Annotated in this window: 54 protein-coding genes (1 of these 54 running past the window's edge); 21 read left to right on the top strand and 33 right to left on the bottom strand. The window is 64.2% G+C overall.

The window, feature by feature from the left end; all coding sequences use genetic code 11:
* The 4 genes from tatC to NG696_RS10705 form a co-directional block, all read left to right on the top strand.
* Nucleotides 1–184, top strand: the 3' end of a protein-coding gene (gene tatC / locus NG696_RS10720) for a twin-arginine translocase subunit TatC (RefSeq protein WP_252565390.1). It extends 611 nt beyond the left edge of the window; the window shows 184 of its 795 coding nt (coding positions 612–795); its start codon lies beyond the left edge, outside the window; the stop codon is at nucleotides 182–184.
* 24 nt (nucleotides 185–208) lie between these two features.
* Nucleotides 209–3118 carry a DEAD/DEAH box helicase gene (locus NG696_RS10715; protein WP_252565391.1) on the top strand — a complete coding sequence of 970 codons (2910 nt, stop codon included), beginning with the start codon at nucleotides 209–211 and terminating at the stop codon, nucleotides 3116–3118.
* 63 nt (nucleotides 3119–3181) lie between these two features.
* Nucleotides 3182–4837, top strand: coding sequence for an amidohydrolase (locus tag NG696_RS10710; RefSeq protein WP_252575367.1), 1656 nt, complete (start codon nucleotides 3182–3184; stop codon nucleotides 4835–4837).
* Nucleotides 4838–4954: 117 nt separating this feature from the next.
* A complete protein-coding gene (locus NG696_RS10705) occupies nucleotides 4955–5695 on the top strand; it encodes a polyprenol monophosphomannose synthase (RefSeq protein ID WP_252575366.1) in 741 nt (246 codons plus the stop codon).
* 134 nt (nucleotides 5696–5829) lie between these two features.
* Here the strand turns inward: NG696_RS10705 and NG696_RS10700 are convergent, their stop codons facing one another.
* The 4 genes from NG696_RS10700 to NG696_RS10685 form a co-directional block, all read right to left on the bottom strand.
* Nucleotides 5830–6177 carry an RNA polymerase-binding protein RbpA gene (locus NG696_RS10700; RefSeq protein WP_003802221.1) on the bottom strand — a complete coding sequence of 116 codons (348 nt, stop codon included), beginning with the start codon at nucleotides 6175–6177 and terminating at the stop codon, nucleotides 5830–5832.
* A 248-nt stretch (nucleotides 6178–6425) separates the two neighbouring features.
* On the bottom strand, nucleotides 6426–7376 hold the full coding sequence (locus NG696_RS10695; protein WP_056340024.1) for an SPFH domain-containing protein: 951 nt from the start codon (nucleotides 7374–7376) through the stop codon (nucleotides 6426–6428).
* A 32-nt stretch (nucleotides 7377–7408) separates the two neighbouring features.
* Complete coding sequence (locus NG696_RS10690; RefSeq protein WP_104060872.1) at nucleotides 7409–7873, bottom strand: NfeD family protein; 465 nt, start codon at nucleotides 7871–7873, stop codon at nucleotides 7409–7411.
* Nucleotides 7874–7976: 103 nt separating this feature from the next.
* Nucleotides 7977–8864, bottom strand: coding sequence for a methyltransferase domain-containing protein (locus NG696_RS10685; RefSeq protein WP_252565398.1), 888 nt, complete (start codon nucleotides 8862–8864; stop codon nucleotides 7977–7979).
* A 100-nt stretch (nucleotides 8865–8964) separates the two neighbouring features.
* Here NG696_RS10685 and NG696_RS10680 point away from each other — a divergent pair, with 100 nt between their 5' ends.
* Nucleotides 8965–10962, top strand: coding sequence for a S9 family peptidase (locus tag NG696_RS10680; protein WP_252565400.1), 1998 nt, complete (start codon nucleotides 8965–8967; stop codon nucleotides 10960–10962).
* A 12-nt stretch (nucleotides 10963–10974) separates the two neighbouring features.
* On the opposite strand, the gene NG696_RS10675 is transcribed toward NG696_RS10680, so the two are convergent.
* Nucleotides 10975–11640 carry a peptide deformylase gene (locus NG696_RS10675; RefSeq protein WP_252575365.1) on the bottom strand — a complete coding sequence of 222 codons (666 nt, stop codon included), beginning with the start codon at nucleotides 11638–11640 and terminating at the stop codon, nucleotides 10975–10977.
* 59 nt (nucleotides 11641–11699) lie between these two features.
* Between NG696_RS10675 and NG696_RS10670 the strand changes: the two genes are divergently transcribed.
* Nucleotides 11700–12119: a nuclear transport factor 2 family protein gene (locus NG696_RS10670; RefSeq protein ID WP_252565404.1), complete on the top strand. Its 420-nt coding sequence runs from the start codon at nucleotides 11700–11702 to the stop codon at nucleotides 12117–12119.
* 23 nt (nucleotides 12120–12142) lie between these two features.
* Here NG696_RS10670 and NG696_RS10665 read toward each other — a convergent pair whose 3' ends face one another.
* The 5 genes from NG696_RS10665 to NG696_RS10645 all read right to left on the bottom strand — a co-directional run bounded on the left by NG696_RS10665 (nucleotide 12143) and on the right by NG696_RS10645 (nucleotide 17406).
* Nucleotides 12143–13285, bottom strand: coding sequence for an FAD-dependent oxidoreductase (locus NG696_RS10665; protein ID WP_252565406.1), 1143 nt, complete (start codon nucleotides 13283–13285; stop codon nucleotides 12143–12145).
* The gene (locus NG696_RS10660) at nucleotides 13278–13970 is read right to left on the bottom strand and encodes a class I SAM-dependent methyltransferase (RefSeq protein ID WP_252565407.1); all 693 of its coding nucleotides are present in this window, start codon (nucleotides 13968–13970) and stop codon (nucleotides 13278–13280) included. Before NG696_RS10660 ends, NG696_RS10665 begins: the two co-directional genes overlap by 8 nt.
* A 12-nt stretch (nucleotides 13971–13982) precedes the next feature.
* Complete coding sequence (locus NG696_RS10655) at nucleotides 13983–15164, bottom strand: type III polyketide synthase (protein WP_252565409.1); 1182 nt, start codon at nucleotides 15162–15164, stop codon at nucleotides 13983–13985.
* Nucleotides 15165–16517: 1353 nt separating this feature from the next.
* The gene (locus NG696_RS10650; RefSeq protein WP_252565411.1) at nucleotides 16518–16988 is read right to left on the bottom strand and encodes a VOC family protein; all 471 of its coding nucleotides are present in this window, start codon (nucleotides 16986–16988) and stop codon (nucleotides 16518–16520) included.
* A 22-nt stretch (nucleotides 16989–17010) separates the two neighbouring features.
* Nucleotides 17011–17406 carry a VOC family protein gene (locus NG696_RS10645; RefSeq protein WP_252565413.1) on the bottom strand — a complete coding sequence of 132 codons (396 nt, stop codon included), beginning with the start codon at nucleotides 17404–17406 and terminating at the stop codon, nucleotides 17011–17013.
* Nucleotides 17407–17516: 110 nt separating this feature from the next.
* Here NG696_RS10645 and NG696_RS10640 point away from each other — a divergent pair, with 110 nt between their 5' ends.
* Both NG696_RS10640 and NG696_RS10635 read left to right on the top strand, forming a co-directional pair.
* On the top strand, nucleotides 17517–17912 hold the full coding sequence (locus NG696_RS10640; RefSeq protein ID WP_252565415.1) for a DUF3054 domain-containing protein: 396 nt from the start codon (nucleotides 17517–17519) through the stop codon (nucleotides 17910–17912).
* Between the two features lie 120 nt (nucleotides 17913–18032).
* Complete coding sequence (locus tag NG696_RS10635; RefSeq protein ID WP_252565417.1) at nucleotides 18033–18314, top strand: Lrp/AsnC family transcriptional regulator; 282 nt, start codon at nucleotides 18033–18035, stop codon at nucleotides 18312–18314.
* Between the two features lie 68 nt (nucleotides 18315–18382).
* On the opposite strand, the gene trpD is transcribed toward NG696_RS10635, so the two are convergent.
* The gene (trpD, locus tag NG696_RS10630) at nucleotides 18383–19441 is read right to left on the bottom strand and encodes an anthranilate phosphoribosyltransferase (RefSeq protein WP_252565419.1); all 1059 of its coding nucleotides are present in this window, start codon (nucleotides 19439–19441) and stop codon (nucleotides 18383–18385) included.
* 147 nt (nucleotides 19442–19588) lie between these two features.
* On the opposite strand from trpD, the gene ctaE reads away from it, so the two are divergent.
* The 4 genes from ctaE to qcrB all read left to right on the top strand — a co-directional run bounded on the left by ctaE (nucleotide 19589) and on the right by qcrB (nucleotide 23924).
* Nucleotides 19589–20227 (top strand): aa3-type cytochrome oxidase subunit III, encoded by a 639-nt coding sequence (gene ctaE, locus NG696_RS10625; RefSeq protein ID WP_205630599.1) that lies wholly within the window; start codon nucleotides 19589–19591, stop codon nucleotides 20225–20227.
* Nucleotides 20228–20314: 87 nt separating this feature from the next.
* Nucleotides 20315–21103 carry a cytochrome bc1 complex diheme cytochrome c subunit gene (gene qcrC, locus NG696_RS10620; protein ID WP_252565421.1) on the top strand — a complete coding sequence of 263 codons (789 nt, stop codon included), beginning with the start codon at nucleotides 20315–20317 and terminating at the stop codon, nucleotides 21101–21103.
* Nucleotides 21104–21202: 99 nt separating this feature from the next.
* Nucleotides 21203–22273 carry a cytochrome bc1 complex Rieske iron-sulfur subunit gene (gene qcrA / locus NG696_RS10615; RefSeq protein WP_252565423.1) on the top strand — a complete coding sequence of 357 codons (1071 nt, stop codon included), beginning with the start codon at nucleotides 21203–21205 and terminating at the stop codon, nucleotides 22271–22273.
* Nucleotides 22251–23924: a cytochrome bc1 complex cytochrome b subunit gene (qcrB, locus tag NG696_RS10610; protein WP_252575364.1), complete on the top strand. Its 1674-nt coding sequence runs from the start codon at nucleotides 22251–22253 to the stop codon at nucleotides 23922–23924. Before qcrA ends, qcrB begins: the two co-directional genes overlap by 23 nt.
* Nucleotides 23925–24024: 100 nt before the next feature.
* Here the strand turns inward: qcrB and NG696_RS10605 are convergent, their stop codons facing one another.
* Nucleotides 24025–24816 carry a GntR family transcriptional regulator gene (locus tag NG696_RS10605; RefSeq protein ID WP_252565427.1) on the bottom strand — a complete coding sequence of 264 codons (792 nt, stop codon included), beginning with the start codon at nucleotides 24814–24816 and terminating at the stop codon, nucleotides 24025–24027.
* Between the two features lie 187 nt (nucleotides 24817–25003).
* Here NG696_RS10605 and NG696_RS10600 point away from each other — a divergent pair, with 187 nt between their 5' ends.
* Nucleotides 25004–25297 (top strand): HPr family phosphocarrier protein, encoded by a 294-nt coding sequence (locus tag NG696_RS10600; protein WP_252565428.1) that lies wholly within the window; start codon nucleotides 25004–25006, stop codon nucleotides 25295–25297.
* Between the two features lie 128 nt (nucleotides 25298–25425).
* On the opposite strand, the gene NG696_RS10595 is transcribed toward NG696_RS10600, so the two are convergent.
* The 5 genes from NG696_RS10595 to NG696_RS10575 form a co-directional block, all read right to left on the bottom strand.
* Entirely contained in the window at nucleotides 25426–25827 is a 402-nt protein-coding gene (locus tag NG696_RS10595) for a cytochrome c oxidase subunit 4 (RefSeq protein WP_058932436.1), read from the bottom strand.
* Complete coding sequence (gene ctaD / locus NG696_RS10590) at nucleotides 25824–27551, bottom strand: aa3-type cytochrome oxidase subunit I (RefSeq protein ID WP_252575363.1); 1728 nt, start codon at nucleotides 27549–27551, stop codon at nucleotides 25824–25826. The genes NG696_RS10595 and ctaD overlap by 4 nt, the downstream gene beginning before the upstream one ends.
* 10 nt (nucleotides 27552–27561) lie before the next feature.
* Nucleotides 27562–28434 carry an aa3-type cytochrome oxidase subunit II gene (gene ctaC / locus NG696_RS10585; protein WP_252565432.1) on the bottom strand — a complete coding sequence of 291 codons (873 nt, stop codon included), beginning with the start codon at nucleotides 28432–28434 and terminating at the stop codon, nucleotides 27562–27564.
* Between the two features lie 187 nt (nucleotides 28435–28621).
* A complete protein-coding gene (locus tag NG696_RS10580; RefSeq protein ID WP_056340087.1) occupies nucleotides 28622–29011 on the bottom strand; it encodes a HesB/IscA family protein in 390 nt (129 codons plus the stop codon).
* 185 nt (nucleotides 29012–29196) lie between these two features.
* On the bottom strand, nucleotides 29197–30642 hold the full coding sequence (locus NG696_RS10575; protein ID WP_252575362.1) for a dipeptidase: 1446 nt from the start codon (nucleotides 30640–30642) through the stop codon (nucleotides 29197–29199).
* A gap of 54 nt (nucleotides 30643–30696) precedes the next feature.
* Here NG696_RS10575 and NG696_RS10570 point away from each other — a divergent pair, with 54 nt between their 5' ends.
* Nucleotides 30697–31299, top strand: a complete 603-nt coding sequence (locus NG696_RS10570) for a DUF3043 domain-containing protein (RefSeq protein WP_252565435.1) — start codon at nucleotides 30697–30699, stop codon at nucleotides 31297–31299.
* A gap of 83 nt (nucleotides 31300–31382) precedes the next feature.
* On the opposite strand, the gene NG696_RS10565 is transcribed toward NG696_RS10570, so the two are convergent.
* Complete coding sequence (locus NG696_RS10565; RefSeq protein ID WP_252575361.1) at nucleotides 31383–32456, bottom strand: quinone-dependent dihydroorotate dehydrogenase; 1074 nt, start codon at nucleotides 32454–32456, stop codon at nucleotides 31383–31385.
* Nucleotides 32457–32531: 75 nt separating this feature from the next.
* On the opposite strand from NG696_RS10565, the gene NG696_RS10560 reads away from it, so the two are divergent.
* Nucleotides 32532–33542: an alpha/beta hydrolase gene (locus NG696_RS10560; RefSeq protein WP_252575360.1), complete on the top strand. Its 1011-nt coding sequence runs from the start codon at nucleotides 32532–32534 to the stop codon at nucleotides 33540–33542.
* Here NG696_RS10560 and NG696_RS10555 read toward each other — a convergent pair.
* From NG696_RS10555 to leuA, 3 genes are all read right to left on the bottom strand, one after another.
* On the bottom strand, nucleotides 33497–34327 hold the full coding sequence (locus NG696_RS10555) for an isoprenyl transferase (RefSeq protein ID WP_252565442.1): 831 nt from the start codon (nucleotides 34325–34327) through the stop codon (nucleotides 33497–33499). The two genes, NG696_RS10560 and NG696_RS10555, sit on opposite strands and share 46 nt — an antisense overlap.
* Nucleotides 34328–34330: 3 nt before the next feature.
* On the bottom strand, nucleotides 34331–35083 hold the full coding sequence (recO, locus tag NG696_RS10550) for a DNA repair protein RecO (protein WP_252565444.1): 753 nt from the start codon (nucleotides 35081–35083) through the stop codon (nucleotides 34331–34333).
* A gap of 84 nt (nucleotides 35084–35167) precedes the next feature.
* Nucleotides 35168–36907 (bottom strand): 2-isopropylmalate synthase, encoded by a 1740-nt coding sequence (gene leuA, locus NG696_RS10545; protein WP_252565446.1) that lies wholly within the window; start codon nucleotides 36905–36907, stop codon nucleotides 35168–35170.
* 254 nt (nucleotides 36908–37161) lie between these two features.
* Here leuA and NG696_RS10540 point away from each other — a divergent pair, with 254 nt between their 5' ends.
* The gene (locus NG696_RS10540) at nucleotides 37162–39114 is read left to right on the top strand and encodes a M13 family metallopeptidase (RefSeq protein WP_252565448.1); all 1953 of its coding nucleotides are present in this window, start codon (nucleotides 37162–37164) and stop codon (nucleotides 39112–39114) included.
* A 101-nt stretch (nucleotides 39115–39215) separates the two neighbouring features.
* Here the strand turns inward: NG696_RS10540 and NG696_RS10535 are convergent, their stop codons facing one another.
* The 5 genes from NG696_RS10535 to NG696_RS10515 form a co-directional block, all read right to left on the bottom strand.
* On the bottom strand, nucleotides 39216–40790 hold the full coding sequence (locus NG696_RS10535; RefSeq protein ID WP_252575359.1) for an LCP family protein: 1575 nt from the start codon (nucleotides 40788–40790) through the stop codon (nucleotides 39216–39218).
* 100 nt (nucleotides 40791–40890) lie between these two features.
* Nucleotides 40891–41865, bottom strand: a complete 975-nt coding sequence (gene era, locus NG696_RS10530; protein ID WP_252575358.1) for a GTPase Era — start codon at nucleotides 41863–41865, stop codon at nucleotides 40891–40893.
* A complete protein-coding gene (locus NG696_RS10525; RefSeq protein ID WP_252575357.1) occupies nucleotides 41849–43180 on the bottom strand; it encodes a hemolysin family protein in 1332 nt (443 codons plus the stop codon). The genes era and NG696_RS10525 overlap by 17 nt, the downstream gene beginning before the upstream one ends.
* Nucleotides 43177–43650: an rRNA maturation RNase YbeY gene (gene ybeY / locus NG696_RS10520; RefSeq protein WP_252565456.1), complete on the bottom strand. Its 474-nt coding sequence runs from the start codon at nucleotides 43648–43650 to the stop codon at nucleotides 43177–43179. Before ybeY ends, NG696_RS10525 begins: the two co-directional genes overlap by 4 nt.
* Entirely contained in the window at nucleotides 43647–44732 is a 1086-nt protein-coding gene (locus NG696_RS10515; RefSeq protein ID WP_252565458.1) for a PhoH family protein, read from the bottom strand. The genes ybeY and NG696_RS10515 overlap by 4 nt, the downstream gene beginning before the upstream one ends.
* Nucleotides 44733–45168: 436 nt before the next feature.
* On the opposite strand from NG696_RS10515, the gene NG696_RS10510 reads away from it, so the two are divergent.
* The gene (locus NG696_RS10510; protein WP_252565580.1) at nucleotides 45169–46059 is read left to right on the top strand and encodes a GerMN domain-containing protein; all 891 of its coding nucleotides are present in this window, start codon (nucleotides 45169–45171) and stop codon (nucleotides 46057–46059) included.
* Nucleotides 46060–46068: 9 nt separating this feature from the next.
* Here the strand turns inward: NG696_RS10510 and NG696_RS10505 are convergent, their stop codons facing one another.
* The 3 genes from NG696_RS10505 to hrcA all read right to left on the bottom strand — a co-directional run bounded on the left by NG696_RS10505 (nucleotide 46069) and on the right by hrcA (nucleotide 49072).
* Nucleotides 46069–46851, bottom strand: a complete 783-nt coding sequence (locus tag NG696_RS10505; protein WP_252575356.1) for a 16S rRNA (uracil(1498)-N(3))-methyltransferase — start codon at nucleotides 46849–46851, stop codon at nucleotides 46069–46071.
* 2 nt (nucleotides 46852–46853) lie between these two features.
* Complete coding sequence (gene dnaJ, locus NG696_RS10500) at nucleotides 46854–47981, bottom strand: molecular chaperone DnaJ (protein ID WP_252565462.1); 1128 nt, start codon at nucleotides 47979–47981, stop codon at nucleotides 46854–46856.
* Between the two features lie 77 nt (nucleotides 47982–48058).
* A complete protein-coding gene (gene hrcA, locus NG696_RS10495; RefSeq protein WP_252575355.1) occupies nucleotides 48059–49072 on the bottom strand; it encodes a heat-inducible transcriptional repressor HrcA in 1014 nt (337 codons plus the stop codon).
* A gap of 147 nt (nucleotides 49073–49219) precedes the next feature.
* Here hrcA and NG696_RS10490 point away from each other — a divergent pair, with 147 nt between their 5' ends.
* Complete coding sequence (locus NG696_RS10490; protein WP_252575354.1) at nucleotides 49220–50068, top strand: DUF3097 domain-containing protein; 849 nt, start codon at nucleotides 49220–49222, stop codon at nucleotides 50066–50068.
* Between the two features lie 128 nt (nucleotides 50069–50196).
* Nucleotides 50197–50616, top strand: coding sequence for a DUF4870 domain-containing protein (locus tag NG696_RS10485; RefSeq protein WP_252575353.1), 420 nt, complete (start codon nucleotides 50197–50199; stop codon nucleotides 50614–50616).
* Between the two features lie 64 nt (nucleotides 50617–50680).
* Here the strand turns inward: NG696_RS10485 and hemW are convergent, their stop codons facing one another.
* Both hemW and lepA read right to left on the bottom strand, forming a co-directional pair.
* A complete protein-coding gene (gene hemW, locus NG696_RS10480) occupies nucleotides 50681–51910 on the bottom strand; it encodes a radical SAM family heme chaperone HemW (RefSeq protein ID WP_252565469.1) in 1230 nt (409 codons plus the stop codon).
* 36 nt (nucleotides 51911–51946) lie between these two features.
* Entirely contained in the window at nucleotides 51947–53800 is a 1854-nt protein-coding gene (gene lepA, locus NG696_RS10475; protein WP_252565471.1) for a translation elongation factor 4, read from the bottom strand.
* Nucleotides 53801–53961: 161 nt separating this feature from the next.
* Between lepA and NG696_RS10470 the strand changes: the two genes are divergently transcribed.
* Both NG696_RS10470 and rpsT read left to right on the top strand, forming a co-directional pair.
* Nucleotides 53962–54510 carry a type II toxin-antitoxin system PemK/MazF family toxin gene (locus NG696_RS10470; protein ID WP_252575352.1) on the top strand — a complete coding sequence of 183 codons (549 nt, stop codon included), beginning with the start codon at nucleotides 53962–53964 and terminating at the stop codon, nucleotides 54508–54510.
* Nucleotides 54511–54678: 168 nt separating this feature from the next.
* The gene (gene rpsT / locus NG696_RS10465) at nucleotides 54679–54939 is read left to right on the top strand and encodes a 30S ribosomal protein S20 (RefSeq protein ID WP_056340153.1); all 261 of its coding nucleotides are present in this window, start codon (nucleotides 54679–54681) and stop codon (nucleotides 54937–54939) included.
* A 124-nt stretch (nucleotides 54940–55063) separates the two neighbouring features.
* Here rpsT and holA read toward each other — a convergent pair whose 3' ends face one another.
* Together holA and NG696_RS10455 are read right to left on the bottom strand one after the other, a co-directional pair.
* Nucleotides 55064–56080: a DNA polymerase III subunit delta gene (holA, locus tag NG696_RS10460; protein WP_252565475.1), complete on the bottom strand. Its 1017-nt coding sequence runs from the start codon at nucleotides 56078–56080 to the stop codon at nucleotides 55064–55066.
* The gene (locus NG696_RS10455; protein WP_252575412.1) at nucleotides 56014–56964 is read right to left on the bottom strand and encodes a ComEC/Rec2 family competence protein; all 951 of its coding nucleotides are present in this window, start codon (nucleotides 56962–56964) and stop codon (nucleotides 56014–56016) included. Before NG696_RS10455 ends, holA begins: the two co-directional genes overlap by 67 nt.
* Nucleotides 56965–57671: the final 707 nt, after the last annotated feature.

The raw sequence follows: 57671 nt of genomic DNA, 5'->3' as shown, positions 1-57671 counted from the left end.
ACCAGGCACGGACGCGCTGTCCATGTTCCTGCTTGCTGCGCCGCTGCTGATTCTGTTCTTCGCGGCGATCGGGCTGTGTATCTTCAACGACAAGCGCCGTGACAAGCGCGTGGCGAAACAGGCTGCTGAGACGGACGCGACAGCCGACATCGCGACGCCCGGCACCGAACTGAAGAACCTGTAGCGCGCGGCGCACTAGGCTTGAGGCATGTCCTCTATTTCCGGGCCACTCTCGCCCTCTGAAAGCTACCGGGCCAGCGCGGAACGCACGGCCGAAGCGGGCACCTACCTCGGCGGGTTTGTCCGCACCCTTGATTTTGAACTTGACGAATTCCAGCGCCTCGCCTGCCGGTCCCTCCAGGACGGCAAGGGAGTGTTGGTGGCTGCCCCCACTGGTGCCGGTAAAACCATCGTGGGCGAATTTGCCATCTATCTCGCTTTGCAACGAAACCTCAAGGCCTTCTACACCACCCCGATCAAGGCTCTGAGCAACCAAAAATTTACGGAACTCTCCGAAAAGTACGGGGCGGAAAACGTCGGTCTACTTACCGGCGACACCAGCATCAATGGCGACGCCCCCGTGGTGGTCATGACCACGGAAGTCCTCCGGAACATGCTCTACGCGGGCTCGGACACCCTGGATGACCTCGGCTTTGTGGTCATGGACGAAGTCCACTACCTCGCGGACCGCTTTCGTGGTGCCGTCTGGGAGGAAGTCATCATCCACCTCCCCAGCGAAGTCCAGGTAGCCTCCCTCAGCGCCACGGTTTCCAACGCAGAAGAATTCGGTGCCTGGCTGGATACCGTGCGCGGCGACACCGACATCATTGTCTCCGAGCACCGCCCGGTTCCCCTGTGGCAGCACGTTATGGTGGGCCGGGACATCGTGGACCTGTTCGCCGGAGAAACCACCTTCGACGAAATCGCGCCGCCCGCGGATGCGGAGACCGGAGCTCCACTACCGGTCCAGGAGCGGCTCACCGCGGCCACCAAAGACGCGGACGGGCCGGGGTTCGAGGTCAATCCGGACCTGCTCAAAATGGCCCGCAGCGAAGGCCAGCAAAGTTTCGCCGGACGCTTCGGCCACGGCGGACGGAGCCAGCGCCGGCAGCACCGGCAACGGACAGAGGACCGCCCCCGGCAGGGAGCCCAGCCCGGCGCCGTCCGGAAGGCCAGCCGTCCCCAAGTGATTGCCAGCCTGGACCGGCAGGACCTCCTGCCCGCCATCACGTTTATCTTCTCGCGGGCAGGCTGCGATGCCGCCGTTGCCCAATGTGTCTCGTCCGGACTCTGGCTGACCACGGAGAAGGAGCAGCAGATCATTGCGCAGCGCGTTGACGAGGCCGGGCAGGACATCCCGTCAGAGGATCTGGACGTCCTCGGCTTCTGGACGTGGCGGGATGGCCTGCTGCGTGGTTTCGCGGCCCACCATGCCGGCATGCTTCCCACCTTCAAGGAAGTAGTGGAGAAGCTATTCGTCGAGGGCCTGGTCAAGGCTGTGTTCGCCACCGAAACGCTGGCCCTGGGCGTCAACATGCCGGCCCGCTCCGTGGTCCTGGAGAAGCTCGACAAGTTCAATGGCGAAGCCCACGTGGACATCACCGCGGGGGAGTACACGCAGCTGACCGGCCGCGCGGGCCGCCGCGGCATCGACATCGAAGGCCATGCCGTTGTCCTGTGGCAGCCGGGCACGGACCCTGCTGCTGTTGCCGGCCTCGCCTCGCGGCGTACGTATCCGCTGAACTCAAGCTTCCGGCCGACGTACAACATGAGCATCAACCTGTTGGCGCAGTTTGGCCGCGCACGTGCGCGGGAAATCCTTGAATCCTCCTTCGCGCAGTTCCAGGCTGACCGGTCCGTTGTCGGACTTGCCAAGCAGGTGCGCAGCCGCGAAGAGTCCCTCGCGGGATACGCAAAATCCATGACCTGCCACCTCGGAGACTTCACCGAGTATGCCCGGTTGCGCCGTGAACTGTCCGACGCCGAGAATGTCACCTCCCGCAGCAAGTCCCGGGCTCATAAGTCGCTGAATGAAGACTCCCTGGCGCGGCTGATGCCCGGCGACGTGGTGGACGTCCCGGGCGGGCGGGCGCCCGGACCGGCGATTGTGCTCAGCTCGGACCACAGCGGCAGGGAGCCGCGGCCTGCCATCCTGACGCTCGACAACCAGCTCAGGCGAATCGGCACCGAGGACCTTGAGGGCCCCATCGCGCCCCTGACACGGATCCGCATTCCGAAGTCGTTCAACGCAAAGGTCCCGAAATCCCGGCGTGACCTCGCATCGTCGGCCAGGAATGCACTGCGCGAGAACCGCCCGCCTGCCCCCGGCCGCAGCACCGATTTTGGCATGGGGTCCGTTTTGCCCCATCAGGAGAAACGCATCACGGAGCTTCGCCGGGCGCTCCGGGCCCACCCCTGCCACGGCTGCAGCGAGCGTGAAGACCACGCGCGCTGGTCAGAGCGTTGGTGGAAGCTGCGCCGGGAGACGGATGCCCTGGTCCGGCAGATCCAGGGCCGGACCAACACCATTGCCAAGACCTTCGATCGCGTCTGCGATGTCCTTTCCGCCTACGGCTACCTGGAAGCGGGAGCTGACGGGCGCCTGGCCATCAGCCCGGACGGCCAGCTGCTCCGCCGGATCTACGGCGAGAAGGACCTGCTGATTTCGCAAGCACTGCGGCTGGGCGCGCTCAACGACCTGGACGCCGTCGAAGTAGCGGCCCTGGCCAGCGTCCTGGTCTACCAGGCCAAACGCGAGGACAGGGGCCTCCGCCCCCGGATGCCCAGCGTCTCGCTTGAATCGTCCGTGGATGTGGTGGTCCGGGAATGGTCGGCCCTGGAGGACGTGGAAGAGGCGAACAAACTTCCGCTGACTGCCGAACCGGAACTCGGTCTTGTCTGGCCGATGTACAAATGGGCCAAGGGACGCCACCTCCAGGAAGTGCTCAACGGCACGGACCTGGCGGCGGGCGACTTCGTCCGTTGGGTCAAACAGGTCATCGACCTCCTGGACCAGCTCGCCAAGATTCCCGGCCTGGATCCGCGCGTCTCCAGGCTTTGCGCAGAAGCAATATCACTCATCCGCCGCGGCGTCGTGGCCTACTCTTCCGTACTTTGATGTCCCGGCTCTGATGCACCGGCAGCCTGCCTTCTTCCCCCTAGCCCCAGGAGCTTCGCCCTCATGACCACTGAACGTTCCACCACGCCCGCGCCGCACGAGCGGAAGGTGGTCCTGTACCGCAACGGCTCGGTCTACACAGCAGCAGACCCCTTTGCCACCGCCATGCTCGTTGACGGCGACACCGTTGCCTGGGTCGGCTCCGAGCAGGCGGCATCCTCCATCGCCGACAGTTCCATGGAGATCATCGACCTCCATGGAGCCCTCGTAGCGCCGGGGTTTGTTGACTCCCACGTCCACCTCACGGAAACCGGCATCGCACTGGGTTCCCTCCAACTGGGCGGGATCCGTTCCGCCCGGCAATTACTCGATGCCGTGGCCGCAGCCAAAGGCGACGGCCCCCTGCTGGGTCATGGCTGGGATGAATCCACGTGGGAGGACCCGGCCCTGCCGGCGCCCGAGGAGCTTGAGCAGGCCGCCGGCGGCAGGCCCGTGTTCTTGGCCAGGGTGGATGCGCATTCGGCGTTGGTCTCTTCCTCCTTGGCTGCCGCCGCCGGGCTTGGCGGGCTGGACGGCTACAGCGCGGGTTCACAAGTGAAGCGGGCCGCCCATACAGCGGCCCGCCAGGAAGCACGGCGCCTCCCGGAGGCCAGCCTCCTGGCCTACCAGCGGCGCGCCCTGACCGAAGCGGCTGAAAACGGTTATGTGGCACTGGCGGAGATGGCCGCGCCGCATATCGGCGGAGTTTCCGACCTTCGCCTTGCCGCCGCATGGAACACGGCGGCCGCAGAGCCCATGCCGGAAATCCTGCCGTACTGGGGCGAACTGGCCACCTCCGAGGATCAGGCCCGGGCGCTGCTGGACGAACTGGGCGTACCCGTGCGCGGCCTGGCAGGCGACCTGAACATTGACGGTTCCCTCGGCTCCAGGACAGCGGCGCTGAGGGCCGGCTACAGCGACGCGGCGGGGGAGCGGGGCAGCCTCTACCTCTCGGCAGAGCAGGCCGCCGCCCACCTGGCGGCCTGCTCGCTGCTGGGCATCCAGGGCGGCTTCCACGTCATCGGCGACGCGGGACTTGATGCCGCGCTGGAGGCACTGGAACTCGCGGCCGCCGAAGTGGGCGAACAACGGATCCGTGCCGCCGGCCACCGCTTCGAACATGTGGAAGTCGCAGACCCCAAATCAGTGCAACAGCTGGCCCGCTACTCAGTCACCGTCAGCGCCCAGCCACGCTTCGACGCTGACTGGGGGAACGAAGGCGGCATGTATGAGCAGCGCCTGGGGAGCCGGAGCCGCTCCATGAACCCGTTTGCCTCGTTCTATGCTGCCGGTGTTCCCATCTGCTTCGGCAGCGACAGCCCGGTGACACCGCTGCGCCCGTGGTCCAGCGTGCGTGCCTGCCTGGAACACCACAACCACGCTGAACGGATCTCGGCCCGCGCAGCGTTCCTCGGCCACACCCGCGCGGGCTGGCGGGCAGCTAAGCACCACAACCCGATGGCCGGGCAACTGGTTCCCGGCGCACCAGCCAGTTTCGCTGTCTGGGATGTTGAGGAGCTCATGGTCCAGGTGGCGGACGGCCGTGTCCAGTCCTGGAGCACGGATCCGCGTGCCCGCACGCCCCTTCTCCCTGCACTGGACACCGGCGTAGACCCGGTGTGCCTGCAGACCGTGAAGGCCGGCGTGGAGCTGTATTCCAGTCCGGCACTGCGCTCCTGACCGGACACACCGGCCAGCGCCCCCATAAAGCGCCCTATAATAGGTAGTTGCGCCTGACCGCCAGCTACTCCGCTTCGGTTCAGCCGCTCCGACCGCTCCCATCCAGGAAGGCCCTTTGTGCGCGTCCTCACCATCATTCCTACTTACAACGAGCTGGAATCGCTGCCCAAGACTCTCCAACGCCTCCGCGCAGCCGTACCGGCCTCGGACGTTCTGGTGGTGGACGACAACAGCCCGGACGGCACCGGGCAGCTTGCGGACGGCTTTGCCGCCGAGGATACACAGGTTCACGTCCTGCACCGCAAAGGCAAGGCAGGCCTGGGAGCCGCCTACATTGCCGGGTTCAAATGGGGACTCGAGGCAGGCTACGACGTCCTGGTGGAAATGGATGCGGACGGCTCACACCAGCCCGAACAACTTCCCCAACTGCTGGAAGCCGTTGAACAGGGCGCGGACCTTGCCATGGGATCCCGGTGGGTCCCCGGTGGCAGCGTGGTCAACTGGCCGCTGTACCGGCAGGCGATTTCACGCACTGGCAGCACGTACGCCCGGCTGATGCTGGGCCTGAAGATCAAGGATGTCACCGGCGGCTACCGCGCCTTCCGGCGGACCACGCTGGAAAAACTGAACCTCGACCAGGTCGATTCAGTGGGCTACGGCTTCCAGGTTGACTTGGCGTGGCGTGTAGCCAAGCTGGGCCTCAGGATCGAGGAACGCCCCATTACGTTCGTGGAGCGCGAGCACGGAGCATCAAAGATGAGCGGCAACATTGTTGTTGAGGCGATGGTCAACGTCACCAGGTGGGGCCTGCAGGCACGCTGGANGGCCTCCCACCGAGGTCATAGCGTCATCGATTGACGCGATCTGAACGATTGAGAAAGGGCCGGCCCGGCAACGTGATCACGTTGCCGGGCCGGCCCTTTCTCAATCGTTCAGATCGCGTCAATCGATGACGCTATGACCTCGGTGGGAGGCCGTGACCGCCGCTGGGGTCAGGCGCTGCGCCGTTCGCCACGGCGTTCGCGCAGGATGGTCAGCCGGTCCTCGAGGATCTGCTCCAGCTCCGGAAGGGAACGGCGCTCGAGAAGCATGTCCCAGTGCGTACGGACAGCCTTTTCGTTGCTGGTGTCCGGACGTTCGCCATCAACGAGGAGCGCTTCCTTGCCGGTCTTGGAAACCCACACAGGAGGAATTTCAGCCTCTGAAGAGAACGTCACGAAGACCTGCTCGCCGTCCTCGCACCGGTATTCGACGCGCTGGCGCGGAGCCGGCTCAACGCCGGACTCGGTCTCCATGCTCTGCGCGCCAAGGCGCATACCCCGCAGGCTGCGATCGCTCATGTTTTCTCCCTCTGGTCGGTTCGCGGAGCAGGACTCCACGCAAGCCGGAACGGCATAACCGCCCCGGACTACTGTGTGCACTGTGCTGCATCATAAGATTCAACGCATTGCGAAGCTTTCTTGTTCCAGCGGATCTGGTCCGACCGGACAAATACTCAATTATACCGGCGTGGGGCCTAGCCGCAAAACGGGAGGGGACCCGCGACCAAGCGCGAATCCCCTCCCGCCCCGTATGAGGCAAATCCGTGTCAGGACCCAGGCTGTTTAGCGGGTTCCTCGTCGAACAGCCCGCCGCCGCCTGCGGTCGGATCAGGATTGGTACCGCCGAGCGCCTGGCCGATGCCCTTGAGTGCCTCGCCAATTTCGCTGGGAATGATCCACAGCTTGTTTGATGATCCCTCTGCGATTTTCGGAAGCGTCTGCAGGTACTGGTAGGCCAGGAGCTTCTGGTCGGGGTTGCCTTTGTGGATGGCGTCAAAGACCTTCTGGATGGCCTGTGCCTCACCGTCTGCGCGGAGGATGGCCGCCTTGGCATCGCCCTCAGCCGCAAGGATCGACGCTTGCCGCTGGCCCTCGGCCGTGAGGATGGCGGACTGCTTGGTGCCTTCGGCCGTGAGGATCGCAGCGCGGCGGTCTCGCTCGGCCCGCATCTGCTTCTCCATCGAGTCCTGGATCGAGTGGGGCGGGTCAATGGCCTTGAGCTCCACGCGCGAGACCCGGATCCCCCAGCGGCCGGTTGCCTCGTCCAAGACACCGCGCAGCTGGCCGTTGATCTGGTCGCGGGATGTGAGCGCCTCTTCCAGATTCAGGCCGCCCACAACGTTACGCAGGGTGGTAGTGGTGAGCTGCTCCACGGCCTGGATGTAATTGGCAATCTCATAGGTGGCGGCGCGCGGATCAGTGACCTGGAAGTACACCACAGTGTCGATGGACACCACCAGGTTGTCTTCGGTGATGACCGGCTGCGGTGGAAAGGACACCACCTGCTCCCTCAGGTCCAGGAGCGGCAGGAGCCGGTCCACAAACGGGATCAGGATGGTGAGTCCCGGGTTCAGGGTCCGCTGGTACTTGCCGAGCCGTTCAACGACGCCGGCCCTCGCCTGCGGGATAATCCGCACGGAGCGGACCAAGACAATGATCACGAACACGATCAGGACCACCAGCACAATGGCCAGGGCGGCTCCTCCTGCGTTATCCATACGACTCCTATTCCCCAATTGTTAGGCTGTACTTAGGACTGAGTGGCCTGCTCCGGCTGGGCGGAAACAACAGCCGTGGCCCCGTCGATGGCGGAGACCACTGCCTTCTGGCCGGCAGGCAGGACGCCGCCGGAGGACCGGGCGCTCCAGACATCGCCCCCGATCTTGACGAGGCCACCGGTGGAGCTGACTGCTTCCATCACAAGGGCCTGCTCGCCAATGAGCCGGTCAATGTTGGTGCGCTGGTCGGCGGGTCCCTTTTTCAGGTGGCTTAGTGCCACCGGGCGGACAAAGGCGATCATCAGCAGTGAGACGACGCAGAACACCACAATCTGCAGCCACAGGTCAGCGCCGGCAAAATCTGCGACGAGCGCGGCAAGTGTTCCGCCGCCGAGCATGATGAAGAACAGGTCAAGGGTGATCATTTCGATCACTGCGAACGCGAGGAAGGCGGTGAGCCATAGGGCCCACCAGTTTTCGCCGAGCCATTCAAACATTCCGTCCCCCCTTGACCATTCGGTAGCTGTCTATTTATCCTAGTCCGCCGGAAAGCAGGACGGCAGGCTGCGTGAAGGGCAGCGGTTGAACGTGGCCAAGTCGTTACGGTGCGGACCGTGCCGGACAGAAGACCGTGATCCGGAATCGTGCCTCCACCTGGGTCGACACCTCGCCGCTCCCGATTTTGGCAGAAATGGCCGTGCGGTCCAGGTGGTGCCCGGCCGGACCCATGAAGGCCAGGTCAGCCAGCTCGCCGGGCGTTAGCATCATCAGGACATCCAGGTCCCGGGTGGACTCGGCGGCAAAGTGCGGCGAGAGGGATTCTGTCAGCCGCGCGTCCTTGTCGTCCTCTATGGACAGCATCCCTGCCTGGGCGGCAACGGCGGCCAGGTGTCCCGCGCGCGGCGTCACCATCACCAGTCTCCCGCCGGGGCGGAGGACCCTGGCGAATTCGGCGGCGTTTCGGGGAGCGAAGATCACCGTGATGGCGTCGACGGCGGCGTCGGCCACGGGGAGCGGCTGCCAGACATCGCAGGCGAGGCTGATGGCCTCGGGGTTGAGGCGGGCGGCGCGGCGGAGCGCGAACTTGGAGATGTCGAGGGCGACGGCGGCGCAGCTGGGGGTGCGCCGCTGCACCTCATCCAGCACCACCCTGAGATAGTGGCCGGTCCCCGTACCCGAATCGAGGACTGTGAATGGTTCGCCGGGGGTTATCCCGGGCACGACGGCGGCCGCGACGGCGTCTGCCAGGGGGCGGTAATGCCCGCCGTCGAGGAAAGCGAAGCGGGCCGCCACCATCTCTGCGGTGTCGGCTTCAAAGACTGTCCCCTTGCCCACCAGCAGGTTGAAGTAGCCCTGCTTCGCCGCGTCGAAGCTGTGCCCGGATCCGCAGACCAAGGCCTTGCGCGCCGCGTCACCCGGCCTGCCCTGGACATTCAGTGCGGCGCCGCACACGGGGCAGCGCAGCGGAGAGCGAGGGCTTGATGGCATACGGACCATCTTAGGGCGGGGAGCGAGCCGGCGCGGCGCCCGCGCGAGTGTTCCGGCCGGGTGTTCGCCTCGGCGAAAGTCGCACGTTAGGCTCACATGGGTGAAGCCAGAACACCTCCCGCTGCTCAATTCCGTCTCCGCGCCGGCCGTTCACCCGGACGGCAGCCGTGCTGTTGTGTCGGTGACCAGGCCGGATTTCAATGCTGATTCCTACGTGGGCCAGTTGTGGAACATTCCGTTAAACCAGGAGCAGTTGCCGCGGCGAATAACCAGGGGCTTCCGGGACACCGGCCCTGCCTTCTCTCCTAATGGACTGGTCCTCGCCTTCCTCCGGACGGTCGGGCCGTCGTCGAAAGCGCAGCTCGTCGTGGTGGAGGCCGGCGGCGGTGAACCCCAGGTCATCACGGACAGGTTGCTCGGAGTGGAGTCTTTCGCGTGGTCTCCTGATTCGCACCGGATAGTTTTCAGCTCCCGCGAGCCGGAGCCAGGGAGGTACGGCAGCAGCGAAACCGTCACCACAGAGGCGGAGGAACCCCGGTTGATTTCCACGTATCAGTACCGGCTGAACGGCGTTGGCTACACGCGCGACAAGCCGCTGCAGTTGTTCATCGTGGACGTCCCGGAACTTGGCGGCGAGCCGCTGACATCGCAGGCGGCGCCCTCAATGCCGGCAGCCCGGCAGCTGACATTTCTCGCCACGGACGCCGGCCCGGGGGTTTTCAGTGCAGACGGATCAGCCGTCTACTTCGTGGCGGCACCGCCGGAGAACGACGACGATTTGGCCACCTTGATCTACAAGGTGCCGGTCACCGGCGGCGACCCCGTCCCGGTGGGTCACGGAGTAGCCTCATCTCAAAGTGTCACGGAGGTTCGGCAGTCCCGGGACGGCAAATGGCTGTTCTACATTGCCCGGGACCTGGGCGGTTCGGGCCGGGACTTTGTGGCACGTAACGCCGTGCTGTATTGCGTCGCGGCTGACGGCGGCATGCCGGTTGCGCTGACCGATCCTGAGTTGATGGATGTTGCCGCCCCGGGTACCCGGATTGAGCTCCGCGGCCCTGACCACGCCCTGGTCCTGAACAACGCGCAAGGCTCGGTTGAGCTCCTCGAGCTGGGGGCGACGGGCGGGCATGCCCTGCTGGTGCACGGTGACAAGGTGGTGACGGGGGCTGCGTGGGCGGGTGGCTCGCTGCTCGTCGTATTCAGCGATCCGTCCACCCACGGGGACCTCGCAGTGTTCGACGACGGCCAGATGCGGCTCCTGACAGACTTTTCGGCCGTTCTGCGGACACAGACGGACATTGTGGTTCCACAGGAACTGACGTTTGAGGCGCCCGATGGCTATCCCGTCCATGGCTGGCTCGTCAGGCCTCCAGGCAAGGGTCCGCACCCGGTCCTGTTGAACATCCATGGCGGGCCGTTTGCCCAGTTCACCGTTGCCCTGTTCGACGAAGCCCAGGTGTACGCGGCTGCGGGCTATGCCGTGCTGATGTGCAATCCGCGCGGCTCTGCCGGCTACGGCCGGGAACACGGGCTGGCCATCAAGGGCCGCTTTGGCACCGACGACATGGAGGATGTCCTCGCGTTCCTGGACGGGGCGCTGGCCAAATTTCGGGCGCTGGACGCGGGCCGGCTGGGCATCATGGGCGGCTCGTACGGCGGATATCTGACCGCCTGGACCATAGCGCACCACCACCGGTTCAAGGGTGCCATTGTGGAGCGTGGATTCCTGGACCCGGTCAGTTTCGAGGGCTCGGCCGACATTGGCTGGTACTTCGGAGGCGAATACCTCGGTGGCTCGGCGGTGGAAGTCGCCGCCCAAAACCCGTTCGAACACGCGGGCAACGTGCAGACTCCGACGCTGGTCATCCACAGCGAAAACGATCTCAGGTGTCCGCTGGAGCAGGGCCAGCGGTATTTCACGGCCCTGAAGCGGCAGGGTGTGGAAGCCCGGCTGCTGGTGTTCCCGGGTGAGGACCATGAACTTTCCCGGTCAGGCAGGCCGCAGCACCGGCGGCAGAGATTCGAGCACATCCTGCGCTGGTGGGCCGGGCTCCTCCCGACCGACGCGAATCCGGCAGCCGTACCGCCGGACTGATCCGTAGGCGCGTCAGGGATTCTCGGGCAGGAATCCCAAGGCGGCACGGGCCTTTCCGATCCCCGGCTCGGCCCAGCTGGCGGCATACTCGGCGTTGGAGCTCAAGGACCTCAACTCGGCGCGGTCAACGTACAGGGTGCCATGGAGGTGATCGGTCTCGTGCTGCACAATTCTCGCCTGCCAGCCCTCGAATTCCCGTTCCGACGCCAGGCCTCCGGGGGTATCGAATCGGAGCAGCACCCGTTCAGGCCGTACCACCACTGCCTGCAGGCCGCTCAACGAGAGGCACCCCTCGAAGAACGCGGCCGTTTCCGTTCCGACGGCCGTGTAGCGCGGGTTGATGACGGTGAGGAACTCCAGCGGGCTACGGTGCCGCAGTGCAGCGGCCTCCGGGTCGACGTCGTACTGGTCCTCAAGGACTGCCAGCTGCAGCGGGATTCCGAGTTGCGGGGCGGCCAGCCCCACACCAGGGGCTTCGTGCATCACTTCGCGCATGAGGGCAATCAACTGGTCCAGCTCGCCGGCGCTGATCTGGCCGTCGAAGGCCGCGGCCCGCTGGCGGAGTACGGGATTCCCGGCCTGGACGATGGGCGGCAGCGATCCCGCGGACAGGATTTCCTGTACCCGTTCCCTCAGGTGCTCAGGAGTGATTGAAGTGGGCGGTGATACAGCGGTCATGCGGAAAGCCTAGCGGCGGACGCCGCACGGCGTCGGCCGCGTCGGCTAATGTCGATGCCATGGCTGAACTGACTGCGTCCGAACCCAACGCTCTGGAACTTGTCCTGGACTTTATCCGGACCCTGGAAGCCGGCGGTGACGGCGGGGCCATCGGCCCTTTCCTCGCTGCGGACTTCGTCCTGCTTGAAGCGCCGCACCTGCTCGCGCCCCAAGGCTCCACACGCACGCGGGGCCAGGCGATGGCCGGTGCCGATCAAAGCCGCGAAGTAGTGGCGGACCAGAAGTTCGAGATCCGCCGCACTACCTGCGAAGGCGGTCGGGTTGTGGTGGAGGCCGACTGGTCGGCGAGGACGCTTATGGACCTGCGGTACTGGGATGCCGGGGAGACCATCCGCGCCCGGACGTCGTCGGTCTTTGAAGTCCGTGACGGCCTGATCATCAGCCAGGACAGTTACGACTGCTACTTCGTGAACTCCTGACCCGGCGCCCTCCGGCGCGGGGGTCACTGCATGGTGAACCGGCGGGCCACCAGCCTGTTGGCCGCCGGAAAGCCGGACACCGCGCTGACTGCCCGGTTCCTCAACGCCAGGAACGGCGGCCCCAGCGGGCGCCCCAGCGTCATATTCACTTCGGACTGCCACCGCGCCGCGGAGGCGGCCTTACGACGCCGGGCGGAATAGGCGTGCAGTCGCTGGCCAACCGGTTCCCCCGCCATGGCATCACAGATGATCGGCGCGAGTTCCGCCGCGTCCAGCCAGCCAAGGTTCATGCCCTGGCCGCCGATGGGGCTTATTTCATGGGCAGCATCACCGATCAGGACCGCCCGCCCCGCGACTGATCGGCACGCCACCGTGGAGCGCGGGCTGAAGCTACTGAGCATGGTGTTGGTGGCCGGGTCCGGCCGGATCCCCGTGCGGTGGTGGACCATCCGTGCCAGTTCGACGGCGTCCGGGACCGGTTCGGGCCGGGGAATCCTCACTACCCAGCGGCGGAGACCGCCCGGCAGCGGAAAGGATTCCACTATCCCTTCGGCCTCGAGGTACAGGACGGCTTCGTTCAGGTTTTCGCCGGAACCTTCGAAATCACCCATCACATAATGGTCGGGATAGGTTCGGGACGTGGTCCGGATGCCCAGCAGGCTACGCATCATGGACCGCGAGCCGTCGGCGGCGACCAAAAGCCGTGAGGTGATCCGGGCACCGGCACTGCCCGTCTTGGTGGCCGCAGTTCGGACGGTGACCAGTCCGCCGTCGTCCGCTATTTCCGTCACCCTGGCGCCCCTGACGAGCGCCTCACCGTCGAGTTCGTGTACACGCTGCTCCAGCAGGGATTCCGTTGTGAACTGGGCGAGCGACAGGACAAACGGGAAGCGCTCCGAGACCGACGCGAAGGACATTGACCCTACGGTCTTCGCGCCGCTGACTGCAATGCCGCCGCGGATTTGCACGCCGGCATCAACCATGGCGCGGGCCACGCCCACTCTCTCCAGGGCCGCGAGGGCGGGGGGATGGATGCCGATGGCCCGCGAGTGGGATTCCCGGTGAAGCCGCTGTTCAAGGACCCTCACCGCGACGCCTTCCTGCAGCAGCAGGGCGGCGAGATAGAGGCCCACGGGTCCGCCGCCGACGATCACCACGTCAACCATCTGGATGGTCCGGGCGGTGGATGAGGACCTGGTGGAAAGGGGAGTGGCGCGCCACGTGCCAGCCCGGGGGAGCGGCGGCAGTGAGTTCTGCCGGGGTGTAGCTGCGCCTGATCGAGGTCAGGCCGTCCGCACGGATGAACGAGCCGCGGAGGGGGAGGGCCGCCAGGGAGAAAAGTGCGTAGGCTGCGATATTCCGGCGGAGGTCGTTGTGCAGGGAAATCCGGCGCGCCAGGTCTTGCGAATCTGCCAGGAGCTGAGCCAGGTCTGCTGGTTGGAGGTGGTGGATGACGTGGTTCGAGATAACGACGTCGAACCGGCGGCCTTCGCGGACCAGGTCGGCACTGTCCGCCTGGCGGAACCGGAGTGAGACGTGGTGGGGGTGGCGTGACGAGTAGCTGTATGCCCTGGCGTCCGGGTCAATGCCGGTGACGTCGAGCAGCAGTTTGTCCCGGGCAGACCAGAGGGCGAGCTGGCGTGCCAGGTCCCCACCGCCGCATCCTATGTCGAGGAGCGTGGTTGCAGACTCCTGGGAGAGCAGAGGGCGAAGCTCGCGGCAATACAGCCGCCGCCAGCCGGAGAAGAGCCGGTTCACCAGTCCGAACTGTTGGTACGTGAGCTCCAGTTTGGTGGGATCACAGTCCGGCAAGTCCATCATTTCCACTGCGTCCACAGCCCGTTGCCGCATCAGGGACACAGTTCAGGCCAGTGACGAGGCCGCCTCGGGCTGCACCGCCCGTTTCGCGGTGGCGGCCTGGCGGAGTTTCGTGAAGAGCCCGGTTTCCACCGTGAGTCCGGGGCCGAACGCCATGGAGCAGATGCGTTCCTCACCCTCCACCGGTGGCTGCTCCAGGATGTGCCTGAGGACAAACAGCACGGTGGCGCTGCTCATATTGCCGTAGTCCCGCAGCGTATCCCGTGCCGGAACGAGTTGCTGGTCCGTGAGTTCAAGACGCGTCTGGACCTTGTCCAGGATGCTCCGGCCGCCGGGATGGATGGCCCAATGGCGGATGTCACGGTAGGGGATTCTACGCAACGAGGGATCCCGGGCCAGCAGCGGTGTGAGGGCGCCGATGATGTGATCGTCGATGATGTGGGGGACGTAGTTGCCCAGCACCATTTCGAAGCCGTGGTCGCCGATGTTCCACGCCATGGATTCCTCGCCCACCGGCGTAAGGACGGTTTCGAAGTGGTCCAGTTGCATCAGGGCAGGTGAGTCCGGATCGTTCCGGGCCGTAATGATGGCTGCCGCCGCCCCGTCGGCGAACAGCGCCGAACCCATGATCGTGTCGGGATCGTTCGAGGTCCGCACGTGCAGGGAGCACAGCTCGGCACAGACCACCAGGACAACGGCCTGCGGATCTGCTTCACAGAAGGACTTGGCTGCCCGCAGTGCTGGAAAGGCGGCGTAGCAGCCCATGAATCCGAGGTGATAACGCTGGACCGCCGGATCCAACCCCAACGCGCGGACGATCTTATAGTCAGGACCGGGGTTGAAGAACCCTGTGCAGGAGACGGTAATGACGTGGGTTATGTCAAGTAAGGCGAGATCCGGGCAGGCATCCACGGCAGCCCGGGCGGACTCGATGAAAAGTTTGGTGACTTCCCGGGCGAAGATCTCATTGCGCACCTTGGTGGTGGGGTTCAGGAGCAGACCCGTGGCGGGATCAAAGAACTGCGGATCGTCCGAACGGAACGCCATGGTCATTTCTTCGACGGCGGTATGCCGCGTAATGATGGCGGCTGAATCGAAGCAGGTACTCACCAGCCGCGAGCCCAATCTGGTCAGGCCCGGCTGGGCTCCAAAAACATCACGGGCTTCGGCCTGGACAAGCACCGTCGGCGGAACAGCAGTTTCAAGTGAACGCAGGTAGACCGTCATTGGTTCATTCTTGGCGAGCACGCGGGATTAGACAATGGCCGGGCTGGCCGGGGGAGCCGTTTCCTGTGCAGCCGGCCGGTGTTCCGGACACAAAAGCGGGGGCCGGCGAATTGTCGCCAGCTTGTCGGGCTGGGTGCTGGAGCTGGCTTCAACGCCGGCGTTGGCCAGCCCCGAAGACCGAGCGGACGAGTTTTGGGACGCCGGTTACGGCGCCACACGCCGAGGTGGCGAGTAGAACCGTGAGCATGCCGGCAGCCAGCAGATTTTTTCTGCGCATGGAAAAGAGCCTCTTCATGGGAGTACGGGGGCATCCCAGGGGGATGTGCCCTGCCCGGAGTCGGACACGGCCTGCGGAAACGCAAAGGCGTTGCCAACTAGGGAATGACCACACGCAAGAGCATTTCGGGCGATCTTTTCGGCGTGTGCGCCGACCGGTGACCTAAACGTTGCCTTGCTCGGCGCGGAACAAGCCAATCACTCGCGTGTAGTTCCATGAGGCATAAATCATGGCTTTGGGTCACAGGGCGACCAGCCGGACCTGACCTGCGGCAACATCAAACGGAAGCCCCGGAGGCGCCCGTGGCTTGCCAGCCTAGTTGGCGAGACTGACATCCCAGTTGGCGAGCCGAGGAGCGTGGCCGAAGCGGGAATTCGGGTGGCCTTTGTTGGCCAACGGTGCGGGCAGCTGACCCAAAAGAACGCGCCCGTATGAGCAGCTCTCGAGCGGCTCGCGTTGCCACTAGAATCGGCCAAAAGTTCGTTCCAGTAGAGTTCAGGGTCGGGTTGCGTCGCCGAGGCCAAGCGCCGACCCGGTCCAACGCGCACCATTCGCGGCTCGCATGACCGATCGGAACCGGCGATTCGCTAACTCGCTGGCAAAATTCGCCAGATCGTTTGGCAATTCGCCAACAAGGCTGGCAATCCACAGCGCCCGCTTAGCGTCGGCTTAACGTAGGCCACTCTCCGCTCTCCGAGAACGCCGATAATCTACATTATGTAAAGTAGAACCCTTCGTATCTCATCAGATGAATCACGCTGCACCTCTCCAGCAGCCGTTGACACCACCCATGGCATGGGGACAGACCGGCTCTGGAGAACGGCCCCCAGCCACATCGGCGCCGACGAACACGGAGGTGATTCCCTGTGGATCGACATGTGGATTGGCGGCAACGGAGAAAGTGCGTCCTTTGTCCGCGACTGCGCGCGAACCGTTACGGGAGTGCGTGCGGCGGTATTCGACTCTATGGAAAACTACGCCGTGGCCCCGGGTCGGGCGTGATCCACGACGGCAAGTGCGACTCAGGCTACGGAAATGACCTCATTGTCGAGTCGACCCGGGCTGCGCAGCGCTTCCTAACCGTCGTAAGCCATCTGAAGTGCGGCAATGTCAAGCTTCTGCATGCCCAGCATGGCCTGCATTGCGCGCTGGGCGCCCTCCGGATCCGGACCGCCAATCAGTGAGCCCAGGACCGCCGGCACGATCTGCCAGGAGACGCCGTAACGGTCCTTCAACCAGCCGCACTGGCTCTCCGCCCCGCCGTCCGTCAACGCCGACCAGTAGCGGTCCACTTCCTCCTGGTCCGAACAGTCGACCACAAACGAGACGGCTTCCGTGAAATTGGCCGCCGCTCCCCCATTGAGTGCCATGAACTTCCGGCCCTCGACCTCAAACTCAACGGTGATGACCTGCCCGGCCTGGCCGGGACCGCCCTCGCCGAACCGCGAGACGTCCAGAATCCTGGAATCGCCGAAGACCGACACATAGAACTCGGCCGCTTCTTCGGCCTGGTTCTCGAACCACAGGCACGTGGAAATCTTTTGCATGGTTGCTCCTTCCGGCAAGAGCCTAGTCCGGGGCCGCACCCGGCACAACGGCCGGAGGGTGCCGGCTAACCAGCCCCACCGTGTTCCCTTCCGAGTCACGGATGAAGGCCATCCACTCATCGGTTCCTGCCGGACCGAGGGCGGCGTCGCCATGGTGAAAGACCACCTTCGGCAGCGCAACCACCTCCACTCCCCTGCCCTGCAGGACGCTGATGCTTGTCCGGACGTCCTCCACCTCCAAAAAGAGGACCGACGACGGCGCGCCGCGCTCCAGCAGGAGCCGGACGCCTTCCAGATCGAAAAACAGCAGCCCCGGCGTGTCATAGACCGCCGCTGGCTGCACCCCAAGCAGAAGTGAATAGAACTCAGCGGCCCGCTGGAGGTCGTGTGCCTGCTGGGCCACCTGGATCAGACGCACTGTGCCTCCCCCTTGACGAGCGCCGTTGTCCCACCCATCTTCCATAATCCCCCGCACCCCGGCAAGCATCAGGACCGGGCCGCCGCCATCGCCGGGTTAGGCTCGAAGCCATGACCTGGACCCAGCACCAATCTTTAACCGGCGGCGGGCGCGCCATCACCGCCGCCGCACTGTCCGACGCCGTCCTCATCCTCGTTTTCGCAGCGATCGGCAGGGATGCCCACCAGCGCGGCGACATCGTCACCGGCGTGTTTCTCACCGCATGGCCGTTCCTGGCTGCGGCCGCCATCGCCTGGCTTGCGGGGCGGGCCTGGCAGCGTCCCCTGTCCATGGCAACCGGCGCCGTGGTCTGGCTTGGCGCCGTGGCCGGCGGCATGATCCTAAGGGCGCTGACGGGACAAAGCGTAGTACTGGCCTTCGTGGTTGTTGCGCTCTTGAGCCTGGGGCTGTTTCTGGTGGGCTACCGGGCACTTCTTGCACTGGTACGCAGGCTTCGAAAGTCGTGACCACGCTGCCGGCCACGCGCCCGCGCCACGCCTGATGAACACCTCCCATGTAATAGGCTGGCATCACCACAGAGTCTTGCCGGGCACAGCTACGGCCAACAGATCCGGAAGGATTGAACAGTGATCACCGCATTCGTTCTGATCAAGACCGACGCCGCCCGCATCCCGGAAACCGCCGAGGAAATTTCCGCGATCCCGGGCATCAGCGAGGTCTATTCCGTCACAGGCGAATGGGACCTCATCGCTGTTGCCCGCGTCGCCCGGCACGAGGACCTGGCTGACGTGATTGCCGACAAGCTGTCAAAGGTAGCCGCGGTGGTTCACACGACCACACACATTGCGTTCCGTGCCTACTCCCAGCACGATCTCGACGCGGCATTCGCGCTCGGCTTCGAACAGTAGGACCACTTCCCCGGAAAAGACGCGGGCCCGGTTTCACAGCCGGGCCCGCGTCTTTCTGTGTACACGGGTCAGGGCCGCGTCAGTGAAACCCACTTATCGAGGACCGCAGCCGCGGCACCGGTATCAATCGACTCCGCGGCCCGGGCAAGCGCCGAACGCATACGCTCCAGGAACGGGCCCTCGGACGATACATCCAAAGCCACCAGTCCAGCGGCCGCGTTAAGCAGCACGGCATCCCGTGCTGCGCCGGTCTTGCCGGCAAGGACATCACGGACGACGGCGGCATTCGCCTGGGCGTCCCCGCCGCGGAGTTCCTCCACAGTCGCGGGACGGATGCCCAGCCCGGCCGGTTCGAAATTCAGTTCAGCGACCGCGCCCTCACGGATTTCCCAAACGGTTGAAGGACCCGTCGTAGTCAGTTCGTCCAGCCCGTCATTGCCACGGAAAACCAGGCCGCGGCTGCCCCGCTTCGCCAGAACGCCTGCAACCAGCGGAGCCATCCGGGCATTCGCCACTCCCACGGCCGAGGCCTGTACCCGGGCAGGGTTGGTCAGCGGCCCCAGGAAATTAAAAGCGGTGGGGATGGCGAGCTCCCGGCGGGGCACGGCGGTGTGACGGAAAGACGGGTGGAATACCTGCGCGAAGCAGAAAGTGATTCCAGCCTCACCCGCGTTGCGTGCCACCTGAGCCACCGGGAGGTCGAGCCTGACCCCCAGCGCTTCAAGCACGTCGGCAGATCCGGAGGACGAAGACGCTGCACGGTTACCGTGCTTTACGACCTTCGCTCCAGCGCCAGCAGCGACGAGGGCAGACATGGTGGAAATGTTGACGGTATTGAGCTGGTCACCGCCGGTACCAACGATGTCCAGCTTCTCACCGGGGATCTCGATCGGTGTTGCATGGCGCAGCATCGTGTCGACCAGGCCCGAGATTTCGTCGACAGTTTCACCCTTGGCGCTGAGGGCAACCAGGAATCCGGCAATCTGCGAAGGGGTCGCCTCTCCTGACATGATTCTGTCCATCGCCCAAGCGGTGTTGCCCGCTGTGAGGTCAGTACCGTTGATAAGAGCCGATATGAGCCGCGGCCAAGTGTTGCTGTCCGCCGGCGCGGTTGCCTGAGAAGTCACCTTCTGATGCTATCGAGCCACCTCGGACCTGACCAATGTGAACACCGCCGGGAAGTTTTCGCAGTGATTTCGCGTCTTTGTAGAAAAAGTCCCCCGAAAAGGCGGTTCGCGTTGGGAACTACGGACTTTTATAGACATAATGTCTATGTGACATCTGCGACCCATGCCCCCAGTACCCCGGCGCACCCCACGCTGAACCGCCCCAATATGGTTTCTGTCGGAACCGTAGTCTGGCTGTCCAGTGAGTTGATGTTCTTCGCCGGTCTCTTTGCCATGTACTTCACGCTGCGCTCCACGAGCGGACAGATGTGGGCGGAAGAGACAGCCAAGCTCAACTTCCCCTTTGCGCTCGTCAACACGATCGTCCTCGTGGCCAGTTCCTTTACTTGCCAGATGGGCGTCTTCGCCGCCGAACGGCTGCAGCCTCGCAAAACAGGCGGCCCGTTCCAGTTCTCCCGCTGGGGCATGAACGAATGGTTCACGCTGACCTTCATCATGGGTGCGTTCTTCGTCGCCGGCCAGGCAACTGAATACGCGATGCTTGTTTCAGAGCACGTATCGCTCTCATCCAATGCCTACGGCTCAGCGTTCTACATGACCACCGGCTTCCACGGCCTGCACGTCATCGGCGGCCTCATAGCCTTCCTCTTCATCATCGGACGCTCGTTCGCAGCAAAGAAGTTCGGCCACTTCGAAGCAACCTCCGCGATCGTCACGTCTTACTACTGGCACTTTGTGGACGTTGTCTGGATCGGCCTCTTCCTGGTCATCTACGTACTGAAGTAGTCAAGCTTTGATTCCTTTTCTACAAGAGGCAGAATTTCAAAAAGCGGCTCACGGAGCCGGCGCACGATCGAATAAAGGAACCACCACGTGAAGGCTCTCTCGCAAAAGCGGCGTCACCCACTCGCAGTAATCGCGCTGCTACTGATGGGACTCCTCGTCACTGGTGGGCTGTACGCCGTGGCCACCACCGTCAACGAGGCCAAGGCATCCACCACCAGCTTCAGCGCCAATGACACCGCCGAGGGCGAAAAGCTCTTTGAAGCTAACTGCGCCACCTGCCACGGCATGGGCGCGAGCGGCAGCCAGGATGGCCCCTCGCTGGTTGGCGTCGGTGCCGCGTCCGTTGATTTCCAGGTCGGTACCGGCCGGATGCCCATGCAGATGAACGGTCCCCAGGCGTACAAAAAGCCGGCCCAGTTCAACGAGGCCCAGACCCACCAGCTTTCAGCCTACGTAGCTTCCCTGGGCGCCGGCCCTGCAATTCCTGAAGAACACCTGCTTGATGAGCAGGGCGACGCCGCCAAGGGTGGCGAGCTCTTCCGCGTGAACTGCGCGATGTGCCACAACGCAGCAGCAGCCGGCGGTGCACTCACCCGCGGCAAGTTCGCTCCCGCCCTTGCCGATGTATCCGGCAAGCACATCTACGAAGCGATGGTCACCGGACCGCAGAACATGCCCGTCTTCAGTGATGCAAACGTCACCCCCGAGGGCAAGCGAGACATCGTCACGTTCCTGAAGCAGATCGAGGCCAACGGCTCCCCCGGTGGCGCTGACCTCGGCGCATTGGGCCCGGTCGCTGAAGGACTCTTCGTCTGGGTTGCAGGCCTGGGTGTCATCATCGCGTTCACCATCTGGCTTACTTCCCGTACGTCTTAGGCGCAACGGGAAACTTAAGAACTTCTGCTGCCCAGTCAGCAGTCTGAAATTGAAAACTAACCCGGCAGACGCCGGGACGAGAGAAGGATGAGGCGAATTATGGGCAACCATAGTGACGGCAGTCCGAACCACTCGGGCACCGTAGCTACGGCTGGTCAGAATGAGGTGGAGAAGTTCCAGGATCCTGGAATTCCCCCGCACCGTTTGCGCCTGGCCGACACGGACCCGAAGGCCGCAAAGCGTGCAGAACGGCAGGTCGCCGTACTTTTCGGCGCGTCAGTTGTCGGCACCCTGATCTTCCTGGTGGCGTACTTCGCCATCGACTTGGGCGAGGGCACAAGCATCGCTACCATCCGGCTGCAGAACGCCCTGCTGGGCCTGGGCACCGCGTTTGCGATGCTTGGCATCGGCACCGGTATTGTGCACTGGGCCAAAGCCCTGATGCCGGACCATGAAGTCTCCGAAGAACGCCATCCCATCCGCACCGAAGAAGACCGCCTGGCGGCAGTGCGGATCGTGGATGACATCGTGGAAGAGACCGGCATTAAGCGCCGCCCGCTCATCCGCAACACGCTGCTTGGTGCTATGGCCCTGGCCCCGCTTCCCGCGATTGCGGTTTTCGGTGACCTTGGCCCCCGCCCCGACCGGGCGCTGTCCCACACCATGTGGGCACCGCAGGAAGGCAAGCTAAAGCGCCTCACACGCGACCCCGACGGCACGCCTATCAAGGCCTCTGACGTCACCATCGGCTCGGCTTTCCACGTGATTCCCGAGGGCCTGAACGAACTGCATGAAGGCAAGCTCAACGAAAAGGCCAAGGCAGTTGTCCTGCTCATGCGCCTGGATCCGGCCTCGCTGAACCCCTCAGAGGGCCGCGAAGACTGGAGCTACAACGGAATCGTTGCCTACTCCAAGATCTGCACCCACGTCGGTTGCCCCGTTGCTCTGTACGAGCAGCAGACGCACCACCTGCTGTGCCCGTGCCACCAGTCCACTTTTGACCTCACGAACGAGTGCAAAGTGATCTTTGGCCCGGCCAGCCGGCCCCTCCCCCAACTGCCGATTGCAGTGGACGCCGAGGGTTACCTGGTCGCAACCAGCGACTTCAATGAACCTGTAGGACCGAGTTACTGGGAGCGTGATGAGCATGAGCGCAGCATCAAGAGCTGAAGCCCCCGCCTTCGTCGCCAAGACTAAAGCCGGACGCATCACTGATTTTGTTGACGCCCGAGTTGGCGGATCAGGAATCCTGCGCGAATTCGGACGCAAGGTATTCCCCGATCACTGGTCATTCATGTTCGGTGAAGTCGCCCTCTACTCTTTCGTCATCCTGCTCCTCTCGGGCACCTTCCTGACGTTCTTCTTTGATCCGTCCATGGCTGAGACCCACTACGACGGTTCATACCTGCCGTTGAAGAATGTCGAAATGTCCGTGGCGTACAGCTCCTCGCTGGACATTTCCTTCGACATCCGTGGCGGCCTGTTCATGCGCCAGGTACACCACTGGGCAGCACTGCTCTTCGTCGCCTCGATCGCCGTGCACATGCTGCGCGTTTTCTTCACGGGCGCCTTCCGCAAACCGCGTGAAATGAACTGGGTTGTCGGCAGCGTCCTTCTGATCCTCGCCATGGCAGCCGGCTTCACTGGCTACTCCCTCCCCGATGACCTGCTCTCCGGCAACGGCCTGCGAATCATCGACGGCGTTATGAAGGCAATCCCGGTTGTCGGAACATACATTTCCTTCTTCTTCTTCGGCGGAGAGTTCCCGGGAACGGCTGTGATCGGCCGCCTTTATATGCTGCACATCCTGCTCGTACCCGCGCTCATCCTTTTGATGATCGTTCTGCACCTCTTTATGGTGGTTGTGCACAAGCACACGCAGTACCCCGGCCCGGGCCGCAACGACGGCAACGTTGTTGGCTACCCGCTAGGCCCCGTGTACGCAGCCAAGGCAGGCGGCTTCTTCTTCATCGTCTTCGGTGTGATTGCCCTGATGGCGGCCTTCTTCACGATCAACCCGATCTGGAACTACGGCCCATACGACCCCTCACCAGTGTCGGCCGGTACCCAGCCTGACTGGTACATCGGATTTGTTGACGGCGCCCTGAGGCTTATGCCCGGTGTCATCGGTGACTTCCAGTTCGAGTACGTGGTCTTCGGATACACCCTGACGCTGAACGTTCTGCTGCCCGCCCTGGTGCCCGCAGGCATTCTGTTCACGGTGATGTTCATGTACCCGTGGATCGAAAGCTGGATCACCAAGGACACCCGCGAACACCACGTCCTGGACCGTCCGCGGAACGCCCCCACCCGCACCGCCATCGGCGTCGCCGGCTTCGTCTGGTACTGCGTGATGTGGGCAGCCGCTGGTTCGGACCTCATCGCCACACACTTCCACGTGTCCCTGAACGATGTGACGTACTGGCTCCGCGCCTTGTTCTTCATCGGCCCGGTCATCGCGTTTATGGTTGCCAAGCGGGTAGCCCTCGCGCTCCAGCGCAAGGACCGCGAAATCGCACTCCATGGCCGTGAGACCGGACGCATTGTCCGCCTTCCGCATGGCGAATTCATCGAAGTGCACGCACCGCTGGATGAGTACAAGCGCTACACGCTCGTCGGATTCGAATCCCCCTCGCCGCTGCCAGCGGTCCCCAACGACCACGGCATTGTGACGCGCAAGGAAAAGCAGCGTGCTTTCCTGTCCAAGTGGTTCTTCGAGGACCGAGTTGCACCGGCCACGCCTGCAGAGCTGGAGGCCGCACACGGCCACCACGCCCCTGCAGTAGAGGCCGGCGAGGAAAGCAAGAGCCTCAGCCACTGATTCACACTAGCTATGCTCCAACGGGAAAGGCCCGGTCCATTTGGACCGGGCCTTTCCCGTTAACGGCAGCCGCCGCTGTTGCCGGCTTTTGGCCCCGTTACTAGTGGTTGCGGTAGCCGAGCGATTGGTTCCGGGCAGGCCTCGCACCCGGCCGCTGGAGCGGTACCCATAGTTTGTAGCGGTCGGCCCGGTAATACGAAACCGAGTAGTCCACCATCGCCCTGGCAACAAAGGCGTGCCTCTGGATTTTGAGCAAGGGGGCGCCGACGTCGACGTTGAGCAGGCGCGCGGTAGAGGGGGAAGCGGCCGTCGCCTCGATCATGTCCTCCCCCCACTCCATCACGAGGCCGAACTGCTCACTCAGCACGTTGTAGAGCGATGTTGGGGGCTCGCCGTCCAGAAGACCCGGGACGCGCTGCGCCGGGATGAAATTCTCGTCCACGCTCATCGGCTCACCGTCCGCCAGCAGCAGCCGACGGAAACGCACCAGTGGCGTCCCCTCCTCCACCTGCAGTTCACGGGCCAGGAAGGCACTGGCACCGATCTGTTCAAAGCTCAGGACCTTGGCGGCGGGGATCATGCCGCGGCGTTGCATCTCTTCGCTGTACGAGGTGAGTTTCACCTGAAGGTCGAGTTTGGGCTTCCGCACGAATGTGCCGAGGCCGACAACCCGTTCGAGGACTTCCTCGCCCACCAGGGCATCGATGGCCTGCCGGACTGTCATCCGGGCCAAGCCGAACCGCAAGGCAAGGTCCCGTTCCGAGGGCAGGGCAGATCCAGGCGGACAGGAATCGCTGATGTAGGCCCGGAGGATCTCCCTGAGCTGGATGTAGATGGCAGTCCCGTTGCTGCGGTCAATTTCACCGGCAACGCCGCGGGCATTAGCAGCCACGGAGGTACGTCCTTGCGTCAGTTTTCACTGTCCAAGCTTAAGGCAAACAGCGTCGCTGGACTAGACCAGTTCCAGCAACGGACCGCCCTTGCTCCCCCCGTTTGGTCGCGCAGCCATCCGGCCGGATATATTGGACAGGAAATTTAGCGATCACGGCTTTGGGGGCCGTCAGGAAATGGGAGACCCCTTGCCAGTGCATAAGGCCGTTGTGTCAGCGTCAGTCGGCTTGCATGCCCGTCCCGCCGCGATGTTCGTCAGGGCAGTGACCGCAACGGGACTTCCAGTCAGCATCCGCAAGGCCGGCATCCAGGGTGTCGACGCCCGCTCCCTGCTGGAAGTCATGACCGCCGATTTCCCCTTCGGCTGCGAAGTAGAGCTTTCAGTCCCCGAGGGCGCCCTCAACGGCCCTGTCAGCCACAGCGACGCCGAGGCGGCCCTGCGGATGCTGGCAAAGCTCCTGGAGTCACAGGGAGCCAGCTAGCCCCTCCCAGAGGGCATTGCCCCACAACTCCCCGTGCGAAATCGAACGGACAAGAACGACGTCGGGCCCCACCTTCTGGTGGGGCCCGACGTCGTAATGTGCAATTCTTTGCTGAAGCTCAGTGGCTTCTAGTGGGCGTGGTCCCCACGGCTGTACTCGAAGACCCAACCCACGAGGGCTACGACTGCGAGGCCGGCTGCAATGAACAGGATCCACCAACCCACTGCGAGGCCCAGGAATCCGCCCGCACAGGCGAGGCCCAGAACCAGCGGCCACCAGCTCCAGGGGCTGAAGTGCCCCTGTTCGCCGGCGCCCTCGTGGATCTCGGCATCGTTGCGGTCCTCGGGACGCATCCCGATGCGCTTGCCGGTGAAGCCAAGGTAGCCGCCGATCATTCCGGAGAGTCCGCCCACCAGGAGGATCCCGAGGGTTCCGACCCACTCATGCCAGTTGGTCAGGAAACCGTAGACCAGGGAAACCGGTACGAAGAAGAAGACTCCGGCTCCAAATATCCATGATTCGATTTTCACTTGGCGGTGTCCTTCTGGTCGGCGTTACCGAGCACCGCTGCTGCGGCTGCAGGCGATTCAACGGTATGTACCTGCGAGAGCTCGGGGTGGTGGAGGTCCAAGGCGGGACGCTCTGAACGGATCCGGGGCAGCGAGGTGAAGTTGTGCCGCGGCGGCGGGCAGGAGGTAGCCCACTCAAGCGAGGCGCCGAAGCCCCAGGGATCGTCCACCTCAACGCGCTCTGAGCTGCGCCAAGTGATGTAGACGTTCCAGAAGAACGGAATCAGGGATGCACCGAGCACAAACGAGGAGATGGTGGAGAACTGGTTCATCCAGGTGAAGTTGTCCTCCACCAGGTAATCGGCGTAACGGCGGGGCATGCCTTCAACGCCCAGCCAGTGCTGGATGAGGAAGGTGCCGTGGAAGCCGAGGAACAGCAGCCAGAAGTGGATCTTTCCGAGGCGCTCGTTGAGCATTTTGCCGGTGAATTTTGGCCACCAGAAGTAGAAGCCTGCGAACATCGCGAACACCACAGTGCCGAACACCACGTAGTGGAAGTGCGCCACCACAAAGTAGGAGTCAGACACGTGGAAGTCCAACGGCGGCGAAGCCAGGATGATCCCGGTCAGGCCACCGAACAGGAACGTGATGAGGAAGCCGAGGCTCCACAGCATCGGAGTCTCGAACGTCAGGGACCCCCGCCACATCGTGCCGATCCAGTTGAAGAACTTCACGCCGGTAGGCACTGCGATCAGCATGGTCATGAAGGCGAAGAACGGCAGCAGCACCGAACCGGTCACGTACATGTGGTGCGCCCACACGGTTACGGACAGTGCTGCAATGGCGATGGTCGCGTAGACCAGGCCCTTGTAGCCGAAGATCGGTTTACGGCTGAAGACCGGGAAGATCTCGGACACAATGCCGAAGAACGGCAGCGCGATGATGTACACCTCGGGGTGGCCGAAGAACCAGAACAGGTGCTGCCACAGAACCGCGCCGCCATTCTCCGGATCAAAGATGTGGGCACCGAAGCGGCGGTCGGCACCGAGCGCGAACAGTGCGGCAGCCAGCGGCGGGAAGGCCATCAGCACGAGGATGGACGTCACCAGGGCGTTCCAGGTGAAGATGGGCATCCGCCACATGGTCATGCCCGGAGCGCGCATGCAGATGATGGTGGTGATGAAGTTGACCGCACCAAGGATGGTGCCGAAGCCTGACAGCGCCAGTCCGAAGACCCACAGGTCACCGCCGATGCCGGGGCTGAACGTGGTGTTGGACAGCGGCGCGTAAGCGAACCAGCCGAACGACGCCGCACCCTGCGGGGTGATGAAGCCGGACACCGCGATAGTGGAGCCGAAGAGGAAGAACCAGAAGGCCAGTGCGTTCAGCCGCGGGAACGCGACGTCGGGAGCGCCGATCTGCAGCGGCATGATGACGTTGGTGAAACCGGCAAACAGAGGCGTCGCGAACATCAGCAGCATGACGGTGCCGTGCATCGTGAAGAGCTGGTTGTACTGCTCTTTGGTCTGCAGGATCTGCATGCCTGGTTCGAACAGTTCAGCCCTGATGAGCAGAGCCATGACGCCACCGAGGCAGAAGAACACAAACGACGCGATCAGGTACATGTACCCGATGGTCTTGTGGTCGGTGGAGGTGATCCAGTTGACGACGATGCGTCCCTTGGACTTAGGAACTACGGGAGCCTCAAGGGTTCCGGCAGGTGCGGTCTGGGTATAAGTAGCCACGTCGCTCCCCTTACTTAATTTCGTTCAGGTTCGGGTTGCGGTCATACTCTTCGCCGCGAAGTCCCGTGTTGCCATCTGCCTTGAGCTTGTCCATGTGAGCCTGGAATTCGGCTTCAGAGACAACCTTGACGCGGAACAGCATTTCGGAGTGGTACTCACCACAGAGCTCGGCGCACTTGCCGTCGTAGGTTCCCTCTTTAGTGGGGGTGAACCTGATGTAGTTGGTCTTGCCGGGGATCATGTCGCGCTTCTGCAGGAAGGCCGGAACCCAGAAAGAGTGGATGACATCGCGGGAGTTCAGTTCGAGGTCAACTGACTTTCCAACCGGCAGGTAGAGCGTCGGAAGCGCTTCCTTATTGATGGTGTTGCCCGTCAGGTGTGCCTGGACTCCTGCTTCGTGGACGTCCTCGGTAACGACGTCGCCGGACTTGTAGTTGAAGTCCCAGGCCCACTGCTTGCCGCGGACGTCAACAACGACGTCGGCCGGCTTGGAGCGGTCATCGATGGCCTGCTGGTCGCGGTCGGTGAAGTAGAAGAACACCAGGACCATGAACAGCGGGATGGTCAGGTAGAAGACCTCCAGCGGGAGATTAAAGCTGGTCTGCCGCGGGAAACCCGTGGTGCCCTTGCGGCGGCGGTAGGCGACAAGGCACCAAACGATCAAACCCCACGTGATGATGCCCACAACGAGGGCTGCAATCCATGAGTTGACCCAGAGGTCCATGATCCGGTCAGTGTGATTGGTGGTGCCACGCTCGGTGGGCAGCCACCCCTTCTCTACCTCTGGCGAACATCCAGTCAAAACCAACGCGCCGGCAACTGCCAAGCCTGAGATCGTAGTGATCGTTTTGCGTCGGCTGCCGGTTCGGTTCTGCGAACTCACAGACGGCCCTTCCTACTTGTTGCTGTTGCCCGGCCACCCAAGGGGCCGTCCGGGCACACTAAAAGTTTTACTACTCGGTGTAGAGCTTACCGCTCTGCCGGGCGTTTCGCCCACATGTCGGCGCCGTGCCTCCGTGCCGTTTTTGGCGGACGGAGAGCAGGCGCCGGCATCGGGCGAAAGAACCGGGTCAGTGGAACGAATCACCACAGGCGCAGGAGCCACCGGCGTTGGGGTTGTCGATGGTGAAGCCCTGCTTGGAGATGGTGTCCTCGAAGTCGATGCTGGCTCCGCTGAGGTACGGCACGCTCATCTTGTCCACAACAACTTCGACGCCGTCATAGTCGCGGACGGCATCTCCATCGAGGAGGCGCTCGTCGAAGTACAGCTGGTAGATGAGGCCGGAGCAGCCGCCGGGCTGGACGGCAACGCGGAGGCGGAGATCGGTCCGGCCTTCCTGCTCCAGGAGGCTGCGCACCTTACCGGCTGCGACGTCGGTCAGTTTGACCTCGTGTGCGGCCAGTTCATCGCTGGCAGCGCTGGTGGTCTCGGTGATGTTCTCGTTGGTTGCGGTGCTCATTTGGCCTACCTTAGGACGGTCCTGGCGGCCCCGCCTCAGCGGTGCCTGCCCCTACGGATACGGTACGGGCTATAGCTACATGCTACTTCGGTCAGCCCTGTAGCTCTAACTCCTGACGTAACCAAGCCTGTCCGCTGATTGTTCCCAACGGTGGAGGAATACCGGTATCAGAGGGGCATGGGGATTCAGGCCAGGCCTTCTGCGTTCAGCCGGGCGAGCAGCAGCGCCTCGGCCACCACGGCGTTCTTGAAATCACCAATGTGAAGGGACTCGTTGGCACTGTGGGCCCGGGAATCGGGATCCTCAACACCGGTCACGAGGATCTGGACGTCCGGATAAACGTCCATCAGGTCCGCAATAAACGGAATCGACCCGCCGATCCCCATCTCCACCGCCGGAACACCCCAGGCCTCCCCCAGCGCCCACATGGCGAACTTCGCCGCCTTGGAGGATGTATCAGCGAGGAACGACTTTCCGCTTTCCCCGGGAGTGAACACCACCTTCGCCCCAAAGGGCGCGTTGGCCTGGACGTGCCGTTGAACGGCTTCCATCGCTGCCGCCGGATCCTGGCCCGGTGCGAGCCGCAGGCTGAACTTGGCACGCGCCCGCGGCAGGAGCGTGTTCGAGGCCACGTCCACGGCGGGAGCATCGAAGCCGATGATGGACAGCGCGGGCTTGGTCCACAGCCGTGCGGCGATGCTTCCCGTGCCGGCGAGCCGGACGCCGTCGAGAACGGAGGAATCAGCACGGTACTCCGCTTCGGTGAGCTCCACTCCGACGTTATCATTCGAGACCAGGCCGTCGACGGCCACGTTGCCGTCGGCGTCGTGCAGGGTGGCAATCAAACGGGACAGCAGGGTTGGTGCGTCCAGCACGGGTCCACCGAACATGCCCGAGTGGACAGCATGCTCCAGCACCTGAACTTCGATGGTTCCGTCCACAAGGCCGCGCAGGCTGGTGGTCAGGGCGGGAATGCCCACCTTCCAGTTGCTGGAGTCGGCCACCACGATCACATCTGCCCGCAGCAGTTCCCGGTGCGTTTCCAGGAACGAACGGAAGGTGGGAGAACCAGCTTCCTCTTCCCCTTCGAAAAAGAACGTCACACCAAGGCCGAATTGCGTGCCCAGAACTTCGGTCGCTGCAGCATAGGCGGCAACATGGGCCATGATCCCCGCCTTGTCGTCAGCAGCCCCACGGCCGTACAGCCTGCCATCCCGTTCGACGGCGGCGAAAGGCTCGGTTTCCCACAGCGCCGGGTCCCCGGGCGGCTGGACGTCGTGGTGGGCGTACAGCAGGATGGTCGGCTTTCCTTCGGCTGCCTGCCGGCGTGCGACGACGGCTGGGCCGCCGGGGGTGCCGTCGTCCTTGTTACTGCGCAGGACCTGGACATCCTCGACTCCGGCGGTGCGCAACAGTTCCGCAACGGCCTGCGCGCTGGCTTCCAAGGGGGCAGGATCGAAACTCGGCCAGGCGATGCCGGGAATGGCCACAAGTTCCTTGAGCCGGTCGAGGGTGCTATCGAAGGAACCTGCGACGGAGAGCCTGAGTCCGTCCGCGTCGATGGCCGGTGCAGGGTGACCGGAGCCGGGGGTGTTGGCGTCGGACGGGTTGGCTGCTGGAGTGGGAGTCATGGCGAACACAATACCCGCGCCGAATCTCCTTGGGCCGCAAGGTATTCTGTTCACGTGTTCGGACGTAAAAAGGAAGCGCCAACGGCGCAGCAATCAATAGACCAGCAGGCCGCTGAAGCGGCAGCCCGGCAGGATGCCGCGTTGGGCAAGGGTGCGCCCACGCCCAAGCGCAAAGCCCAGGAGGCCGCCCGCAAACGGCCCCTGGTGCCGGAGGACCGCAAGGCGTCCAAGGCCGCTGAGCGCCAGGCCATCCAGGACCAGCGGACCAAAATGCGCCAGGCGCTCGATACAGGTGATGAGAAGTTCCTGCCCCTGCGCGACAAGGGTCCGCAGAAGCGTTATGCCCGCGACTACGTGGATGCGCGCTTCAGCCTGGGCGAATACCTGATGTTCGGCGCCCTGGTATTTGTCATCATTTCCCTGATCGTTCCGGCTTCCAGCGGGCAGATGGTTTATGTCCTGGGCGGTTTCTGGGTGATGTTCCTGGCCGTCTTTGTGGATGTGTTCATTCTGTCCCGGCAGCTCCGCAAGAAGCTGACCGAGAAGTTCGGCGAGGTTGAGCGTGGCACGGTCTGGTACGGCTCCATGCGGTCCCTGCAGTTCCGCAAACTGCGCCTACCCAAGCCGCTTGTGAAGCGCGGGCAATACCCGTCCTGATACGCACGCCGGACCAAACGCCGGCAGCGCAGTCCTTCTAAGCCAGCAAAACCCCGGCAGACTGCCGGGGTTTTGTTGCGTAATCAGCTGTTGCGTCGGGCTTTCGCCAGGTCGCGGTTGATCCGGGACGCCCAGAACGGCCCCTCGTACAGGAAGGCAGTGTAGCCCTGGACCAGCGTGGCACCGGCATCCAGACGGTCCTGGACGTCTTTCGCCGTCTCGACGCCGCCGACGGCCACCAGCGTGATCGCGCCCCCGGTGGCCTCCTTGAGCCGGCGAAGGACTTCCAAGGAACGCTGCTTCAGCGGTGCCCCGGACAGGCCCCCGGCGCCGCATTCGACCACTTTCGCAGCCGGCGACGCCAGCCCCTCACGCCCGATCGTGGTGTTGGTGGCGATAATGCCGTCCAGCTTAAGGTCCAGGGCCAGCTGAGCGACGTCGTCGATGTCCTCATCGCTGAGGTCCGGTGCGATCTTGACCAGCAGCGGGACGTGCCGGCCTGCCGCCTTGTCCGCCTCGTCCCCCACCGCGGTCAGCAGCGGGCGGAGTGTCTGGACATCCTGGAGAAGGCGCAGCCCGGGCGTGTTGGGTGAGCTGACATTGACCACCAGGTAGTCCGCGGCCGGCGCCAGGCTCCGGGCGCTGATCAGGTAATCGGCCACGGCGTCGTCGAGTTCCACCACCTTGCTCTTGCCGATGTTCACCCCGATCACGGGGCGCACGTTGGGGTACCTGCGCTGCAGGGCGGCGCGTGCCGCTTTGAGGCGCGGTTCGACGGCGGCCGCGCCATCGTTGTTGAACCCCATCCGGTTAATGACAGCCCGGTCCTCGATCAGCCTGAAAAGGCGCGGCTTCTCGTTGCCCGGCTGCGCCTGCCCGGTGATGGTCCCTACTTCGACATGGCCAAAGCCAAGTTCGGTGAGGGCCTCGATGCCGAATCCCTCCTTGTCGAACCCGGCTGCGAGACCGAACGGGGACGGGAAGGTCAGCCCAAATGCAGAAGTCTGCAGTGAGGCCGCGGGCGCTGTGAACCGGTGCAGCAGCCGTCCTGCGCCGGAAGCATGGGCAAGCTTGATTCCCTTGAATCCGATCTTGTGGGCGCGTTCCGCGTCCATCCACGAAAAGGCCAGCCTGAAGAATGTCGGATATACGCGCATGGTTCTAGTTTTCCGTCTCGGACGGTCCAGACCAAACCGGGCCGCCATACACGCGACCCCGGCTAGCATAAAGCCATGAGGTGGCAGCCAGATATCCTCGGTGCTGGCTTCGAAGCCTGCACATTCGAGGCCGCGGGCGACGACGGCGTGAAGCGCACCGCCACGCTGGTGCGCTTCCGTCCGGCGAACGAACTGGCGGCCACCGGCCGGCGACGGACCGTACTGTTCCTCCATGGTTGGAGCGACTACTTCTTCAATGTGGACCTCGCCCGGTTCTGGACGGGCCGGGGCTACGAGTTCTACGCCCTGGACATGCACAACCACGGCCGCAGCCTGCGCCCGGAAACGCCGGGCGGCTACGTGGCAAACCTGGCGGACTATGACGCCGAGATCGAAGCGGCCATCGCCATCATCCGGGCCGACACGCACACGCCGGAACTGGAAGCCAAGGCCTCCCTCACGCTGATGGGCCACTCCACCGGCGGCCTGGTGGCCGCCCTCTGGGTCAGCAACCACCCCGGAGCAGCCGCCCAGCTGGTATTGAATAGTCCCTGGCTGGAGATGCACGGCAGCTCGCTGGTGCGCCGTGCTGCGTCCACGATGGTGGGACCCGTGGCGCGGTTCCGGCCGGAGGCTGTCCTGCGGCTGCCGGAGCGGGGGTTTTATTGGCGGACCATCAGCAGTTCAGCCGACGGCGAGTGGCCGCTTGACGACAGGTTCCGTCCGCCCATGGCATTTCCGCTCCGCGCGGGCTGGCTCAGCGCCATCCTGGCCGGCCACACCAAGGTGGCCCGTGGCCTGGACATTGACATACCCATCCTGGTGCTGCTGTCCCGTGGAAGCGCCACCGGGCCGTTCTGGTCCGAGGAAATGCGGCGCACCGACGCGGTACTGGACGTCAACATCATCGCCCTCCGCGCCCTGACACTGGGGCGCAGCGTCACGGTGGAACGGATCGACGGCGCGCTCCACGACGTCTTCCTCTCCCCTGCCAAAGTGCGGGCAGACGCCTATGCGCGGCTCGCCCGCTGGCTCCGGGGTTACGGTACGGCCGAACCCGGCGCGGCGTCGACGGCGCCGCCGTAGCGCCGGTCCCGCTGGGCGTAGATTTCGACGGCGTCCCACAGGGTCCGCCGGTCGACGTCGGGCCACAGCGTGTCCATAAAGACGAACTCAGCGTACGCCGACTGCCAGAGTAGGAAGTTGGAGAGCCGCTGCTCCCCCGAGCTCCGCAGGAACAGGTCCACGTCCGGCAGGTCTGGTTCGTCCAGGAACTTCTGGATGGTTTTCTCCGTGATGGCACCGGGCTTGAGCCGGCCTGCGGCAACCTCGGCGGCGATAGCCGATACGGCGTCCGTGATTTCCGCCCGGCCGCCGTAATTAACACACATGTTCAACGTGCAGGTGCTGTTGCCCGCGGTAAATTCCTCAGCCTCTTCCAGTTCGCGGATCACCGAGCCCCACAGCCTGGGACGCCGGCCGGACCACCGCACGCGAACACCCCAGTCGTCCAGCTGATTGCGCTGCCTTCGTAGCACATCCTTGTTAAAACCCATCAGGAAACGGACTTCTTCGGGTGAGCGGCGCCAGTTTTCGGTGGAAAACGCATAGACGCTCACATATTCGATGCCCAGTTCGATTGCGCCCGCCACCACATCCAGCAGGGCGGGCTCGCCGGCTTTGTGACCCTCGATCCGCGGCAAGCCCCGCTGGTTGGCCCAACGGCCGTTGCCGTCCATCACAATAGCGACATGGCGGGGGACGAATTCTGCGGGGATCGCCGGGGCAACCGCGCCGGACGGGTGCGGATACGGTGCCACCACGGGGGCGCTCCGCTGCCGCGAAGGACTCTTCTTTTTTCCCAAGGCCACTAGTCAGCCACGCTCCACATGTTTGAGGGATTTCAGGACACGTTCAAGGTGCCATTGCAGGTATACGGCCACCAGCCCCGCGGCTTCCCGTCGGTGCGGCACGTCCGAGCCATCCGCCGTCGTCCAGTCCCCGGTCAGCAGGGCGCCCAGAAGAACGACGGTCTCCGCCGCCGGCGCAGGCGAACCGGGTGGCCTGCAGTCAGCGCAGACCATGCCGCCAAGCGGAGCCGAAAACGCCGTATGGGGGCCGGGCCGGCCGCAGCGGGCGCAGTTGGTAAAACTCGGCGCCCAGCCGCCGGTGGCGAGGGCCCTCAGGAGATATGAATCGAGGATCAGTCCGGGCGCGTGTTCGGCCCGGCTCAGCGAGGCCAGCGCGCCCACCAGCAGGTTGTACTGGGCGGTGCCGGCTTCGCCGTCGACGTCGGTCAGTTTTTCCGCAGTTTCGGTCATGGCAGCGGCAACGGTGTAGCGGCCATAGTCTGCGGCGATGTTGCTGCCGTAGGCGCCCTTGGCAACAGCCTGGGTGACGATGTCAAGTGTCTTTCCTGAGACCAACTGCAGGTCTGCAACCATAAACGGCTCCAGCCGCGCTCCAAACTTGCTGCTGGTCCGCCGCACTCCCTTGGCGACGGCGCGGATCTGGCCGTGGTGCTTGGTCAGCAGGGTGATGATGCGGTCCGCCTCGCCGAGCTTGTGGGTACGGAGCACCACGGCGTCATCCCGGTAGGACCGGGCAGCAAAGGATTGTTGGACCACGGTTAATCTTCGCACTGAGTTCCGGAAAGCCGGCAATGCCGGTGCGTTGCGCGCCGGGAACCCCGGCGCGCAACATGTTCCGAATCAGGCGCGGGAATCCCGGATGGCACGATTGACTGCGGAAATGACGGCCTTGAGCGAGGACATGCTGGTGTTGGCATCAATACCGACGCCCCACAGGACGCGCTCCCCTACGGCACACTCGACGTAGGCTGCGGCCATCGCGCTGCCGCCTTCCGAAAGGGCATGCTCGCTGTAGTCCAGCACCCGGACATCCACGCCGTCCTCGCGCAGGATGCTCAACAGCGCGGCGATGGGCCCGTTTCCGGTGCCCGTGCGCCGGGCCTGGACACCGTCAACGGTGAGCGAGGCGTGCAGGGACATCCCGCCGTCGTCATCGGTTTCGGTGCTGACGGAACCGAGCGAGTAACGGCCCCACTGGCCGTCCGTTTCGCTGGAGGGCAGGTACTCGTCCTGGAAGTGCTGCCACAACTGGGCGCCGCTGACCTCGCCGCCCACGGTATCGGTCTTCTTCTGGATCACGCCGGAGAATTCCATCTGGGCACGGCGGGGCAGGTCAAGGCTGTGTTCGTTCTTGAGCAGGTAGGCCACGCCACCCTTGCCGGACTGCGAGTTGACGCGGATGACGGCCTCGTAGCTGCGGCCCAGGTCCTTGGGGTCAACGGGCAGGTACGGGACCTGCCAGGTGAAGTCCGCGACGTCCTTGCCGGCGGCGGCAGCATCTTTCTCCAGCGCCTCGAAGCCCTTCTTGATGGCGTCCTGGTGCGAGCCGGAGAAAGCGGTGAAGACGAGGTCGCCGCCGTAGGGGGAACGCTCGGCGACGGGGAGCTGGTTGCAGTACTCCACGGTGCGCCGGATCTCATCGATGTCGGAGAAGTCGATCATGGGATCGATGCCCTGGACGAACATGTTCAGGCCCAGGGTGACGAGGTCCACGTTGCCGGTCCGCTCGCCGTTGCCGAACAGGCAGCCCTCAATCCGGTCCGCGCCGGCCAGGTACCCCAGCTCGGCGGCGGCCACGCCGGTGCCCCGGTCATTGTGCGGGTGCAGGGACAGGATGATGCCTTCACGCGGGTGCAGGTACCGGCTCATCCACTCAATGGAATCGGCGTACACGTTCGGAGTGGCCATTTCCACGGTGGCGGGCAGGTTGATGATGACCTGGCTGTCGGCGGATGCTTCGAACACGTCGGCGATGGCGTTGCAGACCCGGACGGCGTAGTCCAGTTCGGTTCCGGTGAACGACTCCGGCGAGTATTCATAGGTGATGTGCGTGTCAACGAGGGTTTCCTCGTACTTCTTGCACAGCCGGGCGCCCTGGAGCGCGATGTCCAGAATGCCGTCCTGGTCCTGGTTGAACACCACGCGGCGCTGCAGGACGGACGTTGAGTTGTACAGGTGGACAATCGCCTGCTTGGCGCCGACCAGGGACTCGTACGTCCGCTCGATCAGGTGCTCGCGGGCCTGGGTGAGGACCTGGATGGTGACGTCGTCCGGGATGTGGTTGCCGACGATGAGCTGGCGGACGAAGTCGAAATCGGTCTGCGAAGCAGAAGGGAAGCCGACTTCAATTTCCTTGTAACCCATGCGGACCAGCAGATCGAACATCTTCATCTTGCGGGCCGGGCTCATCGGGTCGATCAGCGCCTGGTTGCCGTCACGCAGGTCCACAGCGCACCAGCGCGGGGCTTTGGTGGTGACCTTGTCCGGCCACGTGCGGTCAGGCAGTTCAACGGTGATCTGATCCTGGAAAGGACGGTAGCGGTGGGCTGGCATTCCAGAGGGCTTCTGTGCGTTTCGCATTACTATCGGGGCCTTTTCTATGGTTCTTATCTGAAAGGTGGCCGGGCAACACAAACTCCGCGACGAGGGTGGGCCTTGCGCTAAATCGCGTCTGAGGCCTCGCCGCGGCAGCTAAGAAGAAGGAGCTCTGCGCGCACCATTTGAGGGTAGCACGCGTGCGTAAGATGAGAGGGCACCACCGTCCTTATCGTCCAACATGCAGACGCCGCGCCGGTGCCAGCGCCGGCCGCGGCACGTCACACGAAGGAGCATCTGTGCCCATCTCGGGGATCGATCTGTCCAACATTGACCACACCGTCAGGCCGCAGGATGACCTGTACCAGCACGTGAACGGGTCCTGGCTCAAGGCCACCGAAATTCCGGATGACCGGCCACTCGAGGGAACCTTCACCGCGCTGCGCGACGGAGCGGAGATCGCGGTCCGGGACATCATCGAGGAAGCAGCCGCCAAGGGTGAAGCCGCCAGCGGGATAGAACGTAAGGTGGGCGAGCTCTACAACAGCTTCATGGACGAAGCCACTGTGGAGGCCAAAGGCATGGAGCCCATCCGCGGGCGGCTTGCCGAGGTTTTTGCCACTACCACGGTTGCTGATCTCGTGGCCCTGGCCGGGCGGCTGTTCCGGTCAGACGTGTCCGGGCTCTTCTACATCTACCCGGCTCCGGACGCTGGCAACCCGGACCGCATCCTGCTCTACACCGGCCAGGGTGGCCTGGGACTGCCGGACGAGTCCTACTACCGGGAAGAGAAGTTCGCCCCCATGGTCAAGGCCTATGGCGAGCATGTCAGGACCATGTTCACCCTGGCCGGAGTGGCCGATCCGGAGCCTGCGGCCGCACGCGTCGTTGCCCTCGAAACCAGCCTCGCATCCCACCACTGGGACAACGTCACCCTGCGCGACCCGCGGAAGACCTATAACCTCAAGTCCGCTGAGGAAGCGGCCACCCTGTTCCCGCTCCTTAACACCTGGTTCGAAGCTGCCGGGATCGACGCCGACAAGCGCAACGAGATCGTAGTAAGCACACCGGACTTCTTCAGTGGGGCCGCCGGCCTGCTGGAGTCCGAGCCGCTCTCCGTGTGGCAGGAGTGGCTGGCCCTGCGGGTCGTCAACGGCGCCGCGCCGTACCTGTCCTCCGAGTTCGTGGATGCCAATTTTGCCTTCTACGGAACAACCATCAGCGGCACGCCCCGGAACAAGGACCGCTGGAAGCGGGCCGTCGCCGTCGTCGAAGCTGCACTCGGTGAGGCCGTTGGGCAGATTTACGTCTCGAAGCACTTCCCCGAAACCCACAAAGCCCGCATGCAGACCCTGGTGGCCAACCTGATCGAGGCATACAGGCAGTCCATCACCAGCCTTGCCTGGATGGGTGAGGAAACAAAGGCCGAGGCGCTGCGGAAACTGGAGGCCTTCCGCGCCAAGATCGGCTACCCCGACAAGTGGATCGATTACTCCGCTGTGGAAATCGACCCGCTGGACCTTCTGGGGAACGTTGAGCGGGCCCACAATGCTGACGTCGACCGCCACCTGGATGAGGTGGGCAAACCGGTGGACCTCAACAAGTGGCTTATGACACCGCAGACGGTCAACGCGTACTACCATCCGATGCTGAACGAGATCGTCTTCCCGGCCGCTATCCTGCAGCCACCGTTCTTCACAGCCGACGCCGACGACGCCGTTAACTACGGTGGCATCGGAGCGGTGATTGGCCACGAGATCGGCCACGGTTTTGATGACCAGGGGTCGCAGTTCGACGGCGGCGGCGCGCTGCGGAACTGGTGGACCGAGGATGACCGGACGGCCTTTGAGAAACTCACAGCCAAGCTGGTGGCACAGTACGACGAGTTGTCCCCGTATGCGGCGCCGGGGCACAATGTCAACGGCAAGCTGACGCTCGGGGAGAACATCGGCGACCTTGGTGGCCTGACCATCGCCTACAAGGCTTACCTGCTCAGCCTTGACGGCAAGGAACCGGAAGTTCTGGACGGACTGACGGGGCAGCAGCGGTTCTTCGCGTCCTGGGCAGCCGGCTGGCGGCAGGTGATCCGGTCCGAAGAGGCCATCAGGAGGCTCGCCACGGATCCCCACTCCCCCAACGAATTCAGGACCAACGCCATCGCCAAGAACCTGGACGCCTTCCACCAGGCCTTTGGCGTGACCGACCAGGATGGCATGTGGATGCCGCAGGACGCTCGCGTCAGCATCTGGTAGTCACCCTCCAGGACACACAAGAGGCGGGGCCGTCTGGCCCCGCCTCTTGTGTGTCGACTGAGGTGCTGTCTTCTGTGGTGCTGTCTTCTGTGGTGCGGCTGTCAGTCCTGGACGATCAGCACAGGGTTGGCCTGCTGGCACACGGTATCGCCGGCCGTCTGGTTGACGATGTCCTCGGGCAGGGCGGCACCCGCACCGGCTCCGTAGGATGCCCCGGTGGTGAAGTCAGTTCCAAGGTAGACCTGGACTCCCGCGACGCGAGGTGCCAGCTGGACCTGCGCGGCCGGGATCCCCAGCAGCGCAGCCACGTCAGTTGCGACGTCGGCGAATTCCGTACCGTAGTAGACAACGCTCTGCGCCACCGCCGAGGCTTCAAACGGCCCGGATTGGGTGAAGCCACCGGTGATCAACGCCTGCACGATTTCCTGGGCGCGTCCCGGGACGCCGCTGCCGTTGGCCACGGTGACTGGTTGCAGCGCCTTGTCATACCGCGGCACCGCCGGGGCTGTTTCTGTTGGGGTGGCTGTTGTTTCCGTCGGCGCCGGGGACGGCGTGGTGGGTGCTGTCGGATCCGTGAGGTCCACGTCCTCGCGGAGGGCCGCAAAGAGCTGGGACCCTGCGGGCTCGGCAATCTGCAGGCGGTTGATGTCCGTGACTGCCGGCGTGGTGGGCACGGCCACAAACGCCACCTTGCTGATATCGATGTCCTTGAGCCGGCTACCGATACTCACGAGCGACGGCACGGAGGCCAGCCCCTCATCCACCGTGAGGTTCTTGGTCACAACATCGGCAATGGTCAGCATCTTAGAGGGGTCAGACAGTGTGCCGTCGTCCTTGATCTTACGCGTGAGGGAGGACAGGAATCCCTGCTGTGCCCTGATCCGGCCCAGGTCTCCACCGTCAGCAAAGGCATGACGGGTCCGCAGGAAGGCAAGAGCCATTTCGCCCTGAACGGCGGACGTGCCCTTCGGCAGGCGCAGCCGGGAGTCAGGATCATAGACCGCGTCACTGATGCACACGTCAACGCCGCCCACCGTGTTGGAGAGTTCCTTCACTGCGGTGAAGTCCGCCATCATGAAGTGATCGATCTCCATGCCAGTCAGCTTGTTGACAGTGTCTACGGCGCAGCCGATGCCGGCTTCATTCATGGCCTCGTTGATCATGACACCGCTGCGGGCAGGATACGTCCGCTTGGTCTTCTGGTCGGTGCACTCCGGAATATCGACCAGCAGGTCCCGGGGGAAGCTGATGACGCTGACGCGCTTGTTGTCCGCCGATACGTCCATCAGCATCATGACGTCGGATTTGCCGTAACCTATTGAGTCCTCCACAGCGCCGTACTCCGCGTTTGCGCCGTCCCTGGTATCAGAGCCAAGGATCAGGATCTGCATCCGGCCCGATTTGTCGTCCGATGGGTTCGCCGCGCCACCGGCGTTCAGCGGTGCCGTGGTGATGTTCGACTGAAACCGCAAATACCAGTAGCCTGCGAAGCCAAGACCGCCGACAACCAGGATGGTGACCACCGCAGTGGTCACCTTCAGCCAGGCCGGCATCCGGCTCCGGGATCCGAGATGCCGGGCAACGCCGACGGCGGTGGCATCAGCGTGGCGGGACACCGGACCGGTCCCGGCTGACGCGTCAGCTCCGTACTCGCGATTGTCGCGGCCTCGCCCCATGTGTGGTGTACCTTCCTCGAAAAAATTGAATCCGGCCTATTTTAGTTGCCCAGTCTGGGAACTTCCCGACGACCGGCCGGGTAAAGCGAAAGGGGCAGCGTCAGAAGCCGAGCTTGACCAGCTGCTTCGGGTCGCGCTGCCAGTCCTTGGCCACCTTCACATGCAGGTCAAGGTAGATGCGGGCACCGAGCAGCGCCTCGATCCCCTTGCGTGCGTTGGTGCCGACTTCCCGGAGCCGTGCACCGCCCTTGCCGATGATGATGGCCTTCTGGGACGAACGTTCCACATAGAGATTAACCCGGACGTCGAGGAAGGGCCTGTCTTCGGGCCGGCCCTCACGCGGAACAATCTCATCGACGACGACGGCCAGGGAGTGGGGCAGTTCGTCGCGGACGCCTTCGAGGGCAGCTTCCCGGATGAGCTCGGCGATCATCACGGCTTCGGGCTCGTCCGTCAGGTGACCGTCCGGATAAAGGGGCGGCGACGCCGGCATGTGGCTGATCAGGACGTCTGCGAGGGTGTCCACCTGGAAGCCGTCGGTGGCGGAGACCGGGACGATGTCCTTCCAGCCGTCCTCGCCGATGACATCCCGGCCCAGTGCTGCGACGGCGAGCAACTGCTCGGTGAGCGCCTGCCGGTCCACTGTGTCCGCCTTGGTGACGATCGCGATGACCGGCTTGTTGCCGATGGCGGCGAGCTGGGCGGCGATGTACTTGTCGCCCGGGCCGATTTTCTCGTTGGCGGGCAGGCAGAAGCCGATCGCGTCGACCTCGGCGAGGGTGTCGGCGACGAGTTCGTTCAGCCGCTTTCCCAGCAGCGTGCGGGGGCGGTGCAGGCCCGGGGTATCCACCAGGATCAGCTGGGCGTCATCGCGGTGCACGATCCCCCGGATGGTGTGGCGCGTGGTCTGCGGCTTTGCGGAGGTGATCGCCACCTTCTGGCCCACCAGTGCGTTCGTCAGGGTTGATTTTCCTGCGTTAGGCCGCCCCACGAGGACCGCAAAGCCTGCCCTGTAGCCGCCGAAGTCTTCTGCGGCCGAATCCGGGTTGGCCGGACGATTACTTTTCTTGCTCACGTGGAACTCCCTGCTGGGTTGCTTTCGCCTCGTCGAGGAGGTCTTCAAGGTCAGTGTCTGCTTTTGGTACTGCTGAGGCAATGATGTGGCTGACGCGGTTGCGGCGGCCCTCGAGCCGTTCGGCGAGCAGCGAGATGCCGCCCACCACCACGCGGCTGCCCACAATGGGAACGCGGCCCAGGGCCTTGGCCAGCAGCCCGCCCACAGTGTCAACCTCGTCATCGTCGAGCTCTATGTCGAACAGTTCGCCGAGGTCGTCGATGCTCATCCGGGCGCTCACCCGGTAGGAACCGCCGCCCAGGGCCACGGCCTCGGCGCTTTCGGTGTCATACTCGTCCACGATTTCGCCGACAATTTCCTCGATGAGGTCCTCGAGGGTGACAAGGCCGGCCGTGCCGCCGTATTCGTCGATCACGATGGCAACGTGTGTTGACTCCTTCTGCAGTTCCCGCAGCAGATCGCTCACCGGCTTGGACTCCGGGACGTACCGGACCTCGCGGGCCAGAGCTTCGACCGGGGGCTGTTCGTCGTCGGGCCCGAGCTCATGGAGCGTCGCCGCAACGTCCTTGAGGTAGACGATTCCGAGGATCTGGTCCGTGTTGTCGCGGATCACGGGGATCCGCGAATAGCCCGACCGCAGGAACATTGACATGGCCCGCCTGAGGCTGGAGCCGGCGTCGATGCTGAGGATATCCGTCCGGGGCACCATCACGGCGCGCACCAGGGTGTCGCCGAAGTCAAAGACTGATTGGATCATTTCAGCTTCGGTGTCTTCGATCATGTCCGATTCGGATGCGCGGTCCACAAGTTCGCGGAATTCCTGTTCGCTGAAGAACGCGTCATCACCCGCCGGAGCGCCGGGAGCGGCGGCACTGCCCAGCGCCACGAGCCACCCCGGGATGGGTCCGAGGACCCACGTCAGGTACCTGATCAGCGGTGCTGTGGAGCGGACGACTGCGGCCGAATGCAGCCTGCCGAGCTGCCGCGGGGAAACGCCGACGATGACGAAGCCGAGCAGGGCCATAATCCCGGTGGCGGCCAGCCCGGCCAGCCAGACGTTGTCCAGCAGGCTGTGGAGCAGGACGGCCACCGCTACGGCTGAAGCCATCTCGAACCAGACCCGCCAGAACCGCAAGGCCCGGATGTGTGCCACCGGGTGGGCCAGGATGCGCTTCATGGCGTTTCCGCGGCTTTTCAGCAGGGCGTCTTCGGCGTCATGCCGGGAAAGGAACGTGAACGCGGCCTCGGCTGCGGTCAAGAGTGCTGCGGTACCGAGGAACGCCAGGGCCATGCCGACAAGGAGCAGGGGCGTCACTGCGTGGTCTCGGCAGGTGCTTCTTTGCCGGTGAAGCCGGAAAGCAGCTGGCGCTGGAGGCCGAACATTTCTTCCTTTTCCTCGGGCTCTGCGTGGTCATAGCCGAGCAGGTGGAGGATCCCATGTGTGGTCAGCAGCAGCATCTCATCCTGCAGGGAGTGCCCGGCGTTGACGGCCTGCACCTGCGCCACCTGGGGGCAGACGGCGATGTCACCCAGCATCCCTTGGGGAGTGGGCCGGTCCGGCGTGCCGGGGGTCAGTTCGTCCATGGGGACCGAGAGCACGTCGGTGGATCCGGGCTCGTCCATAAGCTCGATGTGGAGCTTTTCCATGGCAGGTTCATCCACCAGGAGAATGGAGAGTTCAGCCTGCGGGTGGATGTAAAGCTGCTCGAAAACATACCGGGACAGCGCCACGAGCTCCGCTTCTTCAACCTGGATGCCGGATTCGTTGTTTACCTCAATGCTCACGCGTTTTCCCCCCGCTTTTCCCGGCTTACCGAGTGTTTTACTTTGTTCCGCTGGACATCGTCCCAGAGACTGTAGGCACGCACGATGTCGCCCACAAGCCGGTGGCGGACTACGTCTGTGGAGTCCAGGATGGTGAAGTTCACGTCCTCGATTCCCTGTAGGATCTCCTCCACGATCCGCAGCCCCGAGCGGGTGCCGAAGGGCAGGTCCACCTGGGTGACGTCTCCGGTGACCACCATTTTTGACCCAAAGCCCAAACGCGTGAGGAACATCTTCATCTGTTCGGGTGTGGTGTTCTGCGCTTCGTCCAGGATGATGAACGCGTCGTTGAGCGTGCGGCCACGCATGTAAGCCAGCGGCGCCACTTCGATGGTCCCGGCGGCCATCAGGCGCGGGATTGACTCGGGGTCCATCATGTCGTGCAGCGCGTCGTACAGCGGTCGCAGGTAGGGATCGATCTTGTCGCTCAGGGTGCCCGGCAGGAACCCCAGACGTTCGCCGGCCTCGACTGCGGGCCGGGTCAGGATAATGCGGCTGACTTCTTTCTGCTGCAGCGCCTGGACGGCCTTGGCCATCGCGAGGTACGTCTTACCCGTGCCTGCAGGGCCAATCCCGAAGATCACCGTGTTCGCATCAATCGCGTCCACGTAGTTCTTCTGGTTCAGGGTCTTGGGCCGGATGGTCTTCCCCCGGCTGGAGAGGATGTCATGGGTGAGGACGTCCACAGGGTTCTGCAATGACTGGCTGCGGAGCAACGCGACGAGCTGGTGCAACACCGCAGGGCTGATGACTGTGCCGCGGGCCACGAGGCCGCGCACTTCATGCAGCAGCCGCATGATGCGGGGAACTTCGTTGGCAGGGCCGCTGATGGACAGTTCGTTTCCGCGGACGTGGAAGTTAACGGACGGGAACTGCTCTTCGATGTATCGCAGGGCCTCGTCATGGCTGCCGAGCGATTGGACCATCTGATCGGAGTTGTCAAAGAGAACCACCTCCGTCCGGACACCGGGAAGTGAATGGGGGAATTCTCCGGCGGCGCGGTCAGTATTGAGCCGGCGCTTTCCGTTCGCTGATTCAGTCATGGTGCTGGCCCGCAGGCCCGTGGTCTCCTCCAGTTCGAAATTTAAGTGCGCCGGCTACTGCGTGGGGGCTGTTGCCGGGCACGCAGGAGCCAGCGGAGTCCTTCCATCTTACGCCAGGAGGCACCTCCCGGCAGCGTCCGGCGGTCTCCGGCGAGGGTGCCCGTCACCGGCTTGCTGCGGGACGGTTGGCGTCATTAGGTATCAACTTCATATCGGGCTCATATCGTTCCCGTTGCAGTTGGGCCGGCAGCCCGGATTCGGTCCTTTTGGCGGAGCTGGCTATGCGATGCTGGAAATCACAGCCGTCCGGGGACCGGCTCACGGGGCCCAGGCCTCGCCATTTCACAGCAGGAAAGGACAGGCCACGAGAGTGCCGGAAACAGCGACCACCCTCAGTGTCAGGCGCGCCGCGCCACGTTTCCGTCCGCAACGTCTCCTGGGCCTACTGCCAGCATTCCTCCTTCTCACCGGTTGTATCGCGGACCCCAGCCCTGAGCCCAACCTGACGGCAAACTCCAGCGCTGCCGCCACCAGCTCCCCCGGGGCACCTTCCACCAGCGCGCCCCTGGAAACTACACAGTCTTCGAATAAGGCACCGGTCTATTGGATTGGCCGAAGCAACAGCAACGCGTTCCTGTACCGGGAGTTCCGGGACGTGCCGGAGCAGGAGAATCCAGTGACCCGCGCCCTGCGGGCCATGATGTCCGAGAAGCCGCTGGACCCGGATTTCTTCACGCCCTGGCAGAATCCCGAGAAACTCGCCTCGTCCATTTCCGGCAAGAACGTCATTACCGTCGACATCTCGGAGGATGCATTTAACAGCAATCTCGACGCCGACATGGCTGGCCGCGCCATTCAGCAGTTGGTCTTTACCGCTACGGCAGCGGCTGCGAGCTCCGGCCTGATCGATTCCGGCCAGCAGATCCAGGTCAGGATCCTGGTGGATAGCCACACCGACTACGTTGCCTTCGACCACGTCCAGCTTGGCGACCCCATGTCCCGAGCTGCCGGAATGGTGGCGCCCGTGTGGATCATCGATCCGCAGGAAGGGACGGACCTGGCCGGCGGAAGCGTCAAGATCACCGGCCGCAGCACCGTTCCGGGCGGTAAGCTCCGCTGGCAGATCCTGCAGGCCGAAGCGAACGGGAACAAGACGCCCTACCTCACCGGGGAGACCACTGCAGCTGCCGAAGCGGCCCAGTCCGGAGTGTTTACGCTTGCCCTTAGCCTGTCCGCCGGGAGTTACGAGCTCCGCGTTTCGCAGGTGGATGCGGCCGGCACCAGCCAGGAGCTGAATGTGGATACGCGGAACTTCAACGTCCGGTAGCAGGCGGCCTCAGGATACCGGGGCTGTCCAGCGTCCCAGTACATCGCTCGCCAGAACAACCGCTGCCGGTCCGGCCGTGGATGACCTCAGGACGTGGTGTCCCAGGAGCGCCGTCACGGCACCGGCGTCGCAAAGCCGGGTGACTTCGCGAGGACTGATTCCGCCTTCCGGGCCAACGATGAGCAGAATTTCCAGGGGTCCGGCGTCAGCCTGGGTGCCCTGCCATGATTCCAGGACAGACCGGAGCGGTCGGACCGCGTCTTCGTGCAGGATTACGGCCAGATCCGCTGCCGCCACGGCCGCCGTAAGGCCTGGCGTTTCGACGGCGGCGCGCACCTCGGGGATCCAGGCGCGGCGTGCCTGCTTGGCGGCGGCAGTGACCACGGACTGCCATTTTGCGTGGGCCTTGGCCGCGCGCTCACCCTTCCAGCGGACAATTGATCGCTCGGACTGCCAGGGAACTACGGCATCGATCCCGAGTTCGGTTGCCGTTTCCACGGCCAGTTCATCGCGGTCCCCCTTGGCCAGGGCCTGCACCAGCACCAGCCGGATGTCGGGCCGGTCCTCCACCACGAGGGCGTCGCATTCCACGGTGAGCTCCGCGGGCGACGCCGAGACAACAGTTCCTGTCAGCCGCTTTCCGGCGCCGTCGGCAATGTCCACTGCTTCTCCGGGAGATAGCCGTTTTACGGTCACGGCGTGGCGTGCCTCCGGCCCTTGAAGGACAAATCGGGCACCGGGCACCAGCTCGTCCAGCGACCCGGCACCGCTGAAGAAAACGGGATTGCTCACCGTTACAGGTTACCGAACCGGTCCCGCAGCTTGGCAAAGACGCCGCCGCTGGCAGCCAGTTTGCCTTCCGTGAACTGCTCGCCCCGCAGCTTCGCCAACTGCCGCAGGAGATCCTCCTGCGCGGCATCCAGCTTGGCCGGAGTCTCCACCTGCAGATGGACCATCAGGTCACCGCGGCCGTAACCGCGCAGGTGCGTCACGCCGAGTCCACGGAGCGTGATGATCTCCCCGGACTGCGTCCCTGACTTGACGTCGATCTCCTGCAGCCCGTCAAAGGTTTCCAGTGACAGCTCGGTACCCAGGGCGGCAGCTGTCATGGGGATGTGCAGCGTTGCGTGCAGGTCGTCACCGTCGCGCGCGTATGTGGCGTCGTTGTTGACCCGGAGTTCCACGTACAGGTCCCCGGACGGTCCTCCGGCCGGGCCTGCTTCGCCCTGCCCGGAGAGCTGGATCCGGGTGCCTGTGGCAACACCGGCCGGCACCTTGATGGTGAGCGACCGCCGGCTGCGGATGCGGCCTTGGCCGCTGCATTCGTTGCAGGGGTCCTTGATGACCGTCCCGAAGCCTTCGCAACTGCCACACGGGGCCGCCGTCATGACCTGGCCCAGGATGGAGCGCACCGCGCGCTGGACCTGGCCGCTGCCGCCGCAGATATCGCAGCGGACAGGGTTGCTGCCTTCGCGGCAGCATGACCCGTTGCAGGTGGGGCAGGTGACGGCTGTGTCCACTTCGAGTTTCCGGTTGACGCCGAACACGGCATCGCGGAGTTCGATCCGTACACTGATCAGCGCGTCCTGGCCGCGGCGGACCCGGGACGCGGGGCCGGAGGTGCCGCCGGCCCCGAAGAACGTGTCGAAGATGTCCTGGAACGCGAAGCCCTGGCCGGAGTATCCGCCTCCGCCGAACCCGTTGTCGGTGCCGTTCTCATTGCCGGTGGTGTCATAGATCCGGCGCTTCTGAGGGTCCGAAAGCACCTCGTAGGCATGGGTCACGGCCTTGAAGCGGTCCGATGCATCGTCCCCGGGGTTTACGTCCGGGTGAAGAGTGCGGGCCAGCTTGCGGTAGGCCTTCTTGATCTCTTCCCCGGTGGCTTCCGGCGAGACTCCGAGGACGTCGTAGTGGCTGCTCAAAGTTCGTATCTCTTCCTTGTTGTACTGCCGGCAGCCGGGCTGCCGGCACTGCTCTTTGTGCCTGGACCGCGGTGCTGTTACGGACCCAGAATTCTTGAAAGGTAACGGGCTACTGCCCTGACGGCGGCCATGGTGGTGGGATAGTCCATCCGGGTGGGGCCCAGCACACCGATCTTGGCATTGCTGTCTGGTCCGTAGCCCGTGGCCACCACGGAGGCTTCCGCGAGCCCGTCGTACGGGTTTTCACGCCCGATGCTGACTGCCACGCCCCTCGGATCCTGCGCCATGTCGCTCAGGAGGCGCAGCAGGACAACCTGCTCCTCGAGGGCTTCCAGGACCGGTCCGATACTGAGCGGAAAATCCACATTGGAGCGGGCGAGGTTCGCCGTTCCGGCCATGACCATGCGCTCCTCGCGGCTGTTGTGGGCGAGCGTTTCCAGCCCGTGGGCCAAAGCCTGGGCCGCCGCGCGCTGGCCCGGGCTGACGGACGAAACGACTCCCGGAAGCGAGGGGGTCAGCCGGCTCAGCGAGATGCCCGCGAGTGATCCGAGGAAGTGTGTCCGCAACGCGGCGATGGCGTCGTCGCCGAGGTCCTGGCCGACGTCGATCACGCGCTGTTCGACCTTGCCGGTGGTGGCGATGAGGACCACCAGGACTTGCCGGGGCGCGAGCAGGACGAATTCGATGTGGCGGATCGTGGCGCGGCTCAGATGCGGATACTGCACCACGGCGACCTGGTTGGTCAGCTGCGACAGCATCCTGACGGTCCTGTCCAGGACGTCGTCCAGATCGTCTGCGCCCTCCAGCAGCGACTGGATTGCGCGCCGTTCCGCCTGGGAAAGCGGCTTTACCGCTGAAATCTGGTCCACAAACAGCCGATAGCCTTTGTCTGTGGGGATCCGTCCGGCGCTGGTGTGCGGGGCCGTGATCAGGCCGTCGTCTTCCAAGGCCGCCATGTCGTTGCGGATGGTGGCACTGGACACGCCGAGGTGGTGGCGTTCCACGAGTGCTTTTGAACCTACTGGCTCGCGGGAGTGCACATAGTCCTCCACGATGGCGCGCAGTACTTCGAGTTTGCGCGGCTCGCTCATACTCCACCTCCATCCGTGGTCACTGCAGGGTTAGCACTCGACATGCCTAAGTGCTAACAGTCTAATATGAGTCACCCCGTTGTTAGCATTGGTACCGCTCCGGGCGAAATTCCGGGCCAGGATCTAGCGGCAAGGTGGAATCAATCCATGCAGTACCAGAACTGGGGTCCACAGGAGATCACTGCGCCCGTCAGAAGCGAACTCCCTGAGGTCCCCGTGGAACGTGGCATGGTTCTCGAAGATGCCCAGTCAGGCTGGGTGGGAGCGGTGACCCGGGTGGAGAAGTCCGGTGGCATGCATGTAGTGGCCCTCGAAGACCGACGCGGCAAGTCCCGGTCCTTCCGGCTCGGCTTCGGGTTCCTCCTGGAGGGGCAGCCCATCCGGCTCGTTCCCCCGGCGCCCAGGCAGGCCGCCCCCGTGGTCGCCGGCCGGACGGCGTCGGGCTCAGTCCGCGTGGCCGGCCAGCGTGCCCAGGTGGCCAAAGCCAGCAGAATCTGGGTGGAGGGAAAACACGACGCCGAACTCGTGGAAAAAGTCTGGGGTGACGATCTCCGCGTAGAGGGCATCGTCGTCGAGCCTTTGCATGGCATTGATGATTTGGCGGGGGCGGTAGCCGCATTTGGTCCCGGTCCGGGGCGGCGGCTGGGGGTCCTGGTGGACCATCTGGTGCCGGACTCGAAGGAGTGGCGCATCGCGGCTGCCGTGATGGCCTCCCCCGGCGCGGCGGGGAATGTCCTGATCGTCGGGCACCCTTACGTTGACGTGTGGCAGGCGATCCGGCCCGCTGTACTGGGCATCGAACAATGGCCAGTGGTGCCCCGCGGGCAGGACTGGAAGACCGGAATCCTGGCAGCGTTCGGCTGGCCGCACTCCACCAAGGAAGACGTCGGACTTGGCTGGCAAAAGCTGCTGGGCGCTGTCCGAAGCTACGCGGACCTGGAAGCATCACTGCTCGGGAGAGTGGAGGAAGTCATCGACTTCCTGACGGTGCCTTAACGCCGGATCCGGCTGCTGGCGGCGGCATTTGGTGGCTGAACCAGTATTCTTGGTACTGCGGAGGCTGCAGTTGCTTCAGTCCGGCATTCTCCAACCCAGCACCATTGCACTTTCGAAGGAAGAAAACCGTGGCACAAAACGCACGCGAGCACCGGGACGACCACGGCGGCCAGGGCCGTTCCGAGTACCAAGGCGTTCCGGCAAATGCGCTGCCCCTGACGGCCAGCGAAGACCGCCAGTGGGCCACGCTGGCACACTTCGGGGGGATCCTCGGCTGTGTTCCGTCACTGCTGATCTACCTGATTTTCCGTGAGCGCGGGCCGTTTACCGCCCAGGAATCCAAGGAAGCGCTGAACTTCAGCCTGCCGCCCACCATTGCGGCGCTGGTGGCCAACCTCCTGGTGTTCATTCCGGTGGTGGGAAATATCTTCGCTGTCATCGCCACCCTGATCTGGATTGCCCTGACCTGCTTCTCCGTGGCCGCAGGTATCCACGTCAATAAGGGCCAGCCGCACCGCTACCAGTACAACCTGCGCTGGATCAAGTAGTCCCCACCCGCACCCTAACCTCGCAAGGCCCGGCCAGGGAACCCTGCGGGCGTGGGCCCACCAGTCAGTCCGGCAGGATCCTGCGGACCACAGCGTCGGCCAGCAGGCGGCCCTTCAGTGTCAACACCAGCTTGCCGTGGAAGGCAGCCGGCGGCTCCACCAGGCCGTCGGCAATGAGCCCGGCCACGGCGTGACGGCCGTGTTCGCCCAGCGTCGACGTTGCCAGCCCCGACACGAGCCGGGCCTCAAGCATCACGCGCTCCACGTCGCGGGTTCCGGCGTCGAGGGTTTCCCGACCGGCGGCCGGTGACAGGCCCTGAGCGAGCCGTCCGGCATAGGCCGTGGGGTGCTTGACGTTCCACCACCGCACTCCGCCGACGTGTGAATGCGCACCTGGTCCGATGCCCCACCAGTCGTCCCCCCGCCAGTACGCAAGGTTGTGCCGGCATGCCTGCTCCGGCGTCCGGGACCAGTTGCTGACCTCATACCAGCTGAGGCCCGCCGCGCCGATCAGTTGGTCGGCGAGTTCGTACTTGTCGGCGTGGTCGTCGTCGTCGATTCCCGGGACTTCACCCCGGCGGATCTGGGCGGCCAGCTTGGTGCCGTCCTCAACGATCAGCGCGTAGGCACTGATGTGGTCAGGCTTGTAGGACAATGCCGTCTCCAGTGAGAACCGCCAGTCCTCCAGGGACTCCCCCGGCGTCCCGTAGATCAGGTCCAGGCTCACGGCCAGTCCGGCATCGCGCGCCCACTGCACCACCTGCGGCACGCGGCTGGGCGTGTGCGTGCGGTCCAGGACCTTCAGGACATGGGGAACGGCAGACTGCATGCCAAAGGAAACCCGGGTGAAACCAGCATCGGCCAGCACCTGCAGGGATGCAGGGGTGACCGAGTCCGGGTTTGCTTCGGTGGTCACTTCGGCGCCGGGTTCCAGGCCCCAGTGTCCGACGGCGGCCGTCAGGATCCGGGCGAGGTCTTCCGCAGGGAGCAGCGTGGGGGTGCCGCCGCCGAAAAAGACTGTGCTCAGGGGCCGGTCCGGAAGACCCGAGTCCCGCAGGACCGTGGCCGCAAGATCCACTTCGGACACGGCCGTGGTGGCGTAGGCGTCCTGCGACGCTCCGCCGCCCAGCTCGGTGGCCGTGTACGTGTTGAAGTCGCAGTATCCGCAACGCACCGCGCAGAACGGGATGTGCACGTACAGGCCGAAGGCCCGGTCCGCCGCACCGTCCACTGCCTGGGCGGGCAGCAGACCGTCCGACGGCGCGGGGTCGCCGAGCGGAAGAATGCTAGGCACCGCAGGGACCTCCGGTGTTGCCGGCCACTGTCATCACTACTTCTTGGCCTTGTCCTTGGACTCGTCGGTGGTCAGCGCAGCGATGAAGGCTTCCTGGGGGACCTCAACGCGGCCCACCATCTTCATACGCTTTTTGCCTTCCTTCTGCTTCTCCAGCAGCTTGCGCTTACGGGAAATGTCGCCGCCGTAGCACTTGGCCAGAACGTCCTTGCGGATGGCCCGGATGCTTTCCCGGGCGATGATCCTGGAGCCGATGGCAGCCTGGATGGGCACTTCGAACTGCTGGCGGGGAATCAGCTCGCGCAGTTTGCCGGTCATCATCACACCGTAGGCATAAGCCTTCTCGCGGTGCGTGATAGCGGAGAAGGCATCCACCTGTTCGCCCTGGAGCATGATGTCCACCTTGACCAAGTCGGCCACCTGCTCGCCGTCGGCCTTCCAGTCCAGCGAGCCGTAGCCCCGCGTCTTGGATTTGAGGATGTCAAAGAAATCGAACACGATCTCAGCGAGCGGCAACCGGTACCGGATTTCGACCCTGTCCTCGGACAGGTAGTCCATGCCGCCAATAACACCGCGGCGGCTCTGGCAGAGTTCCATGATGGCGCCCACAAACTCATTCGGCGCCAGGATGGTGGCAGCCACCATCGGCTCGCGGACCTCTGCGATCTTGCCGGAAGGGTATTCGCTGGGGTTGGTCACATGGACCACCTTCTTGTCCTCCAGCGTCACCTCGTACTCCACGTTGGGGGCAGTGGAGATCAGGTCAAGATTGTATTCGCGTTCGAGCCGCTCCCTGGTGATTTCCAGGTGGAGCAGGCCGAGGAAGCCGACGCGGAAGCCGAAGCCGAGCGCGGCCGACGTTTCAGGCTCGTACACCAGTGCGGCGTCGTTGAGCATCAGCTTCTCCAGCGCATCGCGGAGCACCGGGTAGTCCGTGCCGTCCAGCGGATACAGGCCGGAGAACACCATCGGCTTGGCATCGGCATAGCCGGGAAGGGAGGCAGTGGCAGGCTTGGCAAGGTTGGTGACGGTGTCGCCGACCTTGGACAGGCGGACGTCCTTCACCCCGGTGATGAGGTAGCCCACTTCGCCCACGCCGAGGCCTTTGGAAGGGGTGGGCTCCGGGGAACTCACCCCGATCTCGAGAAGTTCGTGGGTGGCGCGGGTGGACATCATCTGGATGCGTTCACGGGGGTGGAGCATGCCGTCAACGACGCGGACGTACGTGACCACACCGCGGTACGTGTCGTAGACCGAGTCGAAGATCATGGCGCGCGCGGGGGCATTCGGGTCACCCACGGGGGCCGGCAGGTCACGGACGATTTTGTCCAGCAGGACCTCGACGCCCATGCCGGTCTTGCCGGAGACGCGGAGCACGTCGTCGGGGTCGCCGCCGATCAGGCTGGCTAGTTCGGCCGCGTACTTCTCAGGCTGGGCTGCCGGGAGGTCGATCTTGTTCAGCACCGGGATGATGGTGAGGTTGTTTTCCATCGCCAGGTACAGGTTCGCGAGGGTCTGGGCCTCGATGCCCTGCGCCGCGTCAACGAGCAGCACTGCACCTTCGCAGGCGGCCAGCGAACGGGACACCTCGTAGGTGAAGTCCACGTGGCCGGGCGTGTCGATCATGTTCAGCGCGTAGCTGGTGCCGTCGAGCTCCCAGGGCATACGGACCGCCTGGGACTTAATCGTGATGCCGCGTTCGCGCTCAATGTCCATGCGGTCCAGGTACTGGGCCTTCATATCGCGGGACTTAACCACCCCGGTGTACTGCAGCATGCGGTCGGCCAAGGTGGACTTGCCGTGGTCAATGTGCGCGATGATGCAGAAATTCCGAATGATGGCCGGATCTGTCGCGGCGGGCACCGGGGCGGTGCGGGCCATGGGAGACACGCAGGGTCCTTACTGTTGGCATTCACGCGGCCACCGCCAGGACGCACCGAAGGCACCCTGCGGCTGTACCGCACATTTGGAACTTCCAGTCTCCCACGTCCGGGCGCATCGTATTGCATTCAGGTCAAACCGGTACCAGGGCCCGGAGATAGTCTTGCCCCATGCCTATCAACCTCCGCTCCTTGGCCAACGCCGTCCGGATATCCGTCAGGTTCCTGCAGAAGTTCCGTTCAGGTCCAACCGGATCTGCCGGACCGGCCACGCCCACGCCGGCCCGCCACGCACCGACTTCCAAGCCGGCCACGCCCGGCGCCTATCCTGGCGACTTCAACGGCACAGCAACCATCCGGTACGCCCCGCAGCCCGATGGCAGTCCCGACCCCGGCGAGATTGTGTGGGCGTGGGTTCCATATGAAGAGGACCACGGCCGGGGTAAAGACCGTCCTGTTCTGCTGGTGGGAAAGAACGGGCGGTACCTGCTGGGCGTGATGCTCACCAGCAAGGACCACGACCAGGCCGGCAACCGGACCGGAGAGTACGTGGACATCGGGACCGGCAGCTGGGACCGCCAGCGGCGGCCCAGCGAGGCGAACCTTGGGCGGATCCTTCAGGTCAGCCCGGACGCCATCCGGCGCGAAGGTGCTGTTCTGGACCGGAAACGCTTCGATCTGGTGGCTGCAGGTATCCGGCGGCGACACGGCTGGAAATAGCCCGCCAAATGGCCAGCTTCCGGGGGGTCTGCTATTCTATATAGCTGTGTGTCCGTGCAGGTCGACGGCCACTGATGGTTGGCCGCCATAGGTATCCCCACGCCGCTCAGTCAATGGCCAATCTGAAAGCCCTCTAGACCATTTCCGCATTAAAAAGAGAGTTCACACGTGGCTAATATCAAGTCCCAGAAGAAGCGCATCCTTACCAACGAGAAGGCCCGCCTGCGCAACAACGCAGTCAAGTCTGAGCTGAAGACGGCCATCCGCGCCGTCAACACCGCCGTTGAGTCCACCGACAAGGATGCAGCTGCCGCTGCCCTGCTTGTTGCCGGCCGCAAGCTGGACAAGGCTGTCAGCAAGGGTGTTCTGCACAAGAACAACGCAGCAAACCGCAAGTCGGCCATCTCCAAGAAGGTCAACGCGCTGTAAGGTTTCCAGTTCACCTGAACTGATGATTGTGGCCGGCACCCGATGGGTGCCGGCCACACATCTTTAAGCCGTCAGCGTCTCTGCCCCAGAGCCACCAACAGCAGCCGCGATCAGCTGAAGTCAGTCAGTGCCCGCGCACAGAGGTTGCGATGACGGTCACCGCATGTTCAACGGCATAGACGGGATCGCGCGAAAGGCCCTTTACCTGGGCGTCGGCCTCGGCGGTGGCCTGGATGGAGCGGACCAGGCCCTCCGGGGTCCAACGGCGCACATCGCGCTGGGCCTGCTCCACAAGCCAGGGCTGCATGCCCAGTTCCCGGGCGATCTGCGCCGGGGACCCCTGGGCGCCGGCAACTTTCGCCACCGTCCGCAGCTTGGCCGCCAGCGCCGCCACCAGCGGAACCGGATCGGCTCCAGTGGCAAGCGCGTGACGAAGGGTGGAGAGCGCTACTGGCCCGTTTCCGGCCATGGCTGCGTCCGCGACCTTGAAGGCCGTGGCCTCGATCCGGCCGCCGTAGTAGCGGTCCACCATCTCCGGGGTCACTGCTCCCGTGGCATCCGCGATCAGTTGGCTGCACGCCGCCGCGAGCTCCGAAAGGTTGGCGCCGACGGCATTGACCAGCGTCTGTACGGCGTCCGAGCTGATCTTGCGTCCTGCGGCCCTGAATTCAGTTGCCACGAAGGTGGCCTTATCCGCATCTTTCTTGAGTGGCTGGCAGTCCACTACCGGCCAACCGCCCGCTTTGACGGCATCGAGGAGCTTCTTGCCGCGGACTCCCCCGGCGTGGCGCAGGACGAGGACCGCGTCCGGTTCCGGGCGGGCCAGGTAGGTCAGGGCGTCGGCCAGGAAGGCATCGTTCATGCCTTCAACGCCTTCGACTTCGATCAGTTTGCGCTCACCGAAGAGTGAGGGGCTGACGTTCATGGCTAGGGTCCCGGCTTCGTAGGTGCCGGCCGTGAGGCGGCTGACTTCCACGTCCGGGAACGCCGTGCGCACCTGGGCGCGGATATGGTCCATGGCACGGATGCCGAGGTATTCCTCCGGTCCGCCCACCAGGACGATTTCGGCAGGCGTCACGTCCCGCCAGGTGGCCGTGTTGGACGCCGGAGTCCTGGTTCGTGTGGTCTGGGCTGCGGCCATTGTGGATTCCTCCCGGAAATTCTGGTGCAGTGTCTAAGCCTGCCACGGTGGGCCGCCGCCACCAAGCCGGGGCCACGCTGGCCTGGCCCGCGCCGGTCCGGCCAGCGCCTGGACAACGGGGCCCCCAGGTGCCGTTCCAGGAGGTCCAACACCGATTCCGTCCGGGCGTGCACTGCCAGGACCCACGGGAACACCTGACGCGGCCGGACGGCAAGCCACACACCGGCAAAGGTCAGCAGGGAGAGCAGCACCATGGTCAGGAGTCCGAACGGGCCCTCGGGCCAGGGCAGCGCAGCCCCCGGCAATCCGGCCGTGATCCGCGCGGTTCCTGCCACTCCGGCGCTGAAAGTGCCTGCCACGGCGATCAGGATGGTGGCCAGCCACGGTGCGGCAACCACCAGTGGGACAGCTGCCGTTCCCAGCAATGTCACCGGTGCTACCAGCGGGGCTGCCATTAGGTTTGCAAGCAGCGAGTACGTGGAAAACTGGGGCTGCAGGAGCACAATCACCGGGCCGCACAGCAACTGCGCGGACAGCGGGACGGCCCAGGCCGCGGCTGCCCAGCGTGGAACAACTGGCGGGGTCCAGTCAATCATCCGTCGACCCAGGACGATGATGCCCAGGGTTGCGAGTACTGACAAGAGGAACCCAAAGCTGGTACCGAGGCCGGGGTCGATCAGGAGCAGGCCCATCACGGCGAGGCAGAGGAAACTGAGTCCGCGGCCCGTCCGGCCGCCTGCCAGCGATGCCACGGCGATTGACCCCATCAGCGCGGCGCGCAGTACGCTGGCGTCCGGGCCCACGAGCACCACAAACATTGCCAGGCCGGTCAGCGCCAGTCCTGCCGCGGGGAGCCGGTGCAGGCGGAGGCTGCGTGCAGCGATCAGCAGTGCACCCAGGACCAGGCTGCAGTTGGCTCCAGAGATAGTTCACAACAGGGGTGGGTGTGCTGACTAGAGCAAGTTTGAGCATATCAAGACTTTATCGCCGTGCACATGGTTGTTCCACACGCCTTCATAATGTGTCTCGTCAGGTCGCTGCATGGCCGCTTCGTCGCCTCCGACGTTATCGCTGCACAGCTTCCTCGCAGGGCTAGAGAACCCGTCTGAGATTCCGCTCGATGACCAGCTACGGGTACTCCCCCAAGGACTGCTCCAGTGTCGCCGATGACACTCCCACACATGTTCGTTAGGGTGCCGCCGACGGCCCATCGACTTTGTGCCACGGCTTGTGGCAGAGAATCCCATCCTCAGTGCGAGTGCCTTTGGCGCCAGCTCAGGAGGAAAGCAAACGTAACCCGGGGTTCCCGCACTACTCGGATGGCGTTTACAACAGCATCTCCAAGGGAAGAATCTCTGAGGTCGAGGGCACAGCGATGATGAAGAGACTCCTTGAACGGTGCGTAGCGATTTCGCGCGCCTATTCTGGAGCTATTCAGCATCGATAGAGCGGCAGGCAGCGTGACGAACAGGTCCAAAGTCATATGGAATAAGCACGCGTACCAAGCCGGAACCCTGCTTAGCCGGCATCACCTTCCCCACGTCCTTCAGCATCGGCAAGACATCAGATACGAAGGCATTGTTGGCTCCCT

Origin of the sequence: Pseudarthrobacter cellobiosi (assembly GCF_023913755.1) — a bacterium.
GTDB classification, from domain to species: domain Bacteria; phylum Actinomycetota; class Actinomycetes; order Actinomycetales; family Micrococcaceae; genus Arthrobacter; species Arthrobacter cellobiosi.
This window is presented reverse-complemented; position numbering and strand designations above follow the sequence as displayed.

Coding starts and splice junctions, on each gene's coding strand:
- NG696_RS10470 (WP_252575352.1), top strand. CDS start 53,962: ATGCCTATCAACCTCCGCTCCTTGGCCAACGCCGTCCGGATATCCGTC.
- NG696_RS10695 (WP_056340024.1), bottom strand. CDS start 7,376: ATGGATAACGCAGGAGGAGCCGCCCTGGCCATTGTGCTGGTGGTCCTG.
- NG696_RS10535 (WP_252575359.1), bottom strand. CDS start 40,790: ATGGGGCGAGGCCGCGACAATCGCGAGTACGGAGCTGACGCGTCAGCC.
- qcrB (WP_252575364.1), top strand. CDS start 22,251: ATGAGCGCAGCATCAAGAGCTGAAGCCCCCGCCTTCGTCGCCAAGACT.
- NG696_RS10515 (WP_252565458.1), bottom strand. CDS start 44,732: ATGACTGAATCAGCGAACGGAAAGCGCCGGCTCAATACTGACCGCGCC.
- holA (WP_252565475.1), bottom strand. CDS start 56,080: ATGGCCGCAGCCCAGACCACACGAACCAGGACTCCGGCGTCCAACACG.
- NG696_RS10575 (WP_252575362.1), bottom strand. CDS start 30,642: ATGACTCCCACTCCAGCAGCCAACCCGTCCGACGCCAACACCCCCGGC.
- NG696_RS10660 (WP_252565407.1), bottom strand. CDS start 13,970: ATGCGGCAACGGGCTGTGGACGCAGTGGAAATGATGGACTTGCCGGAC.
- NG696_RS10670 (WP_252565404.1), top strand. CDS start 11,700: ATGGCTGAACTGACTGCGTCCGAACCCAACGCTCTGGAACTTGTCCTG.
- NG696_RS10690 (WP_104060872.1), bottom strand. CDS start 7,873: ATGTTTGAATGGCTCGGCGAAAACTGGTGGGCCCTATGGCTCACCGCC.
- NG696_RS10675 (WP_252575365.1), bottom strand. CDS start 11,640: ATGACCGCTGTATCACCGCCCACTTCAATCACTCCTGAGCACCTGAGG.
- NG696_RS10665 (WP_252565406.1), bottom strand. CDS start 13,285: ATGGTTGACGTGGTGATCGTCGGCGGCGGACCCGTGGGCCTCTATCTC.
- NG696_RS10685 (WP_252565398.1), bottom strand. CDS start 8,864: ATGCCATCAAGCCCTCGCTCTCCGCTGCGCTGCCCCGTGTGCGGCGCC.
- NG696_RS10715 (WP_252565391.1), top strand. CDS start 209: ATGTCCTCTATTTCCGGGCCACTCTCGCCCTCTGAAAGCTACCGGGCC.
- NG696_RS10490 (WP_252575354.1), top strand. CDS start 49,220: ATGCAGTACCAGAACTGGGGTCCACAGGAGATCACTGCGCCCGTCAGA.
- NG696_RS10560 (WP_252575360.1), top strand. CDS start 32,532: ATGAGGTGGCAGCCAGATATCCTCGGTGCTGGCTTCGAAGCCTGCACA.
- NG696_RS10640 (WP_252565415.1), top strand. CDS start 17,517: ATGACCTGGACCCAGCACCAATCTTTAACCGGCGGCGGGCGCGCCATC.
- NG696_RS10580 (WP_056340087.1), bottom strand. CDS start 29,011: ATGAGCACCGCAACCAACGAGAACATCACCGAGACCACCAGCGCTGCC.
- NG696_RS10650 (WP_252565411.1), bottom strand. CDS start 16,988: ATGCAAAAGATTTCCACGTGCCTGTGGTTCGAGAACCAGGCCGAAGAA.
- hrcA (WP_252575355.1), bottom strand. CDS start 49,072: ATGAGCGAGCCGCGCAAACTCGAAGTACTGCGCGCCATCGTGGAGGAC.
- NG696_RS10655 (WP_252565409.1), bottom strand. CDS start 15,164: ATGACGGTCTACCTGCGTTCACTTGAAACTGCTGTTCCGCCGACGGTG.
- leuA (WP_252565446.1), bottom strand. CDS start 36,907: ATGCGAAACGCACAGAAGCCCTCTGGAATGCCAGCCCACCGCTACCGT.
- NG696_RS10710 (WP_252575367.1), top strand. CDS start 3,182: ATGACCACTGAACGTTCCACCACGCCCGCGCCGCACGAGCGGAAGGTG.
- NG696_RS10700 (WP_003802221.1), bottom strand. CDS start 6,177: ATGAGCGATCGCAGCCTGCGGGGTATGCGCCTTGGCGCGCAGAGCATG.
- qcrA (WP_252565423.1), top strand. CDS start 21,203: ATGGGCAACCATAGTGACGGCAGTCCGAACCACTCGGGCACCGTAGCT.
- NG696_RS10565 (WP_252575361.1), bottom strand. CDS start 32,456: ATGCGCGTATATCCGACATTCTTCAGGCTGGCCTTTTCGTGGATGGAC.